Origin of the sequence: Bradyrhizobium vignae (assembly GCF_900324035.1) — a bacterium.
Taxonomy (GTDB): domain Bacteria; phylum Pseudomonadota; class Alphaproteobacteria; order Rhizobiales; family Xanthobacteraceae; genus Bradyrhizobium; species Bradyrhizobium vignae.
Genome location: NZ_LS398110.1, coordinates 4,066,656 through 4,122,474, shown reverse-complemented (window position 1 = coordinate 4,122,474; position 55,819 = coordinate 4,066,656). Strand labels below are relative to the sequence as shown.

Below are 55,819 nucleotides of genomic sequence, written 5' to 3'. Positions count from 1 at the left end.
ATCCCGAGATCCCGAAAGCTTTGATGGGTCGCGGCCACCGAGCCGTCGAGATCGATGCCTCGGCAGGCATCCTCGATGACGGCCACCTCCAACCCCGCCTTGCGCGCATCCTCCGCCGAGAAGCGGACGCAGAAGTCCAGCGCCAGACCGGCGACGAAGACGGTCTTCAGCTCGCGTTCGCGCAAATAACCGAGCAGTCCGGTCGGCGTCCGATGGTCGTTCTCGAACAGCGCCGAATAGGAATCGATGCCACGGCGAAAGCCCTTGCGCACCACGAGGCTCGCCCGGGTCACGTCGAGATCGCGATGAAATTCAGCCCCCGCCGTGCCTTGCACGCAATGCGCTGGCCATAACACCTGCCGGCCGTAGTCGAGCTCGATCGCCTGGAACGGCTGCTTGCCAACATGGTTCGACGCGAACGAGACGTGGTCGCGCGGATGCCAGTCCTGGGTCAGTACTACATTGGTGAATTTTTGGGCGATCCGATTGATGGCGGGGACGACCTTTTCGCCGCTGGGAACGGCAAGCGCTCCACCGGTACAGAAATCGTTCTGTACGTCGATCACCAGCAGCACGTCGCGGTCGGAAATCTTCATCGCAAGGTCCCGTTCGAGCCGCCCGGTGTCGAGCACCGGACGCCCCCTCCCAATGTCGATCTTCCGGCGCAGCTTCGCAACCACAGACCGCGTGCGGCGATACCGCGCTGATGGACGCTGATGGACAAGGTCGTCCAGGATGCAACGGTTTGACCTTATCCGTGTTGACTAGGAACAACCAAGCGAGGATCCTCAGACCGTCCGCGTTTGCGGATCGGATCAGGAACGGAGGCGAAGGTTCCCGAGGGCCGCCAGGGCCGCGGAAGCCGCAGGGCCATGGGCATCGGCAGGACAGGAAAGATTCTTCTCGCCGATATCGGCGGCACCAATGCGCGCTTCGCACTGAGCCTGAGCGATCAGACCGGACCGATCGATATCGATTATGTGAAGGTCGCCGACTTTCCGACCGTCCGCCAAGCCATCGCGGACGTCCTGGCGCGCCGGTCGGGCGGCGATCAGCCCAAAAGAGCAGTGCTGGCGGTGGCGGGTCCCGTCACCAACAACCGCTGCGTCATGACCAACAGCCCCTGGGTCATCGACGGCAACGAGCTGCAGCCCGCGCTCGGCTTCGACAGCGTCCATGTGCTGAACGACTTCGAGGTGGTGGCTTGGTCCCTGCCCGCCTTGCAACCTGCCGACCTCCTCCCGCTGGGCGGAGGCGATGGCTTGCCCGGAGAGCCGTTGCTGGTGGTCGGGCCAGGAACCGGTTTTGGTGTCTCCTGTCTGATTGAACGCCATGGCGCGCGACTGGCCGTCGTCACTGAGGCCGGGCACGCGACCCTGCCGGCTGAGAACGAGCGCGAGGAACGTGTGATTGCGTGCTTGCGCCGACGCCTCGGCCATGTCTCCATCGAGCGTGGCGCACTCTCGGGTTCCGGGCTGCAGAATCTCTACGAAGCGTTGGCTGAGATCGATGGCGTCCAGGTGCCGCATCGCGATGCCGCGGCCATCACCAAATCCGCGCTGGAGGGCAGTTGTCCCGTCAGCCGCGCGACGCTGGAGATGTTTTGCGCCATCCTTGGCTCGGTCGCCGGCAATCTCGCGGTGACCTTCGGAGCCCGCGGTGGCGTCTATATCGCCGGCGGAATCGTGCCGCGCTTTCACGAATTCCTTGCGGCCTCCGCGTTCCGGGCGCGCTTTGAAGCGAAGGGACGCTTCCAGGATTATCTGCGCAACATCCCGACCAGGCTCGTGATCAAGCCTGATGCGAGCTTCGTCGGCCTGAAGATGTTTGCCGACCACACTTCGGATTGACGGGCCGTTCGCTCTTTGCCGCTCACGGGCGACGGTAATTCACAGCAGATTTCTGCGGGCGCCCGGTTCCAGGCAGGAACGCGCTTGCGTACACATCTCAGATGAGAAACAATCTCATCGTGTGTGGCGTAGTTGCGGGGGCGTGACATGCGTAAACAGGATTTCGGTTTCGACTATCACCGCTATCACCGCCTGTTGCGCGAAGCCGACAGCGAAGACAAGCGGTTGGCCCTGATCGAACTCCTGATCGAGGAAAAGGCCCGTGACCGGCTGGCTGCGCAGCGCGCTTCGGATCGCGCGGCCATGACGGCTCACACCATCGCCATGGTGCTGAGGAACGGTCGCAACTGAGGCTTGCAATCCGGTCGCGCCCGCTGAGAACGCGGGATTCGTTTCCGATTCCGTTAACGACGCCTCGCAATCTCATGTCAAACTTTTTGCTCTAAAGGTTCCCTCACCTGATGCAATTCAGGATCAACAAGGGGGAATGAACATGAGCATGATTTCACTTATCGCGATGCCGGCCGCCGTCGAGACGCGTTTCGCCGATTCGTCCTTCAAGACCATCTTGCTGTTCTGCTGCACGGGCGTGGTCGCCTCGTTCGGTCTGATGGCGCGCGGCATCGACCTCGGCGCCGGCCTGATGTGAGAGCGCGACGAATTCCGTCGTCAAATGGCCGCCCAGAGGGGCGGCCATTTTCGTTGGTGCTCAGTGTTGAGCTTTGTCCGGGGCTCCCGGAAACATCGAATCGATCATCGCCTTGAGCTGATCGATCGCGATCGGCTTGCGCAGGATCGGCCTGCGCCGGAGCAAGGACGGCAGCAGTTCCGGGCCGTAGCCTGTGGCGAACAGAAACGGTTTTCCGCGACGCTCGATCAAGTCGGCGACCGGATCGACGTAGACGCCCATCAAATTGATGTCGAGGATGGCCAGATCGTATTGCGCGGTCATGGCAAAGGCGCTGGCGTCGCGCACATTGTCTGCTTCCGCGACGACGTGGTGGCCGAGTTCCTCCACCATGTCGGCGATCATCATCCGGATCAACGCCTCGTCTTCGACCAGGAAAACGGAGAGTCCGTCCGCCATATCAACCCCGCAGTCAGCCTTGCGAAGCTAACCATAACCGAATTGCGGAGAGGATTCACGAATTCGTGGCGGGCGCGTCAATTCAGATGCGTCCGAGCCGATTCAACTTGATCAATCCAATCCGCGCTCGTGGCTGAGGCGCACCATCTCCTGAATGAAGACCTGCTTCTGCTTGTCGTCGAGGCTCGAATAAAGCGGCTCGGCGGCGTCGGCGACGTTGCGTTGGTCGGCAGCCCGATCAATCAGGAACTGGGCTTCGTTGCGCATCTGCTCGATGATGTCGTCGGGTGGATCCCGCTTGGCGCGCGCAACCCGCAGGTTGAGCCGCTCTGCACCATTATGCCCGAGGTAGTGCATCGCGCTCGCGAAGCCATACCAGTGCTTCTCCTGATCCGCCGTCAGATTCAGCTCGGTCTTGATCCGCTCGATATAGGAATCGCTGTTGGCGACAATCTGCTCGGCCGTCAGCTGCGGCGCGCCGGTCTGGGTGAGGACCGTGACATCCTTGTTGTCTTTATTGCCCTTGTTGTCCTGCGGCGCGTTCTTCGCCTCCTTGCTCGCCTTGGCACCCTTGCCCGCCTTGGCGCTCTTGGCATCCTTGTCCTTGGCCGCCCCCTGCTGCTTGGCGTCCTTGCTGGACTCCTTGGCGGGCGGCGGCTGATTGTTGCCGTTGCTGTTGCCGACGCCGAGCACGCCGGTGAAGACGCCAACCACGCCGCCGATCGCGCCGCCGAGCACGCCACCGACCGGACCTGCCGCCTTGTTCCCGGCCGCGGCGCCTTCCTGAACTCCTTTGACCAAACCTTGAGCATTCGCCACCGCGGCGGCACCGAGCAACAGCGTAAGCACGGCGCCCAGCGCGAGGCATCGCCGCAGGTAAAGCCGCGCTGACGGCGCCGTGTCGGTCATTCTCGTCTCCATCTCTGTTCTGAGTCTTTTCTGACTGGCCTATCGGGGGGAGTCACGGGCCAGCTGCAACTCTATCGTTTCCGCCGGTTCGAGGTCCAGACGCATCCGATCCGCTGTCCACGCCCGAAAAGTCTTTGGCGCGAAGCGGTTATGCAGGCTTATTCGAAACTGCGGCGTAAATGCGCACCGATCCTTCCAGACGGATCGACGCGAAGTGTGCGTCGCAAAAACAACGAGCGCCCTGCCCCTGCGATCCGTCGCCTCGACACGCGTCCGACGTTTTCCGGACACAACGTTAGTTCTAGACGCGGAGCCATTCGGCTTTCTCGACAGACGCGATCAATCATGATCTGATCGCGCTACCAATTTGCCGCGGCATCCGTGAATTGACCACGCGGGCCGACGGCGCAAATAAGAAAATCGAGCAACAAGAACTCAATAAAGAAGTCTCTCAGAGGAAGCTCCAACAACAACACCCAAGCGAGGAAACGAGATGTCACGAAAGACACTGACGCGACGTCAATTTGTGGCTGCCACAGCAATGTCCTCCGCGGCGCTGATCACGGCGCCCTATGTCCGGGGCGCCTACGCTGCCGGCAAACTCTCGATCGGCTTCTGGGACCATTGGGTGCCGGGCGCCAACCAGGCCTCGACCGATCTCGTCAATGAATGGGCGGCGAAGGAGAAGGTCGAAGTCTCCATCGACTACATCACCAGCAACAACAAAAAGATCGAGCTGACCGCCGCCGCCGAAGCCCAGGCGAAATCTGGCCATGACATTCTCCAGATGCCGAGCTGGTGGCCGCAGGCCTACGCCGAGAATCTCGAGCCGCTCAACGACGTCATGGAGCCGCTCCTCAAGCAGAATGGCGAGGTGAACGGCACCGTCAAATATCTCGGACAATCCGGCGGCAAATGGCTCGCGGTGCCCGCGACACCCGGCAGCCAGATCAAAGGCCCCTGCTCCCGCATCGATCTGATGAAGAAGCACGCCGGCATCGACGTGCAGGAGATGTATCCGGTCGGCGCTCCGCCCAAGGCGGAGAACTGGACCATGGAGACCTTCCTGAAGGCGGCCGAGGCTTGCCAGAAGGCCGGCTTTGCCTTCGGCATCGGTCTCGGCGAGACCACCGACAGCGTGGATACCGCCGGCGCGATCTTCCAGTCGTTCGGCGCCGAGCTCGTCAATGCCAAGGGCGATATCACGGTGAAGACCGATCAGGTCCGCCAGGCCATGGAATTCTACAAGAAGCTGATCGCGTTCCTGCCGCCGGATGCGCCGTCATGGGACGACGCTTCGAACAACAAATGGCTGATCTCCGGCCGCGGCGCGATGATCCTCAACCCGCCGAGCGCCTGGGCCGTCGCCAAGCGCGATGCGCCGCAGGTCGCCGAGCAGTGCTGGACGCACGGCTTCCCGTCCGGTCCCAAGGGCCGGTTCGCACCGTACCTGCCCTACTTCTGGGGCGTCTGGAGCTTCGGCAAGAACAAGGAGGCGGCCAAGAGCCTGCTCGTTCACCTGTCCGCGCCATCGTCGATCGAGAAGTTCGTTGCGGTGAGCGGCGGCTACGACCTGCCGGCCTACGCGAACATGACCAAGTTCAAGACCTGGGCGGAGGAAGGCCCGCCGAAGGGAACGCTCTTCCACTATCCGGATCCCTACAAGCATCAGACGCTGTCGATCGCAGCGTCGCCCGCGCCGCCCAAGATCGCGCAACAGATCTACTTCCAGGCGACGCTGACGAAGATGGCGCTGCGCTATGCGCGCGGCGAGAGGTTGGATCAGGCGCTCGCCTGGGCCGAGGGCGAGTGCGAAGGCTTCATGCGGAGCTAAGCCGGGCGTGTGCCAGGGCGGCTCGCGCCACGCGCGTGAGCCGCCAGGGCTCCGTCATCGGATCCGCAAGACCTTGAAGCCGACCGTTATGGCCGGCTCCAAGCTTGGACTGCTTGCAAGAAGACTGACCTTAAGGATTCTGACATGGCCGATGTCGTCGTTGAGCGAGGTCGCGTCGCACGTGCCACGGGCGCGCGCAAGGGAAAGAGCCTGCGCAATGCGCTCGGGCGAAAATCGACGGTTGCGTTCTTCCTGACGCTGCCGCTGATCCTCCTGATCGCGCTGCTGGTGCTCTACCCCGCCTTCTACTCGGTTCACCTCGCGACGCTGAACAAGGCGATGACGAAGTTCGTCGGCCTCGGCAACTTCACCTTCCTGTTCAAGCGCGAGACGTTCTGGATGGTGGTGCAGCAGTCCTGCATCTTCGCGATCACCGCTGTCATTTTCAAGGCGATGATCGGCTTCGTCGTCGCGCATTTCGTCCATAACATCCCGGCCAAGGGCCAGCGCAAATGGCGCGGCATGCTGCTCGTGCCCTGGGTGATCCCGCCGGCGATGAGCACGCTGGCCTGGCTGTGGCTATTCGACCCCTCCTACAGCGCCTTCAACTACACCTTGTCCTTCTTCGGCGTCGGTCCGATTCCCTGGCTCGGCGAAACCTTCTGGGCGCGCTTCTCCGTCATCCTCGTCAACGTCTGGTACGGAGCGCCGTTCTTCATGATCATGTATCTGGCCGCACTCAAATCCGTGCCCGATCAGCTCTACGAGGCCGCGGCCATCGACGGCGCCAATTGGTGGCAGCGGATCTGGTACGTCACGCTGCCGATGATGCGCAACATCATCGCCATCACGACGCTGTTCTCGCTGATCGTCACCTTTGCCAATTTCGACATCGTGCGCATCCTGACCTCAGGCGGCCCGCTGGATACGACCCACCTGTTCGCCACCTGGGCGTTCCAGGTCGGCATCCAGAGCAGCGACATTCCGCTCGGCGCCTGCGTCTCGCTGTTCATGGTGCCGATCCTCGCCGTCGCAGCGATCTTCATCCTGCGCGATGTCACCAAACGCGGAAACGAAGCCTGATGAGCACGGTTGCAATCGACAAGGCCGGCCCCTCCCGCAAGGTCAAGTATGGCAGCATGAGCCGCGACCGTGCCTGGGCGCTGCGCTGGTCCTATTTCTTCCTGGTGCTGTTTGCGATCTTCTTCCTGACACCACCGGTCTACATGCTGATCACCTCGCTCAAGAGCAGCGCGGAGATCTCGGCGGCGACCAACCCCTGGTGGGTATTCCACCCGACGCTGTCGAACTATGTCGAGCTGTTGAGCTCGAACCAGTTTCTGCGCTTCTTCTGGAATTCGTCGATCGTGTCGATCGTGGTCGTCATCATCACGATGGTGATCAGCATTCCCGCGGCCTTTGCCCTGGCCCGGATGAAATTCTGGGGCTCGGCGACGCTGGCCACCGGCGTCTTCCTGACCTACCTGATCCCGGACAGTCTCCTGTTCATCCCGCTGTTCAAGATGCTCGGCGTGGTCCAGGATTATACCGGCATCACGCTGTTGAACCGATGGTATGTGCTGCTGTTCATCTATCCGACGCTGACGGTGCCGTTCTGCACCTGGATCATGATCGGCTATTTCGCCTCGGTCCCGAAGGAGCTCGACGAGGCCGCGCTCATCGACGGCGCCTCCTGGCTGCAGACGCTGACACGCATCTTCATCCCGGTCGCGCTGCCCGGGCTGATCGCAGCGACCATCTTCGCCTTCACGGTGTCCTGGGCCCAATTCCTCTATCCCCTGGTGTTCACGACATCGGTCGACCAGCTGGTGCTGCCGGTCGGTATCACCACCACGCTGATCAAGGGCGATGTGTTCAACTGGGGTCAGATCATGACCGGCGCGCTGCTCGGCGCCGCGCCGCCGCTGATCATCTACGCGTTCCTGATGGACTACTACATTGCCGGCTTGACCGCCGGCGCGACAAAGGGCTGATGACTCATGGCTGACGTTGCTCTGCGGAAAGTAGTTAAGCGTTACGACGATGTCGAAGCCGTGCGAGGCATCGACCTCGACATCGCCGACCATGAGTTCATCGTGCTGGTCGGCCCCTCCGGCTGCGGCAAGTCGACGACGCTGCGGATGATCGCAGGGCTCGAGGACATCAGCGACGGCGACATCATGATCGGCGGCGACGTGGTCAACGACGTGCCGCCGAAGGACCGCGACATCGCCATGGTGTTCCAGAATTACGCGCTCTACCCGCACATGACGGTCGCGGAGAATATGTCGTTCGGTCTGCGCCTGAAGCACTACCCCAAGGCCGAGATCAAGGCCCGCGTGACGGAGGCAGCCCGGCTCCTCGACATCACCGACCTGATCGACCGCAAGCCGAAGCAGCTCTCCGGCGGCCAGCGCCAGCGCGTCGCCATGGGCCGCGCCATCGTGCGCAATCCCAAAGTCTTTCTCTTCGACGAGCCGCTCTCCAATCTCGACGCCAAGCTGCGCGTGCAGATGCGGATCGAGATCAAGAAGGTGCACCAGAAGGTGCGCACCACCACCGTCTACGTCACCCACGACCAGGTCGAGGCGATGACGCTGGCCGACCGCGTGGTGGTGATGAACAAGGGGCGCATCGAGCAGATCGGCACGCCGAACGAGCTCTACCACAAGCCGGCGACGCGCTTCGTCGCAGGCTTCATCGGCTCGCCGGCGATGAATTTCATCCCGTGCCGCCTCGAGGATGTCGGCGGCACGCTCCAGATCCGCCTCACCGACCGTATCGCTTTCCCGCTGCCGCCGGCCCGTGCCGCGCGATACAACGCGTTGCCGCGCACCGACAAGCTGCTGCTCGGCCTCCGGCCCGAGCATCTGACGGAGTCGCACGCGCATCTCGAGCCCGGGGTCGAGACCTTCGAGACCGTGCTCGACGTGACCGAGCCGATGGGAATGGAGACGCTGGTCTATTTCGGGCTCGACGGCACGCCGGTGTGCGGCCGCGTCAATCCCAATGCCGGCGCCAAGGACGGGGCACCCATGCGCCTGGCGATGGACCTCAACAACATGCACCTGCTAAATGAGGAAACCGGCGTCGTGTTGTGACGCCGTGAAGAAACGCTAGCAGGCAGGGAGCGATGGCGACCAACAAGAAGAAGATTTTCGTTACTCAAACTTTGTCGCAAGGGGCGCGCGCCCTCCTCACCCAGCGGGACGATATCGAGCTCGTCGAGTTTTCCAACCTGATCTCCGCGAAGGACTTTGAGGCGCTGCTGAAGAGCCATGCGCCGGTCCATGGGGTGGCGTTAGGTGCCACCGCCTTCGGCGAGACCGAGCTCGAGGCGGCCCGCGACATGAAGGTGGTGACCCGCATCGGCGTCGGCTACGACGCCGTCGACGTGCCCGCGCTCTCCCGCCGCAAGGTGCCGCTGATGGTCGCCGGCAGCGCCAACTCGCCCTCGGTCGCGGAAGCGGCGCTGTTCATGATGCTGACGCTGGCCAAGCGCGCGCAGGAGCTGCATGCCTGCGTCAAGGATGGCACATGGGCCGACCGGCTCGGCATGCTGCCGTTCGACCTCTACGGCAAGACCGTGCTGGTCATCGGGTTCGGCCGCATCGGCAGTCGTACCGCCAGGCGCTGCCTGGCGTTCGAGATGAAGGTGCAGGTCTACGATCCCTATAAGCCCGCCGCCGAAATCAAGGCCGCCGGCTGCGAGCCCATCACTGACCTCGACGCCGCGCTAGCTCACGCCGATTTCGTCACCATCCACTGCCCGAAGACGCCGGAGACCGTCGGCCTGTTCGATGCGGCGCGGATCGGCCGGATGAAGCCGAAATCCTACCTCATCAATACCGCGCGCGGCGGCATCGTGAAGGAAGCGGCGCTCTACGACGCCCTGGTGTCGGGAAAGCTCGCCGGCGCCGGTATCGACGTGTTCGAGGTGGAGCCGCCGCCGGTCAGCAACGCGCTGTTCGCGCTGTCCAACGTCATCATGGCACCGCATGTGGCCGGCGTCACGGTCGAGGCTGTCCAGCGCATGAGCGAGCAGACCGCGCGCAACATCCTGAGCGTGCTGGACGGCGATCCCATCCGGCAGAACGTGATCAATCAGGACGTGCTGGGCTGAGCGACAGGCGGACGCATGGCGCGGGCGGTCGCATCGCGTCATGAGTGACCTTAACATGTTGCGCGGACCCGGCGGCTGCGAGCGCACGGAAGCCGAGTATCGCAGACTGGCCGTCTTGGCCGGCTTCTCTTTCGCAGGGACGACTGATATCGGCTCGTTCAGCCTCATCAAATCAGGAAGGTCGGTGAGTGAAGCGGACACTGTTGTGCGCACCGCCGCACCTGCATGACAAACTCCGATTTTCCTGGAGGACCATCGGCCCATCCTGATGCCCGCTCCGGGTCACAACCGGGCTTGGGACCATTTAGCGGAGTGGCCGACGGTCTCTGCAGGTTGAAAGGCGATAATGTCCGGCGGCCCCCGACGGGAGGATTCCTTTTTGCTCGCCGGTGTTTCCTCTGTACGGTGGAGAACGGGCATGCAGGGATCACTAGGGAAAAAGATCGGTGAAGGCGCCTTCTCCGAAGCTTACGCCTGGGCGCCCGGTCAGGTGGTGAAGCTGTTCAAGGCCGGCGTCTCTCATCAGCTCGGTCGGCATGAAGCCCGAATGATCCGCGCTGTCCATGCCGCCGGCCTCCCGGTGCCGGCGGTGTTCGGCGAGGTGATCTTGGACGGGCGCTTCGGCATCGTGCTGCAGCGGCTCGACGGACCGACCCTGTGGCAGCTCTCGCGGACCGGCGCGGTGACGTTCGAACGGGCGGGAGCGATTGTCGCCGCGCTTGCCATGTCCGTTCACAAGACGCCCCCGCCGCCGGAGGTCCTCTCCCTGCGCGAGTATATGGAGGCGGAGTTGCGGCACGACGACGGCAAGCTTCCGAAGCACGTCGCCACCGATGTCCTCGCGCTGATCGAGCGCTTGTCGTCCGACGACAGGCTCTGCCATTGCGACCTGAGCCCCGGCAACGTGATCATGACGGCGGAAGGCCCAAAGCTCGTCGACTGGACTTTCGTGATGCGCGCGCCCGCCGCCGTCGACCTCGGGTTCTTGCATGTCATCCTGTCCGAGCTCGCCCCGGAAATCGCTGACAATCCCGAGCGGCCGCGCGCGACCAATGCGGCGGCGCAATCCGAATATGCGCGGCTGGCCGGCACGTCTCTCGCGGAGCTGACGGCGGCAATGGAGCCGTATTTGCCCATCGTCCGCACCTTCGTCGTCCTCGGCAACGTGGTGCCGTCCTTGCGGGAGCGGCTGATCCAACGCATTGAGGCGGGTTTGCGCTCGGAAGACTGAACAGTCTTGGTCGCGCGCGCGAGCCGTTCCTCGAGTAAACGACGCGTAAACGACGTCGTGTCCTTAATGGCATTTTCTGGGTCTTGCGATCCGGGGCACCTGGCGTGATCTGCCCGAGGCATTTGGTCCGCCACGTGCTACAACCGCTTCATCCGCTGGCGGCGGGCTGGTGTCGTCGCATGGTGACACGCTACGACAGGCTTGCCGCCAACTACCCTGCTTTCGTTCAACTGGCGTCAATCAGGCTATGGCTGCGCCTTAATGAGTTCGCGTCCTGGAAAGCATGAGTCCGCGTCCCAGAAAGTGTCCCATTTTGGTGCAGATCGAGCCCCAACTCAGCCTCAATCGAACGCGCGTAATAGGACCGGCCGCGGCGGCGCGGGACAGACTGGCCGGCCGCGTCGAGCTGGAGGATGACCCTTGGCAGAGATCGACCCGACCGACCACGCGCTGGCGACCATCGCCAGCATTTTGGAGCACCCCGAGCCCGTCCTCGTCGTCCGCGATAGCGCGACCGAGACGGCGGTTGCCGATGAGCAGGCGGTGGCCCAGGAGCAGGTCGTTACCGACGAGCATCCTGTCGTCGAGGAGCAGCCGCTGGTGCCGGAGCACACCGATGCCGATGGCTACAGCAAGGTCGGTCCCGGCCCCATGGTGGCGATCCGTCTCAAATGGACGGTCCATCGCGGCGATGACGGCCAGTATTACGTCCACGAGACCATCGGCGAGCAGTCCGCCCCCGTGGTCAGCGGCCCGATGACGAGCGAGGCCGCTGTGCGTTTCGTCGATGCGCAGGAGGAAGAGGCCAATAAACGCTTCGAGCTGCTCCGCAGCGAGATCGCCGGCCGCAGCTCGCTCGCCGATTACGAGCGCAAGGGCGAAGCGTAAGGCAGCTAGCAGACCAGGTCTCGCTACACCTCTCCCGCAGGGAGAGGCAAACACGGAGCCCTACTTCCGCCCGAGATAATCCTTCTTCACGAGCTCGACGCCGGCGTGCCGTAGCAGGTCGTAGGCCGTGGTGACGTGAAAGAAGAACTGCGGCACGCTGAACGTCAGCAGCAGCGTCCGCCCTGTGAAGGGCAGCTCGGTGCCGTTCTTCAGCCTGAAGAAGACGTTCTGCTCCGCCGCGGCATCGATCTCCGCACGCGGCAAGCTTTCGATGAACTCGATCGACGTTGCGATACGCGCTTGAAGCCCGGCCATATCGTGCTCCAGCGCCGGCAGCGCCACCGGCTCGCGCTGCGCCAGCAGGGCCGGCGCAACGGTAGCGTGGCGGCAGGCCTCACCGACCTGCTGCGCCAGGTCGTACATGTTCGGCGCAAGGCGCATGCCGAGCAGAACCGTCGGGTTGAACTTGCGGGCCTCTGCATAAGCGACGCCCTTGTCGAGCAGCGCGGACAGGTTGCGCAAATAGGGCACGAACAGGCCGACCGAGGCCTCGTACATCGATATCGTCACCTCAAGGATTCCCTTCAATTCTGCCTCGCCCGCGACGGGCATCTGGTCTAAATCCACGTCCGAACGGCTGCACAATGACAGCTCGCGCAGGGGTAGAAAAGAGATGATCGTTCGAATCGTGGCGGCCTTGGCCGTGGTGTTGCTGGCAAACCTTTCGGCGCAAGCGCAGCAGGCGCCCTCGCGTCTCGACGAGATCGTCCAGCGCGGCACGCTGCGCGTCGGCATGACCGGCGACTACAAGCCATTCACCTACCTGGACAAGACGACGCAGCAGTTCAGCGGCTTCGACGTCGACATGGCGCAGGCGCTCGGCAAAGCCCTCGGGGTCAAGGTCGAGTTCGTGCCGACGGCTTGGCCGAAGCTGATGAAGGATTTCGAGGCCGACCAGTTCGACATCGCCATGGGCGGCGTGTCGGTCACGCTCGACCGGCAGAAGAAGGGCTTCTTCTCGACGCCGATCATGCGCGAGGGCAAGACGCCGATCACGCGCTGCGCCGACGTCGGCAAGTACCAGAGCCTCGCCGACATCGACAAGAAGGGCACCCGCATCATCGTCAATCCCGGCGGCACCAACGAGCGCTTTGCGCGTGCCAACATCAAGGATGCCGAGATCACCGTCTTCCCCGACAACACAGCGATCTTCGACGAGATCGCCAAGGGCAACGCCGATCTGATGATGACGGACGCCTCCGAGACACGCTACCAGCAGAAGCAGCACGCCGGCGTGCTGTGCGCGGTGCATCCCGAAAAGCCGTTCGACTTCTCCGAGAAGGCCTATTGGCTGCAGCGCGACATGGCGCTGAAAGCCTTCATCGACCAATGGCTGCACATTTCCATGGAAGATGGCAGCTACAAGAAGATCTACGCGGCCTGGTTCGATTAAGGCCGCGTCCTCCTGTCGCTTGCCCCGCCAAACTTTGGACCGGCCCCAGGCCTATTGAACCCGGAGCCGCCGGAAGACGACTCATACCAACGACAGTGATCTAGATCACTTTTTGCGATGTTGCCGGCGCGTAAGCGTCGGTGCGGGGACGATCTGTTGAGGAGACGGAAATGAGGAAGCTGTTGGCCGCGGCCGCATTCCTTTTGGCGAGCACCGCCGCGCAGGCGCAGTACACCTTCGAATATGGCGGGCGCACCATCCGCATCGATCCGGACCGCGGCACCGTGCAGATCCCCGGCGTGTTTGACAACACCGGCCAGGGCAAGGCCAAGAAGGCCAAGAAGAACGAGCAGGCGCCGAACCAGCAACCGCAACAAGCGACGGTCGAGCCGCAAACGCCGGCGGCGCCAGCTCCGGTTCCCGCCCCGGTCACCCCTCCGCCCGTGGCCGCGCAGCCGCCCGCACCAGCGCCCACTGCCGCAGCAGCGCCGCCACCCGCTCCGCCACCACCAGCTTCACCGACGACCACGACGGCCACTAGCACGCCGGCCGATACGCCCTTGGTGCCGCCGCCGGCACCTGCGCCTGCCACGCAGCAGGCAGCGCCGGCCGCGCCGCCTCCGCCCGCTCCGGCGCCTGCCCCCGCCCCCGTTCAGGCGGCCGCGGCGGCACCCTCTCCGGCAACCGCGCCCACACGCGATCTCAATTCACCGGTCGGCGTCTGGCTCACCGAGGAGAAGGAAGGCAAGGTCCGCATCGAGCAATGCGGCACCAACCTCTGCGGCTACTCGGTCGACAGCAAGTCGAACCAGAACGGCGAGCAGGTTCTGATCAACATGAAACCCGGCAAGGACCAGAAATGGTCCGGCCGCATCCTCGATCCGAACTCGGGCTCGACCTATGATTCGACGATCGCCATGAAGGGCACCGACCAGTTGCGCGTGCAGGGCTGCGCCTTCGGCGGCATGTTCTGCGGCGGCCAGACGTGGACGCGGGTGAACTAGAGCCTCTCGAATTCTCCAGGACCGGGTGATTCCGGGGCACGCGAAGCGTGAACCCGGCATCTCGAGAATTCCGCGTTCGGCGACGCATCGCGTTGGGGCGATGCGTCTTGTCCGGGACACAGCAGCCTTAGCCCAACGCGGCCCCGTATTCCGCGTCGGTGACCGGCTCCAGCCAGGTCGAGTAGACGCCGTCGAGCGCTTCCTGCATGGCGATGTGGCACATGCCGTTGATCGGTGATGCGCCGTGCCAATGCACTTCGCCCGGCGGAATCCAGATGGTGTCGCCGGGGCGGATCTCGCGGATCGGGCCGCCCTTGGACTGGACGCGGCCGACGCCGGAGATGACGTAGAGCGTCTGCCCGAGCGGATGGTGATGCCAATTGGTGCGTGCGCCCGGCTCGAATGCGACGCGCGAGCAGTTCAGCCGTGCCGGTGCGGGCGCCATGATGACGGGGTCCTGCCACACGGTGCCGGTGAAGTTTTCCTTGGGCGCGCGCCGGGTCGGCCGCGTGCCTGCAACAGTGATTTCCATTGGGATTACCTCGCTGCTTCCCGACTACTTCTTGCTGGCGGCGTAGCGCGCCTTGGTCTCGGCATTCATGGGATAGAGGCCCGGCAGCACGGCGCCGTTGTTCACCTCGTTGACGATCCAGGCCTCCATGCGCTCCTGCTCGACGCCCTCGGCGAGGACGTGGTCGAGCATCGCTTGCGGGATCAGCACGCAGCCGTCCTGGTCAGCGACCACGATGTCGTTCGGAAACACGGCAACGCCGCCGCAACCGATCGGCTCGCCCCAGCCGACGAAGGTCAGGCCCGCGACGGAAGGGGGCGCGGCATAGCCGTCGCACCACACGGGAAGATTGGTGCCGAGCACGCCCTCGACGTCACGCACGACGCCGTCGGTCACGAGCGCGGTGACGCCGCGCTTGACCATGCGCGCGCAGAGGATGTCGCCGAAGATGCCGGCATCGGTGATGCCCATGGCATCGACCACGGCGATGCAGCCCTCCGGCATCGCCTCGATCGCGGTGCGGGTCGAGATCGGCGAGGACCAGGATTCCGGCGTTGCCAGGTCCTCGCGCGCCGGCACGAAGCGCAGCGTGAAAGCCGGTCCGACCAGCCGCGGCAAGCCCGGGCGCAGCGGACGGGCGCCGCGCATCCACACATTGCGCAGCCCCTTCTTCAGCAGGACCGTGGTGATGGTGGCGGTGGTGATGCCGGCGAGGGTCTTGCGGGCTTCGGGGGACAGCGACATGGACGAGAACGAGCTCCGGATAGGCGGGAAAAGAACGCGCGCATCTTGCGAGCCGCAAGCCTTGCGTCAAGGGCCTCGAGGCTGGCAATAACGCAGGGCCGCTGGGCTATTATGCGACGCGATAACAAGGCTTTATCGCTTCCCCTTGCATTAATTTATTGGACTTGCGGGCGCATTTACGCGAAGCAGGGCAAAGCGGAACTCGAACGTCGGGGGCCGCATTCTTCAGAAGCCCGATTTCGACAGCTCCATGGCCGCGACGCTTCCCCCGCCCCGCCTTTTGCCCAGTGGCGACAGCGCCGTCACGGTCGAGTTCAGCCGCACCATCGACGAGGACGCCAACCAGCGCGTGCTGGCGCTGGACAAGGCGCTCGCAGCGAGCCCAATCGACGGCATCACCGAGACGGTACCGACCTATCGCTCGCTGCTGGTGCATTACGATCCCGGCAAGATCGGTTTCGACGCGCTGGGCGAAAAGATCCTCGCGATCGCCACCCAGCCGCTGCCGCCGGTCACCAAGGCGCGCCGCTGGCGCATTCCCGTCGCCTATGGCGGCGAGCATGGCATCGATCTCGAGGATGTCGCGAAGGCGCTGGGCACCACGCCCGACGATATTGTCGCCCGGCATGTCGGCGGCGACTACAAGGTCGCCATGATCGGGTTCACGCCGGGTTGGTCCTATCTCAGTGGCCTCGACAAGTCCCTGCACATGTCGCGGCGGCAAAACCCGCGGCTGCTGACACCCGCCGGGACGATCTCGATCGGCGGCGTCCAGGCCGGCATCCAATGCCTGGCCGCCCCGAGCGGCTGGCACCTCCTGGGCCGTACGCCTGTCAGAACATATCAGCTCCATCGCAATCCGACCTTCCTCACCGAACCCGGTGATCGCGTGACTTTCTTCGCCATCGACCACAAGACGTTCGAGGAGATGGATCGCGCTGCGGAAGCCGGCGAGATCATCGCTGAGCAGGTGGTCGCATGAGCCGGCTCGTCGTCCCCAGCATCGGCCCTGCAAGCTCCGTCCAGGATGGCGGGCGCTTCGGCGCGCAGCGCTATGGCTTGACGGTGAGCGGGGCGATGGACCGGCTGTCGCTTGCGGCGGCGAACACGCTCGTCGGCAACGAGCCTTTCGCGGCCGCCGTCGAGATCGGCCCGTTCGGCGCCTCCTTCACAGCCCGCGACGGCGCCGTGCGCGTGGCGCTATCAGGCGCACCGCGCAATGCGGACGTCGCCGGAAACCCGGTCGCGATGGACACATCGGTGACGCTGAAGGATGGCGAGACGCTGACGCTCGGCTTTGCCCGCGGCGGCGCGTTCACGTATCTGGCAATCGAAGGCGCCATCAAGGGCGAGCCGGTGTTCGGCAGTCTCGCGGTGAATGCGCGCGCCGGCCTCGGCAGCCCCTACCCGCGCCCGCTCCAGGCCGGCGACGAGTTCACGGTCGATGCCGCGAGCGGTGCACCGGAGCTGCGCATCGAGCTGCCGAAGCCGGCGAGCGGCCCGATCCGCGTGGTGCTGGGGCCGCAGGACGACGAGTTCGACGAGGCCAACAAGGCGCTGTTCCTGAACAGCGAGTGGAAGATCTCGGCCACCTCCGACCGCATGGGCTACCGGCTCGAAGGCCCCGCGATCAAGCATCTGCACGGCCACAACATCGTCTCCGACGGCACGGTCAATGGCAGCATTCAGGTGCCCGGCAACGGCGCGCCGATCGCGCTGATGATGGACCGCGGCACCTCCGGTGGCTATCCGAAGATCGCAACGGTGATTACGGCCGATATCGGCCGCCTCGCGCAGACCTCGGCAGGAACCGCGTTCCGCTTCAAGGCCGTCAGCATTTCCGAAGCGCAGGACGAGGCGCGAAAATTCGCGCAGTTGATCCGCAGCCTACCCGATCGCCTGCGCTCCTCCGACACCGTCGCGCTCAACATCGAGGCGCTCAGCGATGCTAACGTGGCGGGCTATGCGGTCAGCGCGGTCGATGCCGGGACGTGGCAAGTCGCGGCGGAGCCGTAAACGGCAACAAGACCAGAGGCGGAGAGCACCCCATGAAGACAGTCGATCTTAATTGCGACCTCGGCGAAGGTTTTGGCGCGTGGGAGATGGGCAACGATGCCGCCATGATCGAGTTGGCGAGCTCGGTCAACGTCGCCTGCGGCTTCCACGCCGGGGACCCCGACATCATGCGCAGGACGGTGGAGCTGGCAAAGGCGCGCGGCGTCTCGGTCGGCGCGCATCCCGGCTACCGCGACCTGCACGGGTTCGGCCGCCACCCGATCGCAGGGCTCAAGGCCTCCGAGATCGAGAACCTCGTCGCCTACCAGATCGGCGCGCTGCAGGCGATCGCGACCGCGGCCGGCCACAAGGTCACCCATGTGAAGGCGCACGGCGCGCTCTCCAATGTCGCCTGCGAGGACGACATGACCGCGAAGGCGATCGCCGCCGGCATCAAGGCGGTCGATCCCAGCCTGATCTTCGTCGTGCTCGCCAATTCGAAACTGGTGAAGGCCGGCGAAGCGGCCAATCTGCCGATGGTGCACGAGGTGTTCGCCGACCGCGCCTACGAGGACGACGGCAATCTGGTCTCGCGCAAGAAGCCGGGCGCGGTGCTGCACGATGCCAAGGCGATCGCCGACCGCGTGGTGCGCATGGTGCAGGACGGCGCGGTGGTCTCGGTGACCGGCAAGGTGATCAAGATGCGCACGGACACGGTCTGCATCCACGGCGACACGCCGGGCGCGGTCGAGATCGCGCGTGGCGTACGTCAGGCGTTGAAGGAAGCCGGGATCGAGGTCGCGCCGTTCAAGCGCGCGTGAGATACGTAAGAAGGGTACAGGGTGGGCGCGGCGCTATGCGCCTTTGCCCACCCGACGAGAGCATCAGAATGGGTGCACCGACAGCGTCCCGAACACGATCGCCGCGATCACCGCAAACGCGCTGTACATCGCAACGTGGTGCATGCTCGCCCCGGTCCGACGCGAGAGCGAACGCGCGTAGAAGTGCAGCCTGGCTTCAGCCGATAGTGCGCGCATGGTCGATCTCCAACGCCCCATTTGCGGGAGTATGAAGGATCAAGCCGGGGGGCAGGCAAGACGGTGGCGGAAATAGCGATGCGCCTTCTCCGAGGAGACAGCATCGCAGCTGTAAATTCTCTTGAAGTGCAGGTTCCGGGAATTTTATTCGTTCAAATCCGAGCCAGTTGGAACCGGCTCGGACGACGGCGGAGTGGCAGTGGTTAGTACACGTCCGCCTGGAAGCGGCCGGTCTTCTTGAGCTCGGCAACGAAACTGACGGCCTCATCCGTCGAACGCGCGCCGAACTGGGCGACGATATCGACCAGCGCGCGCTCGACATCCTTGGCCATGCGCTTGGCATCGCCGCAGATATAGAGATGCGCGCCTTCGGCGAGCCAGGTCCACAGCTCGCGGCCGACCTCGCGCATGCGGTCCTGCACGTAGAACTTCTTCTCGCCGTCGCGCGACCAGGCCAGCGACAGGCGCGTGAGCAGCCCAGAGGTCTTCATCGCGTTGAGCTCCTCCTGGTAGAAGAAATCGCAATCGCTGCGCTGATGACCGAAGAACAGCCAGTTCTTGCCGGGCGCGCCGGTCGCCTTGCGATCGAGCAGGAAGGCGCGGAATGGCGCGATGCCGGTGCCGGGTCCGACCATGATGATCGGCGTCTTCGGGTCTTGCGGCAGGCCGAAATTGTGCGCCTTCTGCACATAGACCTTGAGCTTCTCGCCCTCGGCGATGCGCTCGCCGAGGAAGGTCGAGGCGACGCCGAGGCGCTTGCGCTTGCCGATGACGTAGCGCACCGAGTCGACTGTCAGCGACAGTTTTCCCGGCGTCGCGTTGTGCGAGGACGAGATCGAGTAAAGCCGCGGCTGCAGCGGCTCCAGCGCCTCGACGAACGCCTCCGGATGCGGCCGCGTGCCGGAAAACTTCTGCAGCGCCGCCATCACGTCGAGGGTCGCGGCATCGCCATCGGGATCCTCGCCCTGCGCCAGCGCTCGCGCCTTCTCGCGCTGCGCGCCGCCGGTGATGAAGGAGATCAGCTCGAACAGCGTGTCGGGCGCCGGCGACAGCGAGACGTCATCGATCAGCACCTCGCGCAGCGTCTTGCCGTTCACTTTGGTGGTGTGGGAGGCGCCGAGCAGCGCGATGACCTGGTCGACGAGGCCGATATCGTTGCGCGGGAAGACGCCGAAGGAATCACCAACGACATAGTCGAGCTTGCTCTCGGAGAGATCGAACTCGATGTGATAGGTCTCCTTCTCCGACTTGCCCTTGTTGAGAAGACGGCGCGACAGGAACGTCGCTTGAATCGGATTGTCGCGCGAGCGGCCGGGCTCTGCGATGGTCACGGTCACGGCCGGCGCGGCCACCGCGTCCGTCTTCTCGGGAGCTTTCGCCACGGGCGCCTTGTCGAGCTCCTCGTACAGCGACTTCAGCATCCGCGCGGTTTCCTTGCCGCCGGGAACGCACAGATTGAGCCGCGCTTCGCTGCGGCTCGCGATCGCCTCCGAATAGTCGTGGCAATTGTAGCCGCACTGGCCGCAATCCTGCTGCGCCATCGCTGCCATCATCTTGCGCCGCAGGGGGCGTCCCTCGGCGAGCTTCATCCGCTCGGCGATCGGCATGGTCTGGTCATGCCATGGCGCTTCGCCGTCATCGCCGTCGCCGGCCGCTCCCTGCATGACGGCGGCGCCCTGCTCCGCCGACAGCGGCGCGGCAACGTCCGGCGACAGCAGCCCGGCGAAGAAGCCGTTCAGCCAGGAACGCTGCGCATCGGAGAACGGCGCGCTCGCGGGAATGAGGTCGAGTTTCGGCGGTGGGGTGATCTGGTTCATGCGGACACCTGTGCATCGGCCAGCTTGCGCAGCGTCTCGCCGTCGTGGCGGCGCGCAAAGGACAGGAAGGTTTCATCGGGAGACGAGCGATGGGCGATATAGGCCTTGAGCAGTTTTTCGACCGTCTTCGGTGCGTCCTCGGCCTTGAGGTCGTGATAGACTTCCTGCCCGACGTCGGCATCGGGGCCGAACCCGCCGCCGGTGAAGAGGTGATAGCCCTCGACCGTGTCTTCCTCGCCGACCGGCACACGCGCGCCAATCAGGCCGATATCGCTGATGTAGTGCTGCGCGCAGGAATGGTGACAGCCAGTGACATGGATGTTCACCGGCTTGTCCATCGCGACGCGCGGCTCGCACCAGTCGCCGATCTCGGCGGCGTGGCGCTTGGTATTGGCAGCGGCAAAGCGGCAACCGGCATTGCCCGTGCAGGCGATCAGGCCGGCGCGGATGTGCGAGGCCTCGACTGCGAGCCCGATCTGCTTGATGGCCGCGACGGCAAGCTCGACATTCTCGTCGCGCACGCCTGAAAGCAGGAGGTTCTGCCAGACCGTGAGACGGATCTCGCCGTCGCCGAGATCGCGCGAAACCTTGGCGAGGCCGCGCATCTGATCGGAGGTGAGCTTGCCGAGCGTCAGCGACACGCCGATCCAGTTGAGCCCGTCCTGCTTCTGCTTGTGCACGCCGATATGGGCCAGACGGTCGGCGGCAGGCCGCGGCGCAAACGCCTCTTCCGGCACACGCGTGAACGGCTTCTTCAGCCGCTCTTCGACCAGCTTGAGGAAGCCGTCGTGGCCCACGCTGTCGAGCACGTATTTCAGCCGTGCCTTGTTGCGATTGGTGCGGTCGCCATGATCGATGAACACGCGCACGATGGCGTCGGCGACGGCAGTCGCCTGCTCCGGCTTGACGATGATGCCGGAATATTTTGCAAAATCCTTGTGGCCGGTGATGCCGCCGAGACCGAGCCGGAACCAGATGCTGGGCTCGACGCCGAAACCGTCCTTCACCTCGTACGCGGTGAAGGCGATGTCGTTGGTCTCCTCGAGCACCGCGATCCTGCCGGCGCCGTCGAAGGCGACGTTGAACTTGCGCGGCAGGCCATAGAGCGAGCGGTCGTTGAGGATGTGATAGTGCCACTCGCGCGCATAGGGCCGCGTGTCGATGATTTCCTGCGGATCGATGCCGGCCGTCGGCGTTCCCGTCACGTTGCGGATGTTGTCGGCGCCGGAGCCGCGTGAGCACAGGCCGAGGTCCTGGATGCCTTCGATCATCCTGATCGCGTGCTTCGGCGGGATCTCGCGCAGCTGGAGATTGGCGCGCGTCGTGACGTGGCTGTAGGGACCGCAGAGCTCGTCGGCGAGATCGGCAAGGCCCGACAGCTGCCAGTGCTTCATGATGCCGTTCGGAATGCGCAGGCGGCACATGTAGGAGTCCTGCGTCGGCGCGACATAGAAGATGCCGTAATAGCGCCAGCGGAAATTGTCCGCCGGGCTCGGCGGGGTGTTGTCGCGCGCCTGCTGGCGCAGCCGGGGATAGGCGTCGAAGGGATGCTCCTCGCGCTTGAACTTCTCCTGGTCGGCAAGCTTCTTGCCCGCCGCGATCACCTTGTCCTGCGCCTTGATGTGAACGGCATCGGGACCGGTCGGCTCGGCATTCGTCTTGCCGGTGCCCGTGCCAAGGCCGCGGCCGACCCGGCTGATCTGCAGGCCCGTCGTGAAGCCTTCGAGATAGCGTTTCTGCTCGTCGGTAAAGTCGACTGAGACCGTATCGATTTTCATGGTGTGTAACGAAGCTCCTGCGGCCACCTCGGTGGCATCGACGGAAAATTGCGCGACCCGCGGGAAACTCAGCTGGCTCTGACGCCTGCTTCGCAACCCGACGGTCCGATCAGCTTCGTTGCTGTGGGACTTGGCTCAGCAGGCACCTATGACAAGCTGGCCGCAGTGCAATATTCAAGTTGCGTGCCAGCTTGGCGGGAATCAAAAATCTTGAAATTTCAGAGAGTTAAAAGGAGGCCGAGTGGATCCACGCCTGGGAACTCTCCCGAAATTCGAGCAGCGCGCTCAAACATTAGCCAGGCAGGCGGTATGCTCAAAAACGACGCAACTCCGAATCAGGCCTTCCAGCGCCCGACCCCAAAGGCCTCGAGATGTCCGCGGATATCGGTCGGGTCAAACGCCGGGCCGGCAAAGGCGCCGAACGCTGCGGGAGCTTCGGCCGGCGTGCTGTTGCCGAGCGCCGCGTCGTAGAGATCGGGCCTGAACACCGCCATCGCCGTCTTGACGCCGTCAGGGGTCAGCGCCGTCTGTCCCCACCGCACCATCTGCGCATAGAGCCAGGCGGCCTGGACCGGATCGGGCCGCCCTGCCCCTTCGCGTCCGACCAAAAGGTAGCGGCTGCTTTCGCGGAAAGTGCCATCGGGCGAGATCTTCAGGCGCCCGGTGAGGGTGCGCTGGATGACCTCTGCGTCGACGCCGATCCGTTCCGGCTGCGCCAGGATTTCCGCCGCCTCGGCCCGGTTCTCGGGATGCTCGATGAACTCGGCCGCCTTCACCGCGGCCCGCACCAGGGCTGCGACCACATCCGGATTCTTGTCGGCCCAGGTCTGGCGGACCGCCAGCACCTTCTCCGCTGCTCGGACCAGGATGTCGGAGACGAAATGCAGGATGTGGCCGATGCCGAGGTCGACCGCGATCGAGTTCCAGGGCGCGCCGACGCAGAACGCATCGACATGGCCGTTCTTGAGGCTGTCGACCATATAGGGCGGCGGCAGCACCACGAGGCGCACGTCCTCGTCGGGATCAACGCCCGCCGCGGCCATCCAGAACCGCAGCTGATAATTGTGCGTCGAGAACGGGAAGGTCATTCCGAAGGTCAGCGGCTCGGCGCCTAGCTTGCGCCTGACGGCAACGACCTTCGCCAGCGCCTTCGCGGTCGCCATCGGGTCGAAACGATCGCCCTCGATCTCCTCCATCAGCGCGGCATGGAGCGCCGGCGACACCGTGATTGCGTTGCCGTTGATGCCGAGATTGAAAGGCGCTGCGATCGGCACCTTGACGTGGCCGAGCCCCAGCGAGGACGCGATCGCGACAGGCGCCAAGAGATGCGCCGCGTCGAACAGGCCGATGTTGAGCTTGTCGCGGACGTTGGACCAGGAGACCTCGCGCACCAGCTCGACCTCGAGCCCCTCAGTGGCGGCAAATCCCTTGTCGACCGCGACGATCAGGGCGGCGGCATCGACCAGCGGAATGAACCCGATGCGGAGGGTGGCGGTCATTTCAGCATCTCCGACGCGGTGATGATCGACTGCGCAATCTCGCCGATTTTCTTCTTCTCGCGCATCGCGGTGGAGCGCAGCAGCACATAGGCCTCGTCCTCGGTCAGGCCCTTCACCTTCATCAGGATGCCCTTGGCGCGTTCGATGATCTTGCGGTCCTCGAGCTGCGACTTGGTGCGCTCCAGCTCCTCCTGGAGTTTGGCGAAGGCGTTGAAGCGGGACACGCAGAGGTCGAGGATCGGCTTGATGCGCTCCTTCTTCAGCCCGTCGACGATGTAGGCCGACACCCCCGCCTCGACCGAGGCCTGGATCGAGGCTGAATCGCTCTGGTCGACGAACATCGCGATCGGCCGCTTCACGGCGCGGCTGACCTGGAACATCGCCTCCAGCACGTCGCGGCTGGGGTTCTCCAGATCGATCAGAATGATGTCGGGGTCCACCGCATAAATACGGGCGAGCAGGCTCTGCATCTCGCGGATATGGACGACCTGGGTGAATCCGGCCTCCCGCAAACCCTCCTCCAGGATCGCGGCCCGGATCGGGCTTTCGTCGACGATCACGATTTTGGGCGACTGTTCGGCGCTCATGGCTCACTCACGGCAGGTGATTCATCCATAGCACGCCCGAACGCCCTGCAAAGGGTTGTAATTATGGGCAATTGGGACTAGCTCAGGCCGGTCAATCAGGCAGATCAGATATGGATCAGACGGCTGCGCCCAAGGTCAGCTTCGTGTCGCTCGGGTGTCCCAAGGCATTGGTGGATTCCGAGCGCATCATCACGCGCCTGCGCGCGGAGGGCTATGAGCTCGCCCGCAAGCATGACGGGGCCGATATCGTCATCGTCAACACCTGCGGTTTCCTCGACAGCGCCAAGCAGGAATCGCTCTCGGCGATCGGCGAGGCCATGGCCGAGAACGGCAAGGTGATCGTGACCGGCTGCATGGGCGCTGAACCGGAAGCGATCGAGCAGGCCTATCCCGGCGTGCTCTCCATCACCGGGCCGCAGCAATATGAGAGCGTGCTCGACGCTGTGCACCGCGCGCTGCCGCCGGCGCACAATCCGCATCTCGACCTGGTGCCGCCGCAGGGCATCAAGCTGACGCCGCGGCACTACGCGTATTTGAAGATCTCCGAGGGCTGCAACAACCGCTGCACCTTCTGCATCATCCCGAAGCTGCGCGGCGATCTCGTCTCGCGCCCGGCCAATGACGTGCTGCGCGAGGCCGAACGTCTGGTCGGCGCAGGCGTCAAGGAGCTGCTGGTGATCTCGCAGGACACCTCGGCCTATGGCGTCGACCTGAAATACGCCGAGAGCCCGTGGAAGGACCGCCAGGTCCGCGCCAAGTTCCTCGACCTCGCGCGCGAGCTCGGCGAGCTCGGGGCCTGGGTCCGGCTGCAATATGTCTACCCCTACCCGCATGTCGACGAGGTCATCGCGCTGATGAACGAGGGCAAGGTGCTGCCCTATCTCGACATCCCGTTCCAGCATGCGAGCCCCGAGGTGCTGAAGGCGATGAAGCGCCCGGCGGCGCAGGACAAGACACTGGCGCGGATCAAGCGCTGGCGCGAGGAATGCCCCGATCTCGCTTTGCGCTCGACCTTCATCGTCGGCTTCCCCGGCGAGACCGATTCCGATTTCGCCTATCTGCTCGACTGGCTCGATGAAGCCGAGATCGACCGTGTCGGCTGCTTCAAATACGAGCCGGTGGCGGGCGCCACCTCGAATGCGATCGAGAACCCCGTGCCCGAAGAGGTCAAGCAGGAGCGCTACAACGCGCTGATGGCCAGGCAGCAGAAGATCTCGGCGCGCAGGCTGAAGCGCAAGGTCGGCACGCGCCAGCAGATCATCATCGACGAGGTCGGTCCGACCGTGGCAAAGGGCCGCTCCAAGGCCGATGCGCCAGAGATCGACGGCGCGGTCTATCTCTCCAGCCGCCGCCCCTTGCGTGTCGGCGAGATCGTCACCGCGAAGATCGAGCGCGCGGACGAATACGATCTACACGGCAGCGTCGCGGGATTCTGAGGGGGCGTTTTGGGCTCACCGACGCTTCCACGTCGTCATGGCCGGGGCTTGACCCGGCCATCCACGTCCTCCCCACGCGCAAAGAACGTGGATGCCCGGGACAAGCCCGGGCAACTCCTGTGGGTACGAGAGTCCTAGCTGCTAACGTCGCCCTTCTACAGCCCCGTCACGCCAGCCACTTCGGCACCCAGCGCTCCGGCCTTGGCGCGCGGGCGAGATCGGCCTTCGCTTCGGACAGCAGCGCCGGCTCGCCATCGATGGTCGGGTGCAAATCGTATTCGAAGCTCGGCATGATGCGGCCATCGGCATGGAGGCCGAAATTCATCGCGTACCACAGCCCGAGCTCGGGCTGTGCGCGGCGCATCTCCTCGCGCAGATCGCGCAGCAGGGATTCGATCGAGGCGGCCTCCTCGAAAGGCTGCGGCCCGCGCCTCAGCACGCGCGCCTGATATTGTGCGCCGACGATGGCGATCTCGAAGCGCGTCTGGTCCCATGGCTTCTTGCCATCGGGCAGATGCGCGGCGAGTCGCCAGCCGAGCTCGGCCATCAGGCGGTGATTGGCCCAATATTCCTCGCGCTCCCGCACCCATTGTTCCATGAAGCCCCGGAAGTCGGGCAAATCCGAAGCGTCGCTCTCGGAAGGCGCCGGCTCGCCAATCGGCCGCCGTGCGAGCCACTGCGCAAGCTCGACGGTCTGACACTCGACCTCCTCATCCGGCAGGAGATCGCTCCAGGCCTTGTCGAACTGCTGCGACGTCAGTTTTGCGAGCAAGCCGTCGAGGCTCGGCGCCAGCAATTCGTAATCGCCCTCCGATCCCAGCCCGACGATCGGCGGATTGTCGCGGTCGAGACCGGCGCCATACCAGCCGCCGACGGCCGAACCATCCGGCAGTCGCATGAACAGCGAGAACCTGTCGCGCAACGGACTGCCGTCGACGATCGGCGCGGAATCGGAGAACTGGCCTTGCAAGGAGAAGCGGCCGACGCTGCCCCAGGGGCGCCCCTCGAGCCAGGCGGCAAAATCGACCAGCAGCGGCGGCGCGTCGATGCCCGGCGGAAATGCGCCGCGGATGCTGTCGAGGTCGATCGGGTAAGGCGTGTTGGACAAGGCTGAACTGTCTCGTTGGTCCCGCTACTCTTGGTCTGAGCCGAGTCGCGACCGGTTCGAACCAAATCGCGTGCTTTGATCACAAACGCGCCAGCGATGCGATGGTTGCTGCGCGACGAGCGATGAAACGGCGTGAAACAACCGGTATCGGGAGCAGGCTGCGTGAGCCATGCTGCAGCTATTCGTCACGCGCGACGTCACGACCGGCCTCGTCTGAGTGTTCAAGCTGCTGACCGACCCTTCCACAACATCGCGCTGTATTGGAATTCACCGCTGAAGCTGATGCGCGGCGAGCTGATCGACACGGCGATTGCGGATGCGGATTGGGGCAAAGGCGACAACGAGGAAGCCGCGCATTCGACCTGACCGATGCACGCTCGGCGAGCATCATGCAAAATGCCTGCTTGACAAGTTCTGCTATTCGGCTGTAGGGACGCGCCCCATGATCAACTCTCGGACCAACCTGCGCACCGAAATGCTCCGTCGTCGCTTCCGCGACGATGAGAGGGTGCGCCATGTCCGACGACGCCGCTGAACCACTGAATTCAGCCAGTTTTCGAGAAGGCCGCACCCGCAAGGTGCGGCCTTTCTGCTTTTGCGCCCGCTTTCCACCCGCCTCCAGAGGAGTTCGACATGACCACCGCCACCCATCCGTATGACGCGCTGATGGACATCACCGCACGGCCCAAGGCCGTGTTCGTCCGCGGCGCCGGCTCCTACCTCTGGGACGACAACCGCAAGCGCTATCTCGACTTCGTGCAGGGCTGGGCTGTGAACTGCCTCGGCCACTCGCCGCCCGTGATCGCCGACGCGCTTAGCGCGCAAGCCAAGCGGCTGTTGACGCCGAGCCCGGCCTTCTACAACGAGCCGAGCCTCAAGCTGGCGCAGGCGCTTGTCGAGAACAGTGCGTTCGATCAGGTGTTCTTTGCCAACTCGGGTGCGGAGGCCAATGAAGGCGCGATCAAGCTCGCGCGGAAATATGGCAGCCTGCACAAGGGCGGCGCGTTCGAGATCATCAGCTTCGAAGGCGGCTTCCACGGCAGGACGCTGGCGACGATGTCGGCCTCGGGCAAGAAGGCGTTCGCGCCGCTGTTCGAGCCGAAGGTCGCCGGCTTCAAGAAGGCGAAGCTGAACGACATTGCCTCGGTCGAGAAGCTGATCAACGACAACACCGTCGCGGTGATGCTCGAGCCGATCCAGGGTGAATCCGGCGTGTGGCCCGCGACTGATCAATTCTTGCAGCAGCTGCGCGCGCTGACCGAGGCGCACGGCCTGCTGCTCATCTTTGACGAGATCCAGACCGGCATGGGCCGGACCGGAAAACTCTTCCACTACGAGCACACCGGGATCGCACCCGACATCATGACGCTGGGCAAGGGCATCGGCGGCGGCGTGCCGCTCGCCGCCCTGCTCGCGACCGAACGCGCCTCCTGCTTCGAGCACGGCGACCAGGGCGGCACATTCAACGGCAACCCGATCATGTGCGCGGCGGGTCTTGCGGTGCTCGAGGAGATCAAGAAGCCCGACTTCCTCAAGGCGGTGACCGAGACCGGCCTCTTGCTCGAGAGCGAGTTGCAGAAGGTCTCCGCGCGGCATGGCCTGGGCGGCGTGCGCGGACGCGGGCTGCTGCTCGCGCTCGACCTCAAGCTGCCGATCGCGCCAAGCATCGTCGCGCAGGCGTTCGAAGCCGGCGTGCTGCTGAACGCACCGCAGCTTGACACGCTGCGCTTCATGCCCGCGCTGAACGTCACGAAGGCAGAGATCGCCGAGATGATCGATTGCCTCGACGGGATATTGACCAAGGCCGGCGCGGCACGGAGAGTCGCGTAAGATACGTCCCGTGCCCCGGACGCAACGCAGCGCCCCGTCGGCGGTGCGCTGCAGAGCCGGGGCCCATCTCTCCGCATCGCGCGCTGCATACGGGTCCCGGCTCAGCGCTGCAATGCTCGCGCATTGCAGCTCGTCCGGGACACGAGAGCGGACGGTGACGGAAGACCTAAGGCTTCAAGATCGACGCCCCCGTGGTCTTGCGGCTTTCGAGATCGATATGGGCCTTGGCGGCGTCCTTCAGCGCGTAGGCGTGGTTGATCGGCACGTGCAGCTTGCCGTTGATGACGGCGGCGAACAACGTGTCGGCGCCTTCCAACAGCTCCCTGCGCGTACCGACATAGTCGTTGAGCTTGGGCCGTGTCGCAAACAGCGAGCCGTGATTGTTGAGCTCGGCGATCGCGAACGGCGGCACGGGACCGGAGGCATTGCCGAACGAGACGAACATGCCGCGCGGCTTCAGGCAGGACAGCGAACCCGGGAAGGTCGCCTTGCCGACGCCGTCATAGACGACGTCGCAGCCCTCGTTGCGGCTGATCTGCTTCACGCGCGCAACGAAATCCTCCTCGTTGTAGAGGATGACGTGGTCGCAGCCGTTGGCCTCAGCAAGCTCGGCCTTCTCGCGCGAGCCGACGGTGCCGATGACATGGGCGCCGAGCGCCCGCGCCCATTGACAGGCAAGCAAGCCGATGCCGCCCGCCGCAGCATGGATCAGCACGCGATGGTGCGGCTCGACCTTGAAAGTCTTGTGCAGCAGATACCAGACGGTGAGCCCCTTCAACATCAGCACGGCGCCCTGCTCGTAGGTGATGTGGTCGGGCAGCTTGACCAGCTTCTCCCAGGGGATGTTGCGCTCGCCGGTATAGGCGCCGAGATTGTGGTAGTAGGCGACGCGGTCGCCGGGATGGAAATGCGTGACGCCAGCTCCAACCGCGACAACCTCGCCGGAAGCCTCATTGCCGGCGATGAAGGGCTGCTCCGGCGCCTTATAGAGGCCGGTGCGGTAGTAGACGTCGATGAAGTTGAGGCCCACCGCATGCTGGCGGATGCGCACCTCGCCCGGCCCAGGCGCCGGCACGTCGACGCTCTCATAGACCAGGGCTTCGGGGCCACCGACCTTGTGCACACGGATGGCTTTGGTCATCGCCTGACCTCCTCTTCTCCAGGGCTGAGCGAAAGACATCGCGCCCGCCTTGTCAACTCGACGCCGACGGGAACGACTAGACCGACTGCTTGCTGGTTTTCTTGCGGTTGCGCTTGGCCAGCACGTTGAAGAATTCGACCGCCGCCGAGAACGCAATTGCGAAATAGATGTAGCCGCGTGGAATGTGGAATTTGAATCCGTCCGCAACCAGCGCGACGCCGATCAGCACCAGGAAGGCCAGCGCCAGCATCTTCGTGGTCGGATGTTCCGCGACGAATCGCGACACCGGCCCGGACGAAATGTACATGACCAGGCAGGCGATCACGACGGCCGCGATCATGATCTCGATGTCCTGGGCCATGCCAATCGCGGTGATGATCGAGTCCAGCGAGAACACGATGTCGATGATCACGATCTGGACGATCACCCAGAAGAACGCGTTGCCCGCGGACCCCTCGTCGGCCTCGCCGTCATCGGCTTCGACCTCGCCGTGAATCTCGTGCGTCGCCTTTGCGATCAGGAACAGGCCGCCGCCGATCAGGATGAGATCGCGCCAGGAGAAGTCGTAGCCGGCAAACGAGAACACCGGCACGGTCAGGCCGATCAGCCAGACGAGGACGCTGAGCAGGATGATGCGAAACACGAGTGCCAGCGCGAGCCCGATCTGACGGGCGCGGTGCGCCTGCTGCTCGGGGATGCGCGAGACGATCACCGACAGGAAGATGACGTTGTCGATGCCGAGCACGATCTCGAGCGACGTCAGCGTCAGCAGCGCCGCCCAGGCTTCGGGGCTGGTCAGCAGGTGCATCACGCGAAGGATCTCGCGAGGCGGATCAAGGCATCGCTAAAGGTGATCCAGAGCGCGATGGCGCAGAGCGCGACGGTGACGCCGGTGCCGACGCGAAAATCCATCTCCAGCGTGTAGAGGCCGAGCACCGCCCAGATCGCGATCAGCGACATCGTCAGCCAGCGCAGCCGAACGACGCGGACCGGATGCAGCACATGGAACGGCACGAAGGTCAGCACGACGAGCGCGGCCACCAGCAGCGTCGACCAGAGCGGCGGCCAATGCAGCAGGAACAGGTAGAAGGCCGCCGCATTCCACAGCGCCGGGAAGCCGCGGAAATGATTGTCGTCGGCCTTCATGCGCAGATCGGCGAAATACAATGCGCTGGTGACGATGATGGCGACGCCGAGCAACGGAGCTGCGACCGGCAGCAACAGCCCGCTCGCCACAATCGCATAGGCCGGCACGAACACATAGGTGACGAAGTCGACCACGAGATCGAGCACGTCGCCCGACCAGTTCGGCTGCACGTTCTTGACGTCGAGCCGGCGCGCGATCGGCCCGTCGATCGCGTCGATGATCAGCGCGACGCCGAGCCATTGAAACATCGCCGCCCAGTGCTCGCGCACGGCCTCCAGCATCGCCAAGAGCGCGACCGCCGCACCGAACGCGGTGAAAATGTGCACCGAGAAGGCTGCGGCGCGGATCGCCGGTCTCGGCTTCAGGGAATCCTGCTGCGTGTCCATGGCTTCTGCTATCAGAATGCGACCGGTTTGCACATCCGACATTGCGGCGCACGATCGCACAATTCGTCATAAAATCAGGCAAAATCAGCGGGCTTGAATTTGCCGCGGGGCGTGTCAAATGTCGTTCCATGACAGATGCATCGACACTCCATGACGCGGCCGTGATCGGCGGCGGACCGGCGGGACTTGCGGCGGCCATCGCGCTGGCGCAAGCGGGTGCACGGACCGCGCTGGTGGCCCGGCGCGTGCCCTACGCCGACAATCGCACCACCGCGCTGCTCGGTGCCTCCATCGACCTGCTGGAGATGCTCGACGTCTGGTCGCGCTGCAAGGACAAGGCGGCAGCGCTGGAGGTCATGCGTCTCGTCGACGACACCGGCCGGCTATTCCGCAGCCCCGAGGTCCGCTTCTCCTGTCACGAAATCGGCCTCGATGCGTTCGGCTACAACATCGACAACCGCTCGCTGATGCTGGCGCTGGAGGCGCGCGCGGCTGAGCTGGCCAACCTCGTCCGCTTCGACGACGAGGCCGAAAGCGTCGTCATCGAAGCCGATGACGTCGCGGTGCGCACGGCCTCCGGACAGTTTCTCTCGGCCCGCCTGGTGGTCGGTGCCGACGGCCGGCACTCGCTGTGCCGCGAGGCCGCCGGCATCGCCGTGACGCGGCGCGAGCTGAACCAGACCGCGCTGACCTTCAACGTCGGCCACGCCCGGCCGCATCGCAATGTCTCGACCGAGTTCCACACGCCGCACGGTCCCTGCGTGTTCGTGCCCCTGCCCGGCAACCGCTCCAGCGTCGTCTGGGTCTCGGCGCCTGCGGAGGCCGAACGGCTTCGCGGCTTGAGCGATGAGGAGCTGTCCGCCGCAATCGAGAAGCAGTCGCATTCGATTCTGGGGCGCATGTCGGTCGAGCCCGGCCGTAACCTGTTCCCGCTCGCGATCGAACGTCCAAAATCCTTCGGCCGCGACCGCATCGCGCTGGTCGGCGAAGCCGCCCATGTCGTTCCGCCGATCGGCGCCCAGGGCCTCAATCTCGGCCTGCGCGATGCCGCCGACATGGCACGGCTCGCGGGCGAAGCCATCGCCTCGCGGCAGGATCCCGGCGCCGACGAGGTCCTGAAGCGTTACGAGCGCGCGCGGCGGCCGGACATTTTGAGTCGCACCTTTGCGATCGACATCGCCAACCGCTCACTGCTCAACGACTTCCTGCCGCTCCAGCCGGTCCGCGCCGTCGGCATGCACCTGCTCGGCGCCATCGGCCCGCTCCGGCGGTTTGCGATGCGCGAAGGGCTGACGCCGACGTGGCGGCGGTAGCCCGCGGGCTGACTCGCCAAGGGCGTGCTCGAACACCTCTCCCCGTTGCGGAGAGGTGCACATTCCGGCCCCTCACGGAAACGCCAGCCGCCCGCTCTGGATCGCCCACATCACGCTGGTCAGCGTGACCACGGACGCGAACGTTCCCAGCAGCACCGCCACGGAGGCAGATTCGATCCAGGCGTCGTTCTGTCGGGCGATCACGAACACATTCAGCGCCGGCGGCAGCGAGGCCATCAGGACGGCGGTGGCGGCCCAGGGCTGCGCGAACGGGCCGAACGCCAGCATCAGAGCGAACGCCGTGAGCGGATGGATCAGGAGCTTGACCGCGATCACGCCTGGCACCTCCCACGGCACCCGGTCGAACGGGCGGAGCGCCACCGTCACGCCGAGCACGAACAGCGCGGTCGGCGCGGCTGCGTTCTGGAGGAAGGTGATGGTGCGATCGAGCGCGACCGGCAGCTCGATATGAAGCGCTGCGACGGCCGCGCCAAAGCAGGCCGACATGATCAGCGGATTGAGCACGATCTGCTTCAGCACGACGCCAAAGGCGTGGACGAGCGAGGGATGATCGCGGTCGGAAAGCTCGATCAGGAGCGGCACGATCGTGAACAGGAAGATGCTGTCACAGCAGAAGATCAGCGCCGTCGGCGCCGCCGCCTTCGACCCCAGCACCGCGAGCGCCAAGCCCGGCCCCATATAGCCGATATTGCCGTAGCCGCCGGAGAGGCCGGCGAGCGTCGCTTCGCGCAGCGTCAGCCCGCCGAGCAGCTTGCCGACCATCAGCGCCAGCGTGAACGCTGCAACCGTCGACAGCGTGGTCGCTACCAGGAACGGCGGGTTATTCAATTCCGAAAACGGCGTCTTCGACATGATCGCGAACAGCAGCGCCGGCAGCGACACATAGAGGAGGAAGAAGTTCATCCAGGCGAGGCCCGATTCCGGGAGGGACTTGACCTTGCCGCACGCGAAACCAACGAAGATCAAGCCGAAATAAGGCAGCGCCAGATTGAGGATATCGACCATTGATGAAGTGTTTTCTGAAGTCTTGGGGGCTATCCGCCCCGGAAACGAAGGTTAATTCCAGACCTGGGCACTAGCATCGGCCACAATCCTGGTCTATCGACGGGGGATGATTAAAGCGCGGACCGCGAAATTCCAGATCGGACAGGTCGTTCGCCACCGGATCTTCTCGTTCCGGGGGGTGATCTTCGACATCGATCCGGAATTCAACAACACCGAGGAGTGGTGGCTGTCGATTCCCGAGGAGGTGCGGCCCCACAAGGACCAGCCGTTCTATCACCTGCTCGCGGAGAACGCGGAGTCGGAATACGTCGCCTATGTCTCGGAGCAGAACCTGTTGCCGGACGATTCCGGCGAGCCGGTCCGGCATTCTCAGGTCGCCGAGATCTTCATCAAGGACAAGGCCGGCGGCTATCGCCCGCGCAATCCCTCGCTGAACTGAAATTCGCCGTCAGCAAGCGGCAACAAAAAAGGCGCTCGAACCGAGCGCCTTTTTCATGTTTGGGATGCGATTACTTCTGACCAGCCGCAGATGCGCCCGGCGCGCCACCCTGCTGCTCGAGCTTCTTGCGCTGCTCCTCGGCCTTCTTCTGAAGCTCTTCCTGGAGCTTCTTCTGGGTTTCCTCGAACACCTTGGGATCGGTCGGCGGACCGTCATAGGCCTTCTGGAATTCGCCGGCGAGCGGCAGCGGCAGGGTCAGCGGCGCGCCGTTGGCATTGATCGCCTGGACAACGAGATTCTGGCCCTTCTTCATGTTGTTGATGAGTTCGGGCGTGGCCTCGTAGTCGGACATGCAGCCGTTCTGGAAGCAGATCACATACGGTTGCTGCAGCGGGGGATTGTTGTCCACGATGATGCGGGTGCCATGAACCAGCTGCATGCCGAGCGGCAGCGTCACGCGCAGGATCTTCTTGGGCTCGCCTTCCGGTTCGATGATGACGGCCGCGATGACCGGCTGGCCTGATTCGATGCGGCCGTCTTTGCCGGTGAAGCAGACCTGCTTGGCGTTGGCGTCCTGGCCCTTGAGGCAGAACTTGGTCCAGGGGGCGTAGATCAGCTGGATCTGCTGGTCGGCGGGCTGCGCCGCGCCCTGCTGGGCCGGAGCGCTCTGGGCGGGAGCCTGCTGGGCCTGCGGAGACGCCGCGGGCGCCGGAGCCTTGGGAGCAGCCTTGGGAGCCGCTTTCGGGGCGGCCTTCGGCGCGGCGGGCGCGCCCGGGGCCGGCGCAGGGGTCTGGGCCTCGGCGGCAAACGGAACGGCCAACGCCGTCGCCGTCAACAGGGCGAGAAGTCGCCCGCGCGGCCGGACGGACGCGGCCAAGTAACGAAAATTCATTGCGGAAAACCCTTTCTGAACGGGAAGTGCCCGAACCGCTCCGAAGCGCCGAACCTGGCCGCCTTGGGCGCGGCTCTCTCCCCGTCAATTGAGGCGGATAAGTGACGGGCTCGACGCTCTTGCGCGATTGCCCGCCTTCTTAACGTGGCCGACGAAAAGATCAATGCCGACAACCGTCTTTGACCGGGCTGGTGCCAACGCTCCATCAAATTCCCTGTGATAGGATTCAAGCCCGCCGGTCCCCGAATCACCGTGTGCCGATGTTCATGTTCCTGCGCCTTCTCGAGGGCTCCGGCGTCCGCCTCTGCGCCCTCGCCCTTGCTCTGGCCACCGGACTATCGGCAGGCGCCCGGGCCGAGGAGGCCCATGCCATCGCCATGCACGGCAAGCCGGCGATGCCGGCCGATTTCACCCACATGCCCTACGCCAACCCCGATGCCCCCAAGGGCGGCCGCCTGACCTGGGGTATTCTCGGCACCTTCGACAGCCTCAATCCCTTCATCGTGAAGGGATTGGCGGTGCAGCCGGTCCGCAGCTACGTCGTCGAGAGCCTGCTGGCGCGCGGCCAGGATGAGCCGTTCACGCTGCACGGCCTGCTCGCCAGGACGGTCGAAACCAATGACGAGCGAAGCTTCGTCACGTTCCGCCTCGATCCCCGCGCCCGCTTCTCCGACGGCAAGCAGGTAGCGGCCGAGGACGTGCTGTTCTCCTGGCAATTGCTGCGCGACCACGGCCGCCCCAATCACCGGCAGTACTACGCCAAAGTCGCCAAGGCCGAGGCGCCGGATTCCCTCACCGTCCGTTTCGACCTCACCGGCGCCAACGACCGAGAGCTGCCGCTGATCCTCGGCCTGATGCCGATCCTGCCGAAGCACGCGGTCGATGTCGCGACCTTCGAGGAGACGACGCTGGCGGCGCCGGTCGGCTCCGGTCCCTATCGCGTGACCGCGGTGAAGCCGGGCGCCAGCGTGACGCTCACCCGCAATCCCGATTACTGGGGCCGCGACCTCGCCATCAATCGCGGGCTCTACAATTTCGACGAGATCAGGCTCGATTATTTTCGCGAGGCCAACGGCCAGTTCGAGGCCTTCAAGCGCGGCCTCTACGATTTCCGGGTCGAGAACGAGCCCTTGCGCTGGCACGACGGCTACGATTTTCCGGCCGCCAGAAGCGGCGAGGTGATCCGCGACACCATCAAGCCCGGCGTGCCGCAGCCTTCCGAATTCCTGGTGTTCAACGCGCGACGTCCGATCTTCGCCGACGTCCGCGTGCGGCAGGCCTTGACGCTGCTGTTCGATTTCGAGCTGGTCAATCGCAACTATTTCTTCGGCCTCTATTCGCGTGTGGCCGGCTATTTCGCCGGATCGGAGCTGTCGGCCTATGGCCGCCCTGCGGATGCGCGCGAGCGTGAGCTGCTGAAGCCCTTCGCCGCGCAGATCCCGCGCGACGTCATGGACGGCAGCTACCGCCTGCCGGTCACCGACGGCTCGGGGCGCGATCGCACCACCCTGCGCGCCGCGCTCAAGCTGTTGTCGGAGGCCGGCTACGATCTCGAAGGAACAGTGCTGCGCAATCGCGCGACCAAGGCGCCCTTCACCTTCGAGATCATGGTCACGACCCGCGACCAGGAGCGCATCGCGCTCGCGTTCCAGCGCGACCTCAAGCGTGCCGGCATCGAGCCGAGCGTTCGCTCGGTCGATCCCGTGCAGTTCGACCAGCGCCGGCTCGCTTACGAGTTCGACATGATCCAGAACCGCTGGGACCAGTCGCTGTCGCCCGGCAACGAGCAGTATTTCTATTGGGGCAGCGCCGCCGCCGACAATCCCGGCACTCGCAATTACATGGGCGCCAGGGATCCCGCGGTCGATGCCATGATCGCTGCCCTGCTCGAGGCCCACGAACGTACGGATTTCGTCTCGGCGGTGCGCGCGCTCGACCGCGCCCTGATCGCGGGCTTCTATACGATCCCGCTGTTTAACGTACCGGAGCAATGGATCGCGCGCTGGAATCGGATAGAACGGCCCAAGGCCACCTCGCTCTCGGGCTATTTGCCGGAGACCTGGTGGTCGAAGGGGCCGCCGCAAGCTCAACAAGCAAAGTGACGCCGTGAACCAGCCAGCAATATCGCCGACGCTCGACACGCTGTTTCAGCGCACGCTGACGCGGCAGCCGCACGCAACCGCTCTGCTCGATCCCCTCAACAAGGCGCGCGTCACCGGGCATCAGCCGCGGCGGATGAGCTACGCCGAGGCCGACACGGCCATCGAGGCACTGTCGGCGCATTTCGTCGAATCGGGGCTGCCGGCCAATTCCATCGTTGCGATCCAGTTGCCGAACACGGTCGAGTTCGTGCTCACCGTGCTCGCCGCCCATCGCGCCGGCCTCGTCGTCGCCGTGCTGCCGCTGCTGTGGCGCCATGCGGAACTGACCGCGGCGCTCAACCGCACCGCGGCGCGCGCCATCGTCACCATGAGCACGGTCGACGGCATCGGCCATGCAGACCTCGCGATGCACGCCGCTGCCGAGGCGTTCTCGATCCGTCATGTCTGCGGCTTCGGAGGCAATCTGCCCGAGGGCATGGCTTCGCTCGACGACGTTCTGGCCCGCCCGCCCGGCACCACGCGCGCCGTGATCCAGGACGGCCGCAAGGCGGCGATGATCTCCTTCGACGTCACCGCGGAGGGCTTTCGCCCCGTGCCGCGGCCGCATTTCAGCCTGATTGCCGGTGGCCTCGCGATGTCGCTCGAAGCCGACATCAAGCAAGGCGCAACCGTGATGGCGGCATTCACGCCGATGTCGTTTGCAGGCCTCGCCTCCTCCCTCGCGGTGTGGCTGCTCTCGGGCGGAACGCTGGCGCTGCATCATCCCTTCGACAACGAGGTGCTGGAGCAGCAGATCAACGAGCACGAGTGCGAGGTGCTGATCGCGCCCGCACAGTTCGCGCTGCGCCTCGGCGATGCCGGCCTGGCGGCGCGGATGCCGAGCTTACGCAACGTCATCGGCCTGTGGCGCGCGCCCGAGCAGGTCGCGGCGAGCGATGCCTGGATCGCGCCGCATGCACCGCTGACCGACGTCTATCTGTTCGGCGAGGCCGGATTGTTCGGCGCCCGCCGCGGCGAGGACGGCATGCCGGTGCCGGTGATGCCCGGGCCGCACGGCGCCCCGCGCGAGCAGTCGGGCTCCTCCATCGCCGGCGAGATCCTGCTGACCTCGAAGGGCACGCTCGGCCTGCGCGGGCCGATGGTACCGATCGCAGCTTATGCCCCGCCGCAGCCGGTCGGCGAGACGCTGACGGCGCAGCCGCCGCGCGATTATGTCGACACCGGCTATGCGGCGCGGCTCGACCGTACCAGCGGCGCAATCTGCATCACCGCGCCGCCTTCCGGCATCATGGCGGTCGGCGGCTACCGTTTCCTCTCCAACGATCTCCAGGAATGGGCGCGCCGGCTCGGCCAGGGCGCCCTGCTCACGGCGCTGCCCGACCGCCTCTCCGGGCACCGGCTTGCCGGGCGCGCCCAGGACAATGCCCGCGCCCGCGAGGCGCTCAGCGAGCTCGGGCTTAACCCCCTGATGGTTGAGGCTTTTCGCGACCGCTCCGGGCCTGCTTGAGCACAGTTTCGCCTGTCACATTGACGCAGCATTAAGGCGACCCGACTAGACTGCGCGGCATCTGTTGCGTGATCTCGAGTCTATTGATGTCCCAGGCGGGCCCGATCCTGTTTGTGTCCGATGCCCAGCGCCCGGCCTTCGTGGCGGCGCTGGACGAGGCCCGGCTGTTTCCCGTGGTCGACAGCGATTGGGCCGGCGCGGCGCGCGCGGTCGAAGCGGTGCAGCCGGCCGCGGTTCTCGCCGCGATGCATGCCGGACACGAGCCGCATGTGACGCTCCTCGCAAGGAAGATCGCCGATCAATCGCCTTACGTTCCCTTGGTGGCCCTGAATGCGGCGGGCATGCTGCCGCACAACGCCCTGCCCTTCTCCTCGCGCGGCGGCAATCCCGACCGCCTGATCGCGCGGCTCCGTGCCGCGCTACGCGTGCGCACACTGCATGCAACGGTGCTGCGCCGGCTGCCGGAAGCGAAGGTCACGCTGCCGGCGGGCGATCCCGCACGCGACGCCACCGTGCTGCTGATCGGTCGCGGCGCTGCCTATCCCGCGCTCTCCGTCGCGCTGGGTGAGCGCGTCGGCGTGGTCGGCGCGCTCTCGATCGAGGCCGCCGCCAAACACCTCAACACCCGCGACCTCGACGGCGTTGTGCTCGCCGAAGGTTTCACCGCGCGCGTGACCGATGCCTTCCTCACGGTGCTCGCGGAGGACACCCGCTTCCGCAGCCTGCCCGTGATCGTCACCGCGCACCAGCTGGCGCAAACTTACGACCTGCCCAATCTCGAGCTGATCCAGGGCGAGCCGGCCAAGGTCGCCGCCAACGCGCTGCCCTTGATCCGCCAGCACGCGATGGAAGCGCAGCTGAGCCGCACGCTGCGCTCAATCGATGCCGGCGGCTGGCTCGATCCACGCAGCGGCCTGCTCACGACGGAAGCCTTTGCCCGGGATTTTGCCAAGGCAGTGGAGCAGACGCTCGCCCGCGGCGGCGGCCTCTCGGTCGCCCGCTTCGCCTTCGATCCCAATAATTCCCGCGCCCAGCTCGATGCCGCACGTATCCTCAGCCGCCTGATGCGCCAGATGGATTTTGGCGCGGCACAGAGGGACGGCTCCGTCATCGTCGTGTTCGCGGAGACCGACTTCCGCACCGCTCATATGATCGCCCGCCGCCTGTCCGCGGTGATGCGGCACACGTCCAATGGCAAGCACGAGATGCGCAGCGATCCCGTCGTCAGCGTGGACTCGCTATCGCCGTCGGATACGGCAAGGTCACTGCTGGCGCGGCTGTCGGCGGACGCGTCGCGGGCGGCCTCGTAGTTTTCTCGCGCGCTATCGCAACAAGCACCGTCATTGCGAGCGCAGCGAAGCAAATCCAGACTGTCTCTGTGGGAAGATTCTGGATTGCTTCGTCGCAAGGGCTCCACGCAATGACGTGGTGAGACTGGTGCCCTACGCCGCCTTCTTGCTCTCGGCGAGCTGCGCCAGCTGCCGCATGATCTCGGTCGTGCCGGCGAGGCGCTCTTCCGGCGTCTCCCAGTCCTGCAGGAACACCACCTTCATGTCGGGCCGCACCTTGGCGGCCTGGCCATGGCTGCGGATGAAGGTCACGAGGCGGTCGGGATGGGCGAAGGAATTGTCGCGGAAGACGATGACGGCGCCCTTCGGGCCGGCGTCGATCTTCTCGACATTGGCGCGTCGGCAGAACGCCTTGATCGCGGCGACCTTGAAGAGGTAGCGCACCTCGTCCGGCAGCACGCCGAAGCGATCGCGCATCTCGGCGCCGAAGTTCTCGATCTCCTCCTCGGTGTCGAGATCGGCAAGACGCCGGTACAGCGACAGCCGCACCGAGAGGTCGCTGACGTAATCCTCGGGGATGAGCACGGGCATGCCGATGGTGATCTGCGGCGACCAGCGGTCGGCGGCGGGCTCGGAGACGCCGGCCTTGAGATTGACGATCGCCTCCTCCAGCATCGACTGGTAGAGCTCGAAGCCGACCTCCTTGATGTGGCCGGACTGTTCCTCGCCGAGCAGATTGCCGGCGCCGCGGATGTCGAGGTCGTGCGAGGCGAGCTGGAAGCCGGCGCCCAGTGTCTCCAGCGATTGCAGCACGGTGAGCCGGCGCTCGGCCTGCGCGGTGATCTTCTGCTGCGCCGGCAGCGTGAACAGCGCATAGGCGCGCAGCTTGGAGCGGCCGACGCGGCCGCGGAGCTGGTAGAGCTGGGCGAGGCCAAACATGTCGGCGCGGTGCACGATCAACGTGTTGGCGTTGGGGATGTCGAGGCCCGACTCGACAATCGTCGTGGACAGCAGAATGTCGAACTTGCCGTCGTAGAATGCGGTCATGATGTCCTCGATCACGGCGGGCGGCATCTGGCCGTGCGCGACCGCGACCTTCATCTCCGGCACGTTCTTGTCGAGGAAGTCCTTGACCTCGGCGAGGTCGTCGATGCGCGGCACCACGTAGAACGCCTGGCCGCCGCGATAGCGCTCGCGCAAGAGCGCCTCGCGGATCATCAAGGGATCGTGCGGGGCGACGAAGGTGCGCACCGCAAGTCGGTCGACAGGGGGCGAGGCGATGATCGAGAGCTCGCGGACGCCGGTCAGCGCCAGCTGCAGCGTCCGCGGGATCGGCGTCGCCGACAGCGTCAGCACGTGGACCTCGGCACGCAGCGCCTTCAGCCGCTCCTTGTGGCTGACGCCGAAATGCTGCTCCTCGTCGACGATGAGCAGGCCAAGGTCGCGGAATTTGATGGTCTTGCCGAGCAGCGCGTGCGTGCCGACGACGATGTCGACGGAGCCGTCGGCAATGCCCTTCTTCACCTCGTTGAGCTGTTTGGTGGGGATCAGCCGTGAGGCCTGCGCGATGTTGACCGGGAAGCCTTTGAACCGCTCGACGAAGGTCCTGTAGTGCTGGCGCGCCAGCAGCGTGGTCGGCACCACGACCGCGACTTGCTTGCCGTCGAGCGCCACCGCAAAGGCGGCGCGCAGCGCCACCTCGGTCTTGCCGAAGCCGACGTCGCCGCAGATCAGCCGGTCCATGGGGCGGCCCTTTTCGAGATCCTTCAGCGTGGACTCGATGGCGCCGAGCTGGTCCTCGGTCTCGTCATAGGGAAAGCGCGCGCAGAATTCGTCATAGAGACCCTGCTGCACCGGCAATTTCGGCGCCTCGTGCAGCATGCGCTCGGCCGCGATCTTGATCAGCTCGCCCGCGATCTCGCGGATGCGGTTCTTGAGTTTAGCCTTGCGGGTCTGCCAGCCCGAACCGCCGAGACGATCGAGCTCGACACTGGTCTGATCGGAGCCGTAGCGCGACAAGAGCTCGATGTTCTCGACCGGGAGGAACAACTTGGTCTCGGCGGCATAATGCAGCTCGAGGCAGTCATGCGGCGCGCCGGCAACGTCGAGCGTCTGCAAGCCGATGAAGCGGCCGATGCCGTGCTCGACATGGACGACGATGTCGCCGGCAGCCAGACTCGTCACCTCCGAGATGAAATTGTCGAGCTTGCGGCTCGCCTTGCGCGGCCGCACCAGGCGGTCGCCCAAGATGTCCTGCTCGCTGATGACAGCGATCTCGTCGGTCTCGAAACCGCTTTCGAGGCCGAGCACGGCCAGCATGGTCTCGTTGCGCGGCGTCGCCTGCACCGTGCGCCAGCTGTTGACGCTGGTGGTATGGGCGAGCTTGTGGTCGCGCAGCATCGAGGTCATGCGGTCGCGCGAGCCTTCGGTCCACAGCGCAATCACCACCTTCTTGCGCTGCGCCTGCAGTGCCATGACGTGGCTGACCACGGACTCGAACACGTTGACGCTTGTGTCGTTGCGCTCCGGCGCGAAATCGCGGCCCTTGCGCGCGCCGGCATCGACGACGCCGGTGCCGTCGGTCGGCACCGAGAATTGCGTCAGACGAGCCAACGGGATCTCGCCGAGGCGCCTGGTCCATTCCTCGTCGGTCAGATAGAGCCGGTCGGGCGGCAGCGGCTTGTAGATGGCGCCGCCGCCGGGATGCTCCATCGCCTCGCGGCGGGCCTGGTAGTAGTCGAGGATCTGCTTGAACCGCTCGCGGACGGCGTCCTCGGCCTGCGGCTCGATCGCAACAGTCGCGCCTTGCAGATAATCGAACAGCGTGTCCATGCGGTCCTGGAACAGCGGCAGCCAGTGCTCCATGCCGGGATGGCGGCGGCCTTCGCTGACGGCCTCGTAGAGCGCATCATCACGCTCGGGCGCGCCGAACTCGGCGACATAGCCCATACGGAAACGGCGGATGGTATCGGTGACGAGCTGGAACTCGGAGACCGGCACGAGATCGAGCGAGCGCATGTCGAGCAGCGTGCGCTGGGTCTCGGCATCGAAGGAGCGGATCGATTCCAGGCTGTCGCCGAAGAAGTCGAAGCGGACCGGCTGCTCGAGCCCGGCCGGAAACAGGTCGAGGATGCCGCCGCGCACGGCGTATTCGCCGGGCTCGCGCACGGTCGAGGAACGGTTGTAGCCGTTGTGCTCGAGCCAGGCGACGACGGTGTCCATCGGCACGACGTTGCCCGGTGCGACCGACAGCGCCTGCGCCGCGACGAGCTCGCGTGCGGGCACGCGCTGCACCACGGCGTTCACCGTGGTCAGCACGATCAGTGGCTTGTCGCTGCCGCTGAGCGAGGCCAGCCGCGCCAGCGTGGTCAGGCGCTGCGCGAGGATGCCACCATGCGGCGAGACGCGGTCATAGGGCTGGCAATCCCAGGCCGGAAAGGTCAGCACCGGCAGATCGGGCGCAAAGAATTGCAGTGCGCGTTCGAGCTGCTGCATGCGCCCGCCGTCGCGGCAGACCACCGCGAGGCTGACCGCCGGCTTCTTCGGCCGCGCCGCAATGGCGCGGGCGAGATCGGAGACGACGAGGCCTTCCGCGCCTTCTGCGACATTGGCGAGCGTCAGCGCGCGGCCGGGCGCGAGCAGCTCAGCCGGAGATTTCATGCCCTGCTTCATGCGTTGCCGTCCGCGATCGGATAGGCCTTGATGCGGGCGAACAGCGCGCCGGTGACGTCGGCCGGCAGCACCTTGTCGCCGGTGATGGCGGCATAGAGATCGGGATCGTTGACTTCGAGCAGGCGCTCGAGCTCACCGAGCTCGGCGTCGGACAGATTGCCGATCTCGGCATCGGCGAAGCGGCCGAGGATCAGATCCATCTCGCGCGTGCCGCGATGCCAGCAGCGGAACAAAAGCCGCTTGCGGCGGTCATCAAGGCCGCTGCTCGATCGTGTCGTTCCCGTCATGTCTCAAATCCAGTCAAACGCAGAAAGCCCGGACGTGCCGGGCGGGTGTGATATAGCCACTCGGGGTGGCCATGTCAGCCCTCGATTTGGCATGGGCCGGTGCCGGCGCAGGGCACGAAAAAAGACGTGGATGCCCGGCATAAAGCCGGGCATGACGGGCCGAAACGATCCTAGATTCGTCTCATGCGCCCCAGCCTGCTCAATCCACTGTTTGCTCCCGTGACCAGCCTGCCCGGCGTCGGTCCCAAGCAGGACAAGCTGCTGCAGTACCTGCTCGGCCGGAGCCAGACGCCGCGGCTGGTCGATCTGCTGTTGCATCTGCCGAGCCAGGTCATCGACCGCCGGGCGCGGCCAAAAATCCGCGACGCCGCCGTTGGAACCATGGTGACGCTGGAGGTCACCGTCGATCGCCACCGCCCGCCTCCGCCGCGCAACGCGCGCGCCCCCTATCTGGTGTACGCCAGCGACGACACCGGCGATGTCGTTCTGACCTTCTTCCGCGCCAAGCCGGGCTATGTCGAAAAACTGCTGCCGATGGGCGCGAAGCGCTACGTCTCCGGAACGCTGCAGATGTATGACGGCATCCCGCAGATCGTGCATCCTGATCGCGTGCTCGACGAGGAGGCGATCTCAAAGCTCTCCGGGATCGATCCGGTCTATCCGCTAACCGAAGGGCTCGCGCTCGGCTCGCTCCGCCGCGCGATCGCGCAGGCGCTGCAGAAGCTGCCCGCTCTGCCGGAATGGATCAGTCCCGAGGTGCTGCGCCGTTGCAATTTTCCCCCCGTCGCGGAAGCGCTGACGCGTGTGCACCAACCGGTCGAGCTCACGGACATTTTGCCCGATCATCCGTTCTGGTCACGACTCGCGTTCGATGAGCTTCTGGCCGGGCAGCTCGCGCTCGCGCTGATCCGCGCACAGCTGCGTCGGCCGGCCGGCGTCCGCAATGCCGGCGACGGCCACCTGCGCAACAAGATCATCGACGCCCTGCCCTACGCACTGACGCCCTCCCAGCGTGGCGCCGCGGCCGCTATCGCCGAGGATCTGAAGCAGCCGGTGCGCATGCTGCGCCTGCTCCAGGGCGACGTCGGCTCGGGCAAAACGGTCGTCGCGCTGCTCGCGGCCGCCGCGGTCGCCGAAGTCGGCAAGCAGGCCGCGCTGATGGCGCCGACGGAAATTTTGGCGCGCCAGCACATCAAGACCATCGCTCCGCTCGCCGAGCGCGCCGGCATGCGGGTTGCGATCCTCACCGGCCGCGAGAAGGGCAAGGAGCGGCGCGAGATCATCGCCCAGCTCGCAGAAGGCGAAATCGACCTTCTCGTCGGCACTCACGCGCTGATCCAGGATGACGTGATCTTCCATGATCTCGCGCTTGCCATCGTCGACGAGCAGCACCGTTTTGGCGTGCGCGAGCGCCTCGCGCTCACGTCCAAGGGCGAGGCCGTCGACGTGCTGGTGTTGAGCGCGACGCCGATCCCGCGCACGCTGGTGCTGACCTATTTCGGCGACATGGACATCTCCGAGTTGCGCGAAAAGCCCGCCGGGCGCCAGCCGATCGACACCCGCGCGGTGCCGATGAGCCGCATCAGCGAGGTCATGGAGGGTGTCGGCCGCGCGCTCGAAGCCGGCAAGCTGGTCTACTGGATCTGCCCGCTGGTCGACGAATCCGAGGCCGAAGGCACCGAGCACTTGACCAATGCGACCAAACGGTTCGAGAGCCTGCAAAAACGCTTCGGCGAACGTGTCGGGCTCGTCCACGGCCAGATGAAAGGCACGGAAAAGGACCGTGTGATGGGCCAGTTCGCTGCGCATGAGATCGGGCTCCTGGTCGCCACCACCGTGGTCGAGGTCGGCGTCGACGTCCCGGCCGCGACCATCATGGTGATCGAGAATGCCGAGCGCTTTGGCCTCGCCCAGCTGCACCAGCTGCGCGGCCGCATCGGGCGCGGCTCGGAAGCCTCGACCTGCATCCTGCTCTATGGTGAGCCGCTCGGCGAGATGTCGAAGGCGCGGCTGAAAGTGATTCGCGAGACCACCGACGGCTTCCGCATCGCCGAGGAGGACCTGAAGCTGCGCGGCGAAGGCGATGTGCTGGGCGTGCGCCAGAGCGGTCTGCCCGGCTACCGCATCGCGCGCCCTGAGGTGCACGGCCAGCTCATCTCCCAGGCCCGCGACGAGGCGTTGCGCATCCTGAAGGATGATCCGAAGCTAAAAGGCGAGCGCGGCGAGGCGCTGCGGTGCTTGCTGTATCTTTATGAACGCGACGAGGCGATCCCGTTGATCGGTGCGGGCTGAAGCGTTCCCATGCGCCCGAGGCAAGGACAATGCAATTGCCCCAATGAAAGATACGGTCATTGCGAGCTGGCTCACATTCAGGGACCGATCACTGGTGCTAAAGATTATATTGGAACTGTCCCCACATCCCCTGCTGGAGGTAGATCATGCAGTTCATCTCCACCGAATGGCAGTCCACTTCGACGGCTCCCTCAGACGGAGATCTCGAAATCTGCGCGCTGGACTTTGATGGTATCGTCCACTCGCTTCCTTTTCCTTGTCACAAGGACGGATCCAATTGGGTCGATCGAACGGGCAAAACGCACGCCGACATTCAGCCGACCCATTGGCGCATATGGGCCAATCCAGGCTGATCCGTCGCCAGCGCAATGCCGACGGGAAGCGATACTCGGTCAAGGCGGTCCAGCACACACCCGCCGTTGCCGCTTTGTGTGCACGCACAGAACTCTTGGCGTAGCCCGATCCCGGGGCCGCGGAACGGACGCACTATCGGCCTGTTAATTAATCAAGGGCGGCGCAGACAGGAAGGAGCAGACCATGAGGGCTCCCACCACCATCGCCGCGCTCGCGATCTTACTCGGCGCGCCCGCAGTATCGCTCGCGCAACCGGGTGGGCAAGGTGCAGTTGAATTGAGCGACGGCACAACGATATCGCAACATCCATCCCTGCCGAAACTCAGCCTCACCAACGCGCAGCGCGAGCAGATCCGCAAGACCGTGCTGACCGAGCATAACGATATCCAGTTCCGGCTGAAGACCACCCAGCCAGCCAAGGACTTTACCCCTGCCGTTGGCGCAACGCTTCCAAAAGGTGTCAAGGCTCAAGGACTGCCCGCGCAGGTGCTCGCGCAATTGCCGGAGCTGCGCGATTACATGTACGTCAAGATGAAGGATCAGGTGCTGATCGTGGACGGCATGACCAACAAGATCGTCGATATGTTCTCGGAGACGCAACCACTGTCCTAGCCCAAGGTCTTGGCGCAAGACATTCGACAGATCGCGCATACAGGTAGGCTCTAGTCCTTCTTCGGGACATTCGCCGCGAACGCCTTCATCAGCGCGGCGTCCGCCGCCTCACCGTTCGCATCCTCCGCCAGATGCTCGAACCACTTCGCAAAGCCTTCATAGATCTGGCTGGCCGGATGATCCGGCCCCAAGAATCCCGAAATCTCCCGCATCTCGGCGACCCAGCGATACGCCTTCGGGATCATGTCCGGCAACGCCACTTCGAGGCGTGCCAGAATTGCAGGCTGGCTGAGCGCGAGCTCGTCGCGGAGCGCATCGGCTGCGCCTGCCTTCGTGGCCGCAATCACCATGGCCGAGCCGATGCCGGCGAGGCCCTTGACGATGCCGGCGTAGGACATCTTGAGCGCAGAGGCCGCGCCGACCGGGCCTTCGACGATCCGCACGTCGAGACCGAGGTCTTTCAGCACGCCGACGTCCTTGGCATGCTCGCCCGACATGTAGAAGGCGGGGCCCTTGCCGCCGGGCTGCGGCGGAAATCCGATGATGCCGGCATCGACGAACGGCGCCTGCGCCGAGCCGATGATCTCCTCGATTCTTTGCACCGTATCGACATTGACGGCGTTGCAGTCGACCACGACCGGCTTCTTCTCGCGCCTGACGATCAGCGAGGCAAGGCGTTCGGCCAGCGCGACGGCTTCGCCCGGCGGCACGATCGAGAGGATGATGTCGGCGTCCGCAATCTCATCGTCCTCGGCGCCGACCATGCCGGCGTCTGCCGCCCGTTTCAGCGTCGCCTCGCTCCGGCCCTTCAGCGACGTCAGCACGCGTGCGCCGTTTTCGCTGAGCCGGCGGGCCACGGCACTGCCCATGGCACCGGGGGCGAGGATCGCAATGGTTTTGGACATCGTGCACTCCAGGTCGACTTCCGAGCGGCACGCTCGGTTCAACCCGAGAATAGCAGAGGCCGAATGCGGCCGCGTGGTCGTGGCCATCCCGCGACGGAATAGCCCTACTCCGCCTTCGCAGGCTCGGGTTGGAGCTTGGAGGCATTGGCAATACGCGCGGCGTTCGCCACGCCGGCAAGCGCCGCCGCCTTCTTCGGATCGGGTGCCGAGCCCGGCTGCACCACGCCGGCCGACATGATCAGCGTCGCGGCATCCTCGGCGCTGAGGTCGACCTCGATGATCTTGCTCTTCGGAACATAGAAGAAGAAACCGGTGGTCGGGTTTGGCGAGCACGGCAGGAACACCGAGACGTGCTCCTCCTGTCCCGGCAGGTTGCGTGCGATGTCCTCGTTCGGCGATTGCGAGATCAGCACGATCGACCACATGCCCGGCGAGGGAAATTCGACGAGGCCGACTTTGCGGAAGCTCGAGCCTTTGCCCGAGAACAGCGTCTCGAACACCTGCTTCAGGCCGCGGTAAATGGCACGCACCGCAGGGATCCGGCCCAGGAAGGTCTCGCCGACATCCACCAGCGTGCGGCCGATCAAATTGGCCGCGAGGAAGCCGACCAGCGTCAGCGTGAAGAATGCGACAATCAGTCCCCAGCCGGGGACGCCATAGGGCAGATAGGTTTCCGGCCGATAGGCCAGCGGCACGAACGGCCGCACCACGCCATCGACCCAGGTGACGAACCACCAGACCAGATAGAGGGTGATCGCGATCGGTCCCGTCACCACGAGGCCGGTGAGAAAATAGTTGCGGAAGCGGCCCATCAGGCCGGTATGCGGTTCCGGAACGGGGTCAAGAGGCGCAGGCGCGTCGTCGCGGGGGGTCATTCGGGTTCCAGGTCGGTCGCTTCAAACAAGCTAGGGTCTTCTAGCAGGTTTTGGAAGACTGCGACTGACCGATATCCCGTCTGCCTACTCCACGGTCACTGATTTCGCGAGGTTGCGCGGCTGGTCGACATCGGTCCCCATCACGACAGCCGTGTGATAGGCGAGCAGCTGCACGGGGACGGCATAGACCATCGGCGTGAAGGCCGCTGCCATATCGGGCATGACGATGGTGACGAGGGACTCGACGGTCGCCTCCGCTGCGCCCTTGGCGTCGGTCATCAGGATGATGTTGCCGCCGCGCGCGGCGACTTCCTGCATGTTGGAAACGGTCTTCTCGAACACGCGGTCGTGGGGTGCGATGACGACGACCGGCATGGTCTCGTCGATCAGCGCGATCGGCCCGTGCTTGAGCTCCCCGGCGGCATAGCCTTCGGCATGAATGTAGGAGATCTCCTTCAGCTTCAGCGCGCCTTCGAGCGCCAGCGGGAAGCTGGTGCCGCGACCGAGATAGAGCACGTCGCGCGACTTGGCGATCCGGTGGGCGAGCTTCTCGATCTGGAGCTCGGTGGTGAGCGCGTCTGCCATCAGGCGCGGGACCTCGACGAGGCCATGGACCAGCTCGGTCTCGTCCTCCTCGGACAATTTGCCACGGGCCTTGCCGGCCGCGATCGCAAGGTTTGCCAGCACCATGAGCTGACAGGTGAAGGCCTTGGTTGAAGCAACGCCGATCTCGGGACCGGCCAGCGTCGGCAGCACGATTTCGCTCTCGCGCGCGATCGTCGAGGTCGGCACGTTGACGACGGCGATCGTGTGCACGCCCTCGGCCTTGGCATAGCGCAGCGCGGCCAGGGTGTCGGCGGTCTCGCCCGATTGCGAGATGAAGATGGCGAGGTCGCCCTTGCGCAAGGGCGTCTCGCGGTAGCGGAATTCGGAGGCGACGTCGACCTCGACCGGCACACGCGCGAAGCGCTCGAACCAGTATTTTGCGACGAAACCGGCATAGCTCGCGGTGCCGCACGCCGTGATGTTGATGCGCTGGATGTTCTTGAAGTCGAAGGGGAGCTTGACCGGCAGCGCGACGCGCTCGGTCGCCATATCGACGTAGCGTGCCAGCGTGTGGCCAACCACTTCCGGCTGCTCGTGGATCTCCTTCGCCATGAAGTGGCGATAGTTGGCCTTGTCGACCAGCGAAGTCGAGGCGGCGTGCCTGATCTTGTCGCGCTGGACGGTGTAGCCGTCCTTGTCGAAGATCGTTGCGCTGTTGCGGGTCAGCACAACCCAGTCGCCGTCCTCGAGATAGCTGATCGTATCGGTGAACGGCCCGAGCGCGATGGCATCGGAGCCGAGATACATCTCGCCGTCGCCGTAACCGATCGCCAGCGGCGGTCCGTTGCGGGCACCGATCATGAGGTCATTGTCGCCGGCGAAGATGAAGCCGAGCGCGAAGGCGCCGCGCAGGCGCGCCAGCGTCAGCTTGACGGCTTCCACCGGCTTGTTGCCGCGCGCCAGCAGTTCGTCGACGAGATGCAGCACGATCTCGGTGTCGGTCTCGGTGTGGAACACCGTGCCCTTCGCCTCGAGCTCCTCGCGCAGCTCGCGAAAATTCTCGATGATGCCGTTGTGCACCACGGCGACATGCTCGGTCGCGTGCGGATGGGCGTTGTTGACGGTCGGCTTGCCGTGGGTGGCCCAGCGGGTATGCCCGATGCCGGTGGTGCCCTTGAGCGGCTCGGCCTCGAGCCGCTTCTCCAGATTCTTCAGCTTGCCCTCGGCGCGGCGACGCTCCAGGTGCTTGCCCTCGAGCGTGGCAACGCCCGCGGAATCGTAACCGCGATATTCGAGACGTTTGAGCGAATCCACCAGTTGCTCTGCAACCGCTTCGCGACCGAGAATGCCGACAATTCCGCACATGCGGATCACTATCCCCCAAATCCGTCGAAAAATCGCCTAAACGACGCGCTCGATTTTTAGCGAAGTTCCCAAGGAACCGGAAACTCAATAATTATTGCTGATTGAGACAGCACGGGGCCCGCGCCCCCTACTTCGCCTGCGTCGAATTGGCAGGCCTTAAACCGCGCGCGTTAACTCGTTGTCAACATGTTTGACCAACGATTCCAGTCAGGAGAACAAGCCCATGAAAGGCTCGTCCGACCGCAAGGGTCTGTCGTCGATGTATCTGCGCGCCAGCGAGACAACGGGCACGCACCTTGCGCATTGGCCGCCGCCCCAGCGCGGCAAGGAAAGCAAGCCGGTCTTCGTCAAGCATGTGCGAGGCGAACCGGCCAAGCGCGCCAAGCCCCGCGGCTGGCGCCTGACCCGCGCCATCTTCTCCGAATTCGCCGACGACGAATAAGGCGGCATAAGAAGACCCCCAAGGTGAGGAGCGCGAAGCGCGTCTCGAACCATGAAGGCCCGCATCTCGCTCGCGGCCATCCTTCGAGACGCCCGCTTCCAGCGGGCCCTCAGGATGAGGTCGCAGTGTGCTGCGACACAATAGAAGCGCCGCTCATTTCTCCGGCTTCTTGCCGCCGGTCTTCATCTCGCGATAGCGAGCGGCGCCGCCTTCGCGGATGGTCTGCTGGTTGCGCTCCAGCGCCATCGCGTCGTCGGGTACATCCTTCGTGATCACCGAGCCCGAGCCGATATAGGCGCCGTTGCCGATTGTCACCGGTGCGACCAGCGAGGAGTTGGTGCCGACGAAGGCGCCCTGCCCGATCACCGTCTTGTGCTTTTTGAATCCGTCATAGTTGCAGGTGATGGTGCCGGCGCCGATGTTGGAATTGGCGCCGACGGTGGCGTCGCCGATGTAGGAGAGATGGTTGACCTTGACGCCGGCCTCCAGCGTCGCCGCCTTCGTCTCCACGAAATTGCCGATGCGAGCGCCGTCGCCGAGCGAGGTGCCGGGCCGCAGCCGCGCATAGGGGCCGATCGACACCTTCTTGCCGAGCTTGGTCTCGACGATATGCGAGAACGAATGGATCACCGTGCCGTCCGCGATCGACACGCCGGGGCCGATTACCACGAATGGCTCGATGGTCACGTCCTTGCCGAACACGGTATCGGCGGACAGATACACCGTCTCCGGCGCGATCAGCGTGACGCCGGCCTCCATCGCCGCTTTGCGCAATCGCGCCTGCATCACGCTTTCTGCTTCGGCAAGCTGTGCCTTGGTGTTGATGCCGCGCACCTCGTCCTCGCTGGTCTCGATCACCACGGACTCCCATCCCTGCTTGCGGACGATTTCGACCGCGTCCGTCAGATAATATTCGCCCTTGGAATTGGCATTACCGATCTGTCCGAGGATGTCGAGCGCCCGGCGCCCATCCATCGCCATCACGCCGGCGTTGCACAGCTCGATCTTGCGCTCCTCTGCGCTGGCGTCGGCCTGCTCGCGGATCGCGACCAGACGCTCGCCCTCGACGATGAAGCGGCCATAACCGGTGGGATCGGCGGCGCGGAAGCCGAGCGCGGCGATTGCGGCGCCCCTTGCGAGCGGCGCGCGCAGCCGCGCAAAGGTCTCGGCCGAGATCAGCGGCGTGTCGCCGAAGGCAATGAGGAGATCATCCGCGCCTCGCGCGATTGCCTCCCGCGCCGCCAGCACCGCATGCGCGGTGCCAAGGCGTTCGCCCTGCACGAAGGTGAGCGCGTCGGGGCGGATGCGCTTTGCCTCCTCCACGACTGCCTGATGATCGGGGCCGACCACCACCGCCAGCGAGCTGCCGGTTTCTTTGGGCGCCGCAGCGAGCACATGGGCGAGCAGCGTCCGAGAAGCCACGGGATGCAGCACCTTCGGCAGGCTCGATCGCATGCGCGTGCCTTCGCCGGCGGCGAGCACGATCGTGAGACTGGAACGGGCGGTCATCGAAATCCTGACAGATAGTGCCGAATCAATTCGGCGCGACGGGCAGCGAGGCCCTCAGAAGCTATCGCCTTGCTACCCCCGCAAACGCCCGGAATTCAAGTGCGGCGCGCTTTTCCTGTTAATGTTCCCTGATTGATTCGGGGAAGCCGGACAGGGCTGGGCGCTTAATATTCATGGCAAAGGATTCCGACCCACTGGCGGATGCCTTCGGCACCAAGGAGACCGGCGGGCTGTTCTCCGGACTTCTGGCCGAGGAAAACGCGCTCGACCGGCGTATGATGTGGCGGCTGGGCTCGTGGGGCGTGGCGGCCGTGGGCGCCGTCGTCCTTGCCGTGATGGCCAACCAGGCCCAGCTCGGCTGGCGACGCGACCAGGTTGCGTCCGTCGATCTCGCGCACCAGGCCGACCGGCTCCAGATGCTGACGAAGGAGAGCCAGAACGAGGCGCGCCGACTCGCCGCCGCCATCGAGACGTTGAACAGCGACCGCGACCGCCTGTATTCGCGCGTCACCGTCCTCGAGCAAGGGCTCGATTCCGTCACCGGCGCCATTGCCAAGCAAACCGCCACGCCGCTGGGCCTGAAGCCGCAGGACGCAGCGCCAGCACCCAGCGTCGCGCCGGTCGCCTCGACCCCGACGCCGGCGGGCGAGAAGCCGCGCACCGAAGCCGCCAAGGATTCTCAGAAGGACACTGCGACGCAAACGTTGAAAGAGCCGGCGAGCCCACCGCCGCAGACCGCGGCCGCCGCCTCGCTCGTGCAACAGACGCCGGCAATGAACTCCGCGCTGCCGACCATTCCCCTGGTGCCGTCCAAGTCGCTCATGGCGCCGCCGGATCCGGCCGCATCGAAACTGGTTCAACCCGAGGCAGCTGAAAAGCCCGCTGAGAAGAAGGCCGAGCCGGCGTCCGGCGCGGCTGAGGTCGTCGCGGCGGCAACCAAGCCGCCCGACGCAGCCGAGAGCGAATCCGCAGCGATCGCGGTTCAGCAGACGCGCTTTGCGATCGATCTCGGCGGCGCCAACTCGATCGACGGCCTGCGCGCGCTCTGGCGCAGCCTGACCAAGTCCAATCCCGAGATCGCCGCGCTGCGGCCGATCATCATGATCAAGGAAGGCACCACCGGCCTCGGCATGCAGCTCCGCTTGGGGGCCGGCCCCCTGGTCAACGCCGCCGTCGCGGCAAAATTCTGCGCCGGCCTCGCCGAGAGCGACCGCCACTGCGAGACCACCATATTCGACGGCCAGCGCCTGTCGATGCGTGGCGGTCAGGACAAAGCGCAAGAAAAAGCGCAAGAAAAAGGGCAAGAAAAAGCGCAAGAGAAAACTCAAGACAGGGTTCAAGAGAAGAGTTCGGAGAAGAACCAGGACGCGGTCCCGCAAGCCGAAACCGCGCCCCCGCCGAGCGCAAAGCCCGAGAAGCCGCAGCGCCGCCGCAGCTATTCCTCAAAACGCTCGAAGCACGAGGAGCCCGCGCCCGCTCCCGCGGCGCAGCCTGCGCCGGCGCCGGCGAAACCGGAGGCGTCGTCAGCATCCACAGGATCGACGCTGTCGTCGTTCTTCAGGCGCTAGGATGGACTCCGCTTCCACCTGAACGCACGCTGGATGACGGTATCCTGTCGCGCGCGCAGGCGGACTCAGATCTCAGTCCGTCATGGAAACCAGCCGCCGATTGCCAAGTTGTCCCGGTCGTGAACCGAAGCGGCCGACATGCGAAATCGCTCGTGCCCGCCTCCATGACCAAGGGAGACACAGGTGAAGACATTCATCATCGCAACGGCAGCTGTTCTCGCGGCATCCGCCGGACGGCGCCGACCTGGTCGGCGCCGTTGCCCTGTCTGAGCGCATGGCGCGCGCCGCAAGATGATCGGTCAAAGGGATTGTAGCCCGCGCGTCGAACAGAAACTTCGGCCTGCCCTGTTGCCTGCCCGCGCCATCCCGACCATATTGCCGCCATGACCAAAAAGCCCTTCCGCCTCACGCCCTACCAGGTGCAGTTCCTGATCGTCGTCGGCTTCGTCTCCGTCGGCTATGCGCTTTATCTGCGCTATCTCGCGATCGAGCTGTCGCAGGTCGCGCTTGCCTGCGACGCCGGCCTTCAGACGCTGATCTGCAAGGGGCGTTCGGTTGCGACCGTCCTGTTCAAGAATTCGGTGTTCGGGATCGTCGCGCTGGTGGTGGCGACGCTGAACCTGATGCGACCGTCGATCGTTCTGCTCACCGTCGGCGTCGTCGCCGCCGGTCTCGGCATCGTGCTCTACAATGTCGTGCTGTCGGGCCTGGCGATCGGCCTCTTCATTCTTGGATTTGCTCGGCCCGCGCCCGCCACAGCGTGAGAGCGAACAAGAGATAGATCGCGCAGGTCCACAGCGACTGCCAATTGTCACGGCCTTCGTTGACCAGCACATACGCGGCCGACAACGCCAGCACGCCCGCGAACGCGGCTTCCGCGATCGGACGCTGGCCGATCTGCGGCCGGTTCAGCATCAAAAGCGCGAACGGCACCACCGCCATCGTCAGCGAAGCGTAGGGAAAATCCTTGTAGCGCGGGTCGAACACGAAGCCGAGCGCGGTCGCTGCCGCGATCACCGCCGTCGCCGCGAGCGTGAGGCCGAGTACCGCGGTGAGCTTCGACCATTTCCGGCCCTCGCGCGGGCCGAGCAGATCGAGGAAGGTCGGAAGGCTGCGGCCGATCACCATCGCCTGCGCACAGAAGATCGGCGACAGGATGCCGGCAAGCAACAGCGCGCCCCAGAGCAGCCAGCCGCCGATCCCGTAGCTCTCGTAATACATCTTGTCCGCGCCGATCCCGAGCAGGATGCCGGCAGTCGTCGCCGAGATGCCGACGCCGAGCCAGGACGAGAAGCGTGGCGTCCACGGCCTCCGGCGCAGCGTGATCAGTGCGACGGCGAACACCAGCGCGGAAAGGCCCATGCCCGCGCCCATGTACCATTTCCAGTACGGGAAATTGCTGATCGGCTCTCCCGGCGGATATTTCAGG

The 55,819-nt window shown here is 65.0% G+C and carries 53 protein-coding genes and 1 pseudogene (2 of these 54 only partly in view); 30 read left to right on the top strand and 24 right to left on the bottom strand.

Annotation, left to right across the window (positions count from 1 at the left end; all coding sequences use genetic code 11):
- Positions 1-596, bottom strand: partial view of a bifunctional nicotinamidase/pyrazinamidase gene (gene pncA / locus BRAD3257_RS20055; RefSeq protein ID WP_122406669.1) — the 5' portion only. 31 nt of this gene lie to the left of the window's left edge; only the first 596 of its 627 coding nucleotides appear in the window; it begins with the start codon at positions 594-596; the stop codon falls past the left edge of the window.
- Positions 597-872: 276 nt separating this feature from the next.
- Between pncA and glk the strand changes: the two genes are divergently transcribed.
- The 3 genes from glk (at position 873) to BRAD3257_RS40355 (ending at position 2,499) form a co-directional block, all read left to right on the top strand.
- The gene (gene glk, locus BRAD3257_RS20050; protein ID WP_122406668.1) at positions 873-1,850 is read left to right on the top strand and encodes a glucokinase; all 978 of its coding nucleotides are present in this window, start codon (positions 873-875) and stop codon (positions 1,848-1,850) included.
- 147 nt (positions 1,851-1,997) lie between these two features.
- Positions 1,998-2,201, top strand: a complete 204-nt coding sequence (locus tag BRAD3257_RS20045; protein WP_122403241.1) for a hypothetical protein — start codon at positions 1,998-2,000, stop codon at positions 2,199-2,201.
- Between the two features lie 142 nt (positions 2,202-2,343).
- Positions 2,344-2,499 (top strand): hypothetical protein, encoded by a 156-nt coding sequence (locus tag BRAD3257_RS40355; RefSeq protein ID WP_164936885.1) that lies wholly within the window; start codon positions 2,344-2,346, stop codon positions 2,497-2,499.
- Positions 2,500-2,559: 60 nt separating this feature from the next.
- On the opposite strand, the gene BRAD3257_RS20040 is transcribed toward BRAD3257_RS40355, so the two are convergent.
- Positions 2,560-2,937, bottom strand: a complete 378-nt coding sequence (locus BRAD3257_RS20040) for a response regulator (RefSeq protein WP_122403240.1) — start codon at positions 2,935-2,937, stop codon at positions 2,560-2,562.
- 111 nt (positions 2,938-3,048) lie between these two features.
- Entirely contained in the window at positions 3,049-3,846 is a 798-nt protein-coding gene (locus BRAD3257_RS20035) for a Spy/CpxP family protein refolding chaperone (RefSeq protein WP_122403239.1), read from the bottom strand.
- Between the two features lie 493 nt (positions 3,847-4,339).
- Between BRAD3257_RS20035 and BRAD3257_RS20030 the strand changes: the two genes are divergently transcribed.
- The 8 genes and pseudogenes from BRAD3257_RS20030 to BRAD3257_RS40075 all read left to right on the top strand — a co-directional run bounded on the left by BRAD3257_RS20030 (position 4,340) and on the right by BRAD3257_RS40075 (position 11,922).
- Complete coding sequence (locus BRAD3257_RS20030; protein ID WP_122403238.1) at positions 4,340-5,680, top strand: ABC transporter substrate-binding protein; 1,341 nt, start codon at positions 4,340-4,342, stop codon at positions 5,678-5,680.
- Between the two features lie 144 nt (positions 5,681-5,824).
- Positions 5,825-6,763 (top strand): carbohydrate ABC transporter permease, encoded by a 939-nt coding sequence (locus BRAD3257_RS20025; protein WP_122403237.1) that lies wholly within the window; start codon positions 5,825-5,827, stop codon positions 6,761-6,763.
- Positions 6,763-7,674, top strand: coding sequence for a carbohydrate ABC transporter permease (locus BRAD3257_RS20020; RefSeq protein ID WP_122403236.1), 912 nt, complete (start codon positions 6,763-6,765; stop codon positions 7,672-7,674). The genes BRAD3257_RS20025 and BRAD3257_RS20020 overlap by 1 nt, the downstream gene beginning before the upstream one ends.
- A 6-nt stretch (positions 7,675-7,680) precedes the next feature.
- Complete coding sequence (locus tag BRAD3257_RS20015) at positions 7,681-8,781, top strand: ABC transporter ATP-binding protein (RefSeq protein ID WP_122403235.1); 1,101 nt, start codon at positions 7,681-7,683, stop codon at positions 8,779-8,781.
- Between the two features lie 32 nt (positions 8,782-8,813).
- On the top strand, positions 8,814-9,803 hold the full coding sequence (locus tag BRAD3257_RS20010; RefSeq protein WP_122403234.1) for a hydroxyacid dehydrogenase: 990 nt from the start codon (positions 8,814-8,816) through the stop codon (positions 9,801-9,803).
- 346 nt (positions 9,804-10,149) lie between these two features.
- Entirely contained in the window at positions 10,150-11,034 is an 885-nt protein-coding gene (locus BRAD3257_RS20000; protein ID WP_244607651.1) for an aminoglycoside phosphotransferase family protein, read from the top strand.
- Positions 11,006-11,208 (top strand): annotated as a pseudogene (locus BRAD3257_RS19995) (transposase); the annotation flags it as partial. The gene BRAD3257_RS20000 and the pseudogene BRAD3257_RS19995, both read left to right, overlap by 29 nt.
- A 246-nt stretch (positions 11,209-11,454) precedes the next feature.
- The gene (locus tag BRAD3257_RS40075) at positions 11,455-11,922 is read left to right on the top strand and encodes a hypothetical protein (protein ID WP_162500273.1); all 468 of its coding nucleotides are present in this window, start codon (positions 11,455-11,457) and stop codon (positions 11,920-11,922) included.
- Between the two features lie 60 nt (positions 11,923-11,982).
- Here BRAD3257_RS40075 and BRAD3257_RS19985 read toward each other — a convergent pair whose 3' ends face one another.
- Positions 11,983-12,480 (bottom strand): DUF1993 domain-containing protein, encoded by a 498-nt coding sequence (locus tag BRAD3257_RS19985; protein WP_122406666.1) that lies wholly within the window; start codon positions 12,478-12,480, stop codon positions 11,983-11,985.
- A 115-nt stretch (positions 12,481-12,595) separates the two neighbouring features.
- On the opposite strand from BRAD3257_RS19985, the gene BRAD3257_RS19980 reads away from it, so the two are divergent.
- Positions 12,596-13,375, top strand: a complete 780-nt coding sequence (locus BRAD3257_RS19980; RefSeq protein ID WP_122403232.1) for a transporter substrate-binding domain-containing protein — start codon at positions 12,596-12,598, stop codon at positions 13,373-13,375.
- A gap of 170 nt (positions 13,376-13,545) precedes the next feature.
- The gene (locus BRAD3257_RS19975) at positions 13,546-14,379 is read left to right on the top strand and encodes a DUF2147 domain-containing protein (RefSeq protein ID WP_122403231.1); all 834 of its coding nucleotides are present in this window, start codon (positions 13,546-13,548) and stop codon (positions 14,377-14,379) included.
- A 127-nt stretch (positions 14,380-14,506) separates the two neighbouring features.
- On the opposite strand, the gene BRAD3257_RS19970 is transcribed toward BRAD3257_RS19975, so the two are convergent.
- Positions 14,507-14,911, bottom strand: coding sequence for a (R)-mandelonitrile lyase (locus BRAD3257_RS19970; protein ID WP_122403230.1), 405 nt, complete (start codon positions 14,909-14,911; stop codon positions 14,507-14,509).
- Positions 14,912-14,935: 24 nt separating this feature from the next.
- Positions 14,936-15,634, bottom strand: coding sequence for a ribonuclease activity regulator RraA (locus BRAD3257_RS19965; protein ID WP_027550912.1), 699 nt, complete (start codon positions 15,632-15,634; stop codon positions 14,936-14,938).
- A 250-nt stretch (positions 15,635-15,884) separates the two neighbouring features.
- Between BRAD3257_RS19965 and pxpB the strand changes: the two genes are divergently transcribed.
- Genes pxpB through BRAD3257_RS19950 form a run of 3 tightly spaced genes read left to right on the top strand, consistent with a single transcriptional unit; the run spans position 15,885 to position 18,450 of the window.
- Positions 15,885-16,616, top strand: coding sequence for a 5-oxoprolinase subunit PxpB (pxpB, locus tag BRAD3257_RS19960; RefSeq protein ID WP_122403229.1), 732 nt, complete (start codon positions 15,885-15,887; stop codon positions 16,614-16,616).
- Positions 16,613-17,650 carry a 5-oxoprolinase subunit C family protein gene (locus tag BRAD3257_RS19955; RefSeq protein WP_122403228.1) on the top strand — a complete coding sequence of 346 codons (1,038 nt, stop codon included), beginning with the start codon at positions 16,613-16,615 and terminating at the stop codon, positions 17,648-17,650. Before pxpB ends, BRAD3257_RS19955 begins: the two co-directional genes overlap by 4 nt.
- A gap of 32 nt (positions 17,651-17,682) precedes the next feature.
- Positions 17,683-18,450 (top strand): LamB/YcsF family protein, encoded by a 768-nt coding sequence (locus BRAD3257_RS19950; protein ID WP_122403227.1) that lies wholly within the window; start codon positions 17,683-17,685, stop codon positions 18,448-18,450.
- A gap of 63 nt (positions 18,451-18,513) precedes the next feature.
- Here the strand turns inward: BRAD3257_RS19950 and BRAD3257_RS40350 are convergent, their stop codons facing one another.
- The 5 genes from BRAD3257_RS40350 to BRAD3257_RS19925 form a co-directional block, all read right to left on the bottom strand.
- Positions 18,514-18,666 carry a hypothetical protein gene (locus BRAD3257_RS40350; RefSeq protein WP_164936884.1) on the bottom strand — a complete coding sequence of 51 codons (153 nt, stop codon included), beginning with the start codon at positions 18,664-18,666 and terminating at the stop codon, positions 18,514-18,516.
- A gap of 203 nt (positions 18,667-18,869) precedes the next feature.
- Positions 18,870-20,483: a sulfite reductase subunit alpha gene (locus BRAD3257_RS19940; RefSeq protein WP_122403225.1), complete on the bottom strand. Its 1,614-nt coding sequence runs from the start codon at positions 20,481-20,483 to the stop codon at positions 18,870-18,872.
- On the bottom strand, positions 20,480-22,261 hold the full coding sequence (locus tag BRAD3257_RS19935; RefSeq protein WP_162500272.1) for a NirA family protein: 1,782 nt from the start codon (positions 22,259-22,261) through the stop codon (positions 20,480-20,482). The genes BRAD3257_RS19940 and BRAD3257_RS19935 overlap by 4 nt, the downstream gene beginning before the upstream one ends.
- Before the next feature lie 335 nt (positions 22,262-22,596).
- Positions 22,597-23,760, bottom strand: a complete 1,164-nt coding sequence (locus BRAD3257_RS19930; RefSeq protein WP_122403223.1) for a CmpA/NrtA family ABC transporter substrate-binding protein — start codon at positions 23,758-23,760, stop codon at positions 22,597-22,599.
- Positions 23,757-24,347 (bottom strand): ANTAR domain-containing response regulator, encoded by a 591-nt coding sequence (locus tag BRAD3257_RS19925; RefSeq protein WP_008564898.1) that lies wholly within the window; start codon positions 24,345-24,347, stop codon positions 23,757-23,759. Before BRAD3257_RS19925 ends, BRAD3257_RS19930 begins: the two co-directional genes overlap by 4 nt.
- 110 nt (positions 24,348-24,457) lie before the next feature.
- Between BRAD3257_RS19925 and rimO the strand changes: the two genes are divergently transcribed.
- Complete coding sequence (gene rimO, locus BRAD3257_RS19920; RefSeq protein ID WP_122403222.1) at positions 24,458-25,783, top strand: 30S ribosomal protein S12 methylthiotransferase RimO; 1,326 nt, start codon at positions 24,458-24,460, stop codon at positions 25,781-25,783.
- Positions 25,784-25,949: 166 nt separating this feature from the next.
- On the opposite strand, the gene BRAD3257_RS19915 is transcribed toward rimO, so the two are convergent.
- The gene (locus BRAD3257_RS19915; protein WP_122403221.1) at positions 25,950-26,891 is read right to left on the bottom strand and encodes a hypothetical protein; all 942 of its coding nucleotides are present in this window, start codon (positions 26,889-26,891) and stop codon (positions 25,950-25,952) included.
- A gap of 162 nt (positions 26,892-27,053) precedes the next feature.
- Between BRAD3257_RS19915 and BRAD3257_RS19910 the strand changes: the two genes are divergently transcribed.
- Positions 27,054-27,257: a hypothetical protein gene (locus BRAD3257_RS19910; RefSeq protein ID WP_376707312.1), complete on the top strand. Its 204-nt coding sequence runs from the start codon at positions 27,054-27,056 to the stop codon at positions 27,255-27,257.
- Positions 27,258-27,524: 267 nt separating this feature from the next.
- A complete protein-coding gene (locus BRAD3257_RS19905; RefSeq protein ID WP_122403220.1) occupies positions 27,525-28,721 on the top strand; it encodes an acetylornithine transaminase in 1,197 nt (398 codons plus the stop codon).
- Between the two features lie 166 nt (positions 28,722-28,887).
- Here BRAD3257_RS19905 and BRAD3257_RS19900 read toward each other — a convergent pair whose 3' ends face one another.
- The 3 genes from BRAD3257_RS19900 to pcsA form a co-directional block, all read right to left on the bottom strand.
- A complete protein-coding gene (locus BRAD3257_RS19900) occupies positions 28,888-29,862 on the bottom strand; it encodes a quinone oxidoreductase family protein (protein ID WP_122403219.1) in 975 nt (324 codons plus the stop codon).
- A 76-nt stretch (positions 29,863-29,938) separates the two neighbouring features.
- Entirely contained in the window at positions 29,939-30,673 is a 735-nt protein-coding gene (locus tag BRAD3257_RS19895) for a TerC family protein (RefSeq protein WP_122403218.1), read from the bottom strand.
- Positions 30,670-31,437 carry a phosphatidylcholine synthase gene (pcsA, locus tag BRAD3257_RS19890; protein WP_122403217.1) on the bottom strand — a complete coding sequence of 256 codons (768 nt, stop codon included), beginning with the start codon at positions 31,435-31,437 and terminating at the stop codon, positions 30,670-30,672. Before pcsA ends, BRAD3257_RS19895 begins: the two co-directional genes overlap by 4 nt.
- Positions 31,438-31,523: 86 nt before the next feature.
- Here pcsA and BRAD3257_RS19885 point away from each other — a divergent pair, with 86 nt between their 5' ends.
- The gene (locus BRAD3257_RS19885) at positions 31,524-32,708 is read left to right on the top strand and encodes a UbiH/UbiF family hydroxylase (protein ID WP_122403216.1); all 1,185 of its coding nucleotides are present in this window, start codon (positions 31,524-31,526) and stop codon (positions 32,706-32,708) included.
- Between the two features lie 72 nt (positions 32,709-32,780).
- On the opposite strand, the gene BRAD3257_RS19880 is transcribed toward BRAD3257_RS19885, so the two are convergent.
- The gene (locus tag BRAD3257_RS19880) at positions 32,781-33,734 is read right to left on the bottom strand and encodes an AEC family transporter (RefSeq protein WP_122403215.1); all 954 of its coding nucleotides are present in this window, start codon (positions 33,732-33,734) and stop codon (positions 32,781-32,783) included.
- Between the two features lie 106 nt (positions 33,735-33,840).
- On the opposite strand from BRAD3257_RS19880, the gene hspQ reads away from it, so the two are divergent.
- The gene (gene hspQ / locus BRAD3257_RS19875; RefSeq protein WP_008564941.1) at positions 33,841-34,173 is read left to right on the top strand and encodes a heat shock protein HspQ; all 333 of its coding nucleotides are present in this window, start codon (positions 33,841-33,843) and stop codon (positions 34,171-34,173) included.
- 70 nt (positions 34,174-34,243) lie between these two features.
- Here the strand turns inward: hspQ and BRAD3257_RS19870 are convergent, their stop codons facing one another.
- Complete coding sequence (locus tag BRAD3257_RS19870; RefSeq protein WP_122403214.1) at positions 34,244-35,065, bottom strand: invasion associated locus B family protein; 822 nt, start codon at positions 35,063-35,065, stop codon at positions 34,244-34,246.
- Between the two features lie 260 nt (positions 35,066-35,325).
- Between BRAD3257_RS19870 and BRAD3257_RS19865 the strand changes: the two genes are divergently transcribed.
- The 3 genes from BRAD3257_RS19865 (at position 35,326) to BRAD3257_RS19855 (ending at position 39,984) form a co-directional block, all read left to right on the top strand.
- Entirely contained in the window at positions 35,326-37,167 is a 1,842-nt protein-coding gene (locus BRAD3257_RS19865; protein WP_162500598.1) for an extracellular solute-binding protein, read from the top strand.
- Between the two features lie 4 nt (positions 37,168-37,171).
- Positions 37,172-38,674: a class I adenylate-forming enzyme family protein gene (locus BRAD3257_RS19860; protein WP_122403212.1), complete on the top strand. Its 1,503-nt coding sequence runs from the start codon at positions 37,172-37,174 to the stop codon at positions 38,672-38,674.
- An 86-nt stretch (positions 38,675-38,760) separates the two neighbouring features.
- Entirely contained in the window at positions 38,761-39,984 is a 1,224-nt protein-coding gene (locus BRAD3257_RS19855; protein WP_122403211.1) for a GGDEF domain-containing protein, read from the top strand.
- Positions 39,985-40,116: 132 nt separating this feature from the next.
- On the opposite strand, the gene mfd is transcribed toward BRAD3257_RS19855, so the two are convergent.
- Positions 40,117-43,635 (bottom strand): transcription-repair coupling factor, encoded by a 3,519-nt coding sequence (gene mfd, locus BRAD3257_RS19850; RefSeq protein ID WP_122403210.1) that lies wholly within the window; start codon positions 43,633-43,635, stop codon positions 40,117-40,119.
- A complete protein-coding gene (locus tag BRAD3257_RS19845; protein WP_122403209.1) occupies positions 43,632-43,922 on the bottom strand; it encodes an FAD assembly factor SdhE in 291 nt (96 codons plus the stop codon). The genes mfd and BRAD3257_RS19845 overlap by 4 nt, the downstream gene beginning before the upstream one ends.
- A gap of 183 nt (positions 43,923-44,105) precedes the next feature.
- Here BRAD3257_RS19845 and recG point away from each other — a divergent pair, with 183 nt between their 5' ends.
- The 3 genes from recG (at position 44,106) to BRAD3257_RS19830 (ending at position 47,180) form a co-directional block, all read left to right on the top strand.
- Positions 44,106-46,214: an ATP-dependent DNA helicase RecG gene (gene recG, locus BRAD3257_RS19840; protein WP_122403208.1), complete on the top strand. Its 2,109-nt coding sequence runs from the start codon at positions 44,106-44,108 to the stop codon at positions 46,212-46,214.
- Between the two features lie 146 nt (positions 46,215-46,360).
- Positions 46,361-46,567 carry a hypothetical protein gene (locus tag BRAD3257_RS19835; protein ID WP_122403207.1) on the top strand — a complete coding sequence of 69 codons (207 nt, stop codon included), beginning with the start codon at positions 46,361-46,363 and terminating at the stop codon, positions 46,565-46,567.
- Between the two features lie 184 nt (positions 46,568-46,751).
- Positions 46,752-47,180, top strand: coding sequence for a DUF1236 domain-containing protein (locus BRAD3257_RS19830; RefSeq protein ID WP_122403206.1), 429 nt, complete (start codon positions 46,752-46,754; stop codon positions 47,178-47,180).
- 50 nt (positions 47,181-47,230) lie between these two features.
- Here BRAD3257_RS19830 and BRAD3257_RS19825 read toward each other — a convergent pair whose 3' ends face one another.
- The 3 genes from BRAD3257_RS19825 to glmS form a co-directional block, all read right to left on the bottom strand.
- Complete coding sequence (locus tag BRAD3257_RS19825) at positions 47,231-48,085, bottom strand: NAD(P)-dependent oxidoreductase (RefSeq protein ID WP_122403205.1); 855 nt, start codon at positions 48,083-48,085, stop codon at positions 47,231-47,233.
- Positions 48,086-48,189: 104 nt separating this feature from the next.
- Positions 48,190-48,960 (bottom strand): DUF502 domain-containing protein, encoded by a 771-nt coding sequence (locus tag BRAD3257_RS19820; protein WP_122403204.1) that lies wholly within the window; start codon positions 48,958-48,960, stop codon positions 48,190-48,192.
- A gap of 84 nt (positions 48,961-49,044) precedes the next feature.
- Positions 49,045-50,871 (bottom strand): glutamine--fructose-6-phosphate transaminase (isomerizing), encoded by a 1,827-nt coding sequence (glmS, locus tag BRAD3257_RS19815; RefSeq protein ID WP_122403203.1) that lies wholly within the window; start codon positions 50,869-50,871, stop codon positions 49,045-49,047.
- Positions 50,872-51,094: 223 nt separating this feature from the next.
- On the opposite strand from glmS, the gene BRAD3257_RS19810 reads away from it, so the two are divergent.
- A complete protein-coding gene (locus BRAD3257_RS19810; protein ID WP_122406665.1) occupies positions 51,095-51,313 on the top strand; it encodes a hypothetical protein in 219 nt (72 codons plus the stop codon).
- Between the two features lie 153 nt (positions 51,314-51,466).
- Here the strand turns inward: BRAD3257_RS19810 and glmU are convergent, their stop codons facing one another.
- Positions 51,467-52,822 carry a bifunctional UDP-N-acetylglucosamine diphosphorylase/glucosamine-1-phosphate N-acetyltransferase GlmU gene (gene glmU / locus BRAD3257_RS19805; RefSeq protein WP_122403202.1) on the bottom strand — a complete coding sequence of 452 codons (1,356 nt, stop codon included), beginning with the start codon at positions 52,820-52,822 and terminating at the stop codon, positions 51,467-51,469.
- Positions 52,823-52,995: 173 nt separating this feature from the next.
- Here glmU and BRAD3257_RS19800 point away from each other — a divergent pair, with 173 nt between their 5' ends.
- Both BRAD3257_RS19800 and BRAD3257_RS19795 read left to right on the top strand, forming a co-directional pair.
- Positions 52,996-54,390, top strand: a complete 1,395-nt coding sequence (locus BRAD3257_RS19800; protein WP_122403201.1) for a hypothetical protein — start codon at positions 52,996-52,998, stop codon at positions 54,388-54,390.
- Positions 54,391-54,773: 383 nt separating this feature from the next.
- Complete coding sequence (locus BRAD3257_RS19795) at positions 54,774-55,154, top strand: hypothetical protein (RefSeq protein WP_122403200.1); 381 nt, start codon at positions 54,774-54,776, stop codon at positions 55,152-55,154.
- Here BRAD3257_RS19795 and BRAD3257_RS19790 read toward each other — a convergent pair.
- Positions 55,114-55,819, bottom strand: the 3' end of a protein-coding gene (locus BRAD3257_RS19790; protein WP_122403199.1) for a glycoside hydrolase family 17 protein. The gene runs 854 nt beyond the window's last position; 706 of the gene's 1,560 nt are visible here — the last part of the coding sequence; its start codon lies off the right edge, out of view; it ends in the stop codon at positions 55,114-55,116. The genes BRAD3257_RS19795 and BRAD3257_RS19790 overlap by 41 nt on opposite strands.

Coding starts and splice junctions, on each gene's coding strand:
- glk (WP_122406668.1), top strand. CDS start 873: ATGGGCATCGGCAGGACAGGAAAGATTCTTCTCGCCGATATCGGCGGC.
- BRAD3257_RS20045 (WP_122403241.1), top strand. CDS start 1,998: ATGCGTAAACAGGATTTCGGTTTCGACTATCACCGCTATCACCGCCTG.
- BRAD3257_RS40355 (WP_164936885.1), top strand. CDS start 2,344: ATGAGCATGATTTCACTTATCGCGATGCCGGCCGCCGTCGAGACGCGT.
- BRAD3257_RS20040 (WP_122403240.1), bottom strand. CDS start 2,937: ATGGCGGACGGACTCTCCGTTTTCCTGGTCGAAGACGAGGCGTTGATC.
- BRAD3257_RS20035 (WP_122403239.1), bottom strand. CDS start 3,846: ATGACCGACACGGCGCCGTCAGCGCGGCTTTACCTGCGGCGATGCCTC.
- BRAD3257_RS20030 (WP_122403238.1), top strand. CDS start 4,340: ATGTCACGAAAGACACTGACGCGACGTCAATTTGTGGCTGCCACAGCA.
- BRAD3257_RS20025 (WP_122403237.1), top strand. CDS start 5,825: ATGGCCGATGTCGTCGTTGAGCGAGGTCGCGTCGCACGTGCCACGGGC.
- BRAD3257_RS20020 (WP_122403236.1), top strand. CDS start 6,763: ATGAGCACGGTTGCAATCGACAAGGCCGGCCCCTCCCGCAAGGTCAAG.
- BRAD3257_RS20015 (WP_122403235.1), top strand. CDS start 7,681: ATGGCTGACGTTGCTCTGCGGAAAGTAGTTAAGCGTTACGACGATGTC.
- BRAD3257_RS20010 (WP_122403234.1), top strand. CDS start 8,814: ATGGCGACCAACAAGAAGAAGATTTTCGTTACTCAAACTTTGTCGCAA.
- BRAD3257_RS20000 (WP_244607651.1), top strand. CDS start 10,150: ATGTCCGGCGGCCCCCGACGGGAGGATTCCTTTTTGCTCGCCGGTGTT.
- BRAD3257_RS19985 (WP_122406666.1), bottom strand. CDS start 12,480: ATGTACGAGGCCTCGGTCGGCCTGTTCGTGCCCTATTTGCGCAACCTG.
- BRAD3257_RS19980 (WP_122403232.1), top strand. CDS start 12,596: ATGATCGTTCGAATCGTGGCGGCCTTGGCCGTGGTGTTGCTGGCAAAC.
- BRAD3257_RS19975 (WP_122403231.1), top strand. CDS start 13,546: ATGAGGAAGCTGTTGGCCGCGGCCGCATTCCTTTTGGCGAGCACCGCC.
- BRAD3257_RS19970 (WP_122403230.1), bottom strand. CDS start 14,911: ATGGAAATCACTGTTGCAGGCACGCGGCCGACCCGGCGCGCGCCCAAG.
- BRAD3257_RS19965 (WP_027550912.1), bottom strand. CDS start 15,634: ATGTCGCTGTCCCCCGAAGCCCGCAAGACCCTCGCCGGCATCACCACC.
- pxpB (WP_122403229.1), top strand. CDS start 15,885: ATGGCCGCGACGCTTCCCCCGCCCCGCCTTTTGCCCAGTGGCGACAGC.
- BRAD3257_RS19955 (WP_122403228.1), top strand. CDS start 16,613: ATGAGCCGGCTCGTCGTCCCCAGCATCGGCCCTGCAAGCTCCGTCCAG.
- BRAD3257_RS19950 (WP_122403227.1), top strand. CDS start 17,683: ATGAAGACAGTCGATCTTAATTGCGACCTCGGCGAAGGTTTTGGCGCG.
- BRAD3257_RS40350 (WP_164936884.1), bottom strand. CDS start 18,666: ATGCGCGCACTATCGGCTGAAGCCAGGCTGCACTTCTACGCGCGTTCG.
- BRAD3257_RS19940 (WP_122403225.1), bottom strand. CDS start 20,483: ATGAACCAGATCACCCCACCGCCGAAACTCGACCTCATTCCCGCGAGC.
- BRAD3257_RS19935 (WP_162500272.1), bottom strand. CDS start 22,261: ATGAAAATCGATACGGTCTCAGTCGACTTTACCGACGAGCAGAAACGC.
- BRAD3257_RS19930 (WP_122403223.1), bottom strand. CDS start 23,760: ATGACCGCCACCCTCCGCATCGGGTTCATTCCGCTGGTCGATGCCGCC.
- BRAD3257_RS19925 (WP_008564898.1), bottom strand. CDS start 24,347: ATGAGCGCCGAACAGTCGCCCAAAATCGTGATCGTCGACGAAAGCCCG.
- rimO (WP_122403222.1), top strand. CDS start 24,458: ATGGATCAGACGGCTGCGCCCAAGGTCAGCTTCGTGTCGCTCGGGTGT.
- BRAD3257_RS19905 (WP_122403220.1), top strand. CDS start 27,525: ATGACCACCGCCACCCATCCGTATGACGCGCTGATGGACATCACCGCA.
- BRAD3257_RS19900 (WP_122403219.1), bottom strand. CDS start 29,862: ATGACCAAAGCCATCCGTGTGCACAAGGTCGGTGGCCCCGAAGCCCTG.
- pcsA (WP_122403217.1), bottom strand. CDS start 31,437: ATGTCGGATGTGCAAACCGGTCGCATTCTGATAGCAGAAGCCATGGAC.
- BRAD3257_RS19885 (WP_122403216.1), top strand. CDS start 31,524: ATGACAGATGCATCGACACTCCATGACGCGGCCGTGATCGGCGGCGGA.
- BRAD3257_RS19880 (WP_122403215.1), bottom strand. CDS start 33,734: ATGGTCGATATCCTCAATCTGGCGCTGCCTTATTTCGGCTTGATCTTC.
- hspQ (WP_008564941.1), top strand. CDS start 33,841: ATGATTAAAGCGCGGACCGCGAAATTCCAGATCGGACAGGTCGTTCGC.
- BRAD3257_RS19870 (WP_122403214.1), bottom strand. CDS start 35,065: ATGAATTTTCGTTACTTGGCCGCGTCCGTCCGGCCGCGCGGGCGACTT.
- BRAD3257_RS19865 (WP_162500598.1), top strand. CDS start 35,326: ATGTTCATGTTCCTGCGCCTTCTCGAGGGCTCCGGCGTCCGCCTCTGC.
- BRAD3257_RS19855 (WP_122403211.1), top strand. CDS start 38,761: ATGTCCCAGGCGGGCCCGATCCTGTTTGTGTCCGATGCCCAGCGCCCG.
- mfd (WP_122403210.1), bottom strand. CDS start 43,635: ATGAAGCAGGGCATGAAATCTCCGGCTGAGCTGCTCGCGCCCGGCCGC.
- BRAD3257_RS19845 (WP_122403209.1), bottom strand. CDS start 43,922: ATGACGGGAACGACACGATCGAGCAGCGGCCTTGATGACCGCCGCAAG.
- recG (WP_122403208.1), top strand. CDS start 44,106: ATGCGCCCCAGCCTGCTCAATCCACTGTTTGCTCCCGTGACCAGCCTG.
- BRAD3257_RS19835 (WP_122403207.1), top strand. CDS start 46,361: ATGCAGTTCATCTCCACCGAATGGCAGTCCACTTCGACGGCTCCCTCA.
- BRAD3257_RS19830 (WP_122403206.1), top strand. CDS start 46,752: ATGAGGGCTCCCACCACCATCGCCGCGCTCGCGATCTTACTCGGCGCG.
- BRAD3257_RS19825 (WP_122403205.1), bottom strand. CDS start 48,085: ATGTCCAAAACCATTGCGATCCTCGCCCCCGGTGCCATGGGCAGTGCC.
- BRAD3257_RS19820 (WP_122403204.1), bottom strand. CDS start 48,960: ATGACCCCCCGCGACGACGCGCCTGCGCCTCTTGACCCCGTTCCGGAA.
- glmS (WP_122403203.1), bottom strand. CDS start 50,871: ATGTGCGGAATTGTCGGCATTCTCGGTCGCGAAGCGGTTGCAGAGCAA.
- BRAD3257_RS19810 (WP_122406665.1), top strand. CDS start 51,095: ATGAAAGGCTCGTCCGACCGCAAGGGTCTGTCGTCGATGTATCTGCGC.
- glmU (WP_122403202.1), bottom strand. CDS start 52,822: ATGACCGCCCGTTCCAGTCTCACGATCGTGCTCGCCGCCGGCGAAGGC.
- BRAD3257_RS19800 (WP_122403201.1), top strand. CDS start 52,996: ATGGCAAAGGATTCCGACCCACTGGCGGATGCCTTCGGCACCAAGGAG.
- BRAD3257_RS19795 (WP_122403200.1), top strand. CDS start 54,774: ATGACCAAAAAGCCCTTCCGCCTCACGCCCTACCAGGTGCAGTTCCTG.